Annotated in this window: 36 protein-coding genes; 15 read left to right on the top strand and 21 right to left on the bottom strand. The window is 71.1% G+C overall.

Annotated features, from left to right (window positions below; all coding sequences use genetic code 11):
- Positions 1-18: 18 nt before the first annotated feature.
- Positions 19-966, bottom strand: coding sequence for an ROK family protein (locus FNH08_RS07645; protein ID WP_152770523.1), 948 nt, complete (start codon positions 964-966; stop codon positions 19-21).
- Between the two features lie 184 nt (positions 967-1150).
- Here FNH08_RS07645 and FNH08_RS07640 point away from each other — a divergent pair, with 184 nt between their 5' ends.
- Positions 1151-2230 carry a LacI family DNA-binding transcriptional regulator gene (locus FNH08_RS07640; RefSeq protein WP_152770520.1) on the top strand — a complete coding sequence of 360 codons (1080 nt, stop codon included), beginning with the start codon at positions 1151-1153 and terminating at the stop codon, positions 2228-2230.
- Positions 2231-2237: 7 nt separating this feature from the next.
- Positions 2238-2987 (top strand): hypothetical protein, encoded by a 750-nt coding sequence (locus FNH08_RS07635; RefSeq protein WP_322723956.1) that lies wholly within the window; start codon positions 2238-2240, stop codon positions 2985-2987.
- 37 nt (positions 2988-3024) lie between these two features.
- Here the strand turns inward: FNH08_RS07635 and FNH08_RS07630 are convergent, their stop codons facing one another.
- Positions 3025-4878 carry a serine/threonine-protein kinase gene (locus tag FNH08_RS07630; protein WP_322723955.1) on the bottom strand — a complete coding sequence of 618 codons (1854 nt, stop codon included), beginning with the start codon at positions 4876-4878 and terminating at the stop codon, positions 3025-3027.
- Between the two features lie 96 nt (positions 4879-4974).
- A complete protein-coding gene (locus tag FNH08_RS07625) occupies positions 4975-6282 on the bottom strand; it encodes a DUF6986 family protein (protein WP_152770518.1) in 1308 nt (435 codons plus the stop codon).
- Positions 6283-6473: 191 nt separating this feature from the next.
- Here FNH08_RS07625 and FNH08_RS07620 point away from each other — a divergent pair, with 191 nt between their 5' ends.
- The gene (locus FNH08_RS07620) at positions 6474-7379 is read left to right on the top strand and encodes an endonuclease/exonuclease/phosphatase family protein (RefSeq protein ID WP_322723953.1); all 906 of its coding nucleotides are present in this window, start codon (positions 6474-6476) and stop codon (positions 7377-7379) included.
- Positions 7380-7473: 94 nt separating this feature from the next.
- On the opposite strand, the gene FNH08_RS07615 is transcribed toward FNH08_RS07620, so the two are convergent.
- The 4 genes from FNH08_RS07615 to FNH08_RS07600 form a co-directional block, all read right to left on the bottom strand.
- A complete protein-coding gene (locus tag FNH08_RS07615) occupies positions 7474-8436 on the bottom strand; it encodes an electron transfer flavoprotein subunit alpha/FixB family protein (RefSeq protein ID WP_152770517.1) in 963 nt (320 codons plus the stop codon).
- A gap of 57 nt (positions 8437-8493) precedes the next feature.
- Positions 8494-9279, bottom strand: coding sequence for an electron transfer flavoprotein subunit beta/FixA family protein (locus tag FNH08_RS07610; protein ID WP_322723951.1), 786 nt, complete (start codon positions 9277-9279; stop codon positions 8494-8496).
- A gap of 228 nt (positions 9280-9507) precedes the next feature.
- Positions 9508-10017: a flavin reductase family protein gene (locus FNH08_RS07605; protein WP_152770515.1), complete on the bottom strand. Its 510-nt coding sequence runs from the start codon at positions 10015-10017 to the stop codon at positions 9508-9510.
- Positions 10018-10240: 223 nt separating this feature from the next.
- The gene (locus FNH08_RS07600) at positions 10241-10654 is read right to left on the bottom strand and encodes a thioredoxin family protein (protein ID WP_152770513.1); all 414 of its coding nucleotides are present in this window, start codon (positions 10652-10654) and stop codon (positions 10241-10243) included.
- A 75-nt stretch (positions 10655-10729) separates the two neighbouring features.
- Here FNH08_RS07600 and FNH08_RS07595 point away from each other — a divergent pair, with 75 nt between their 5' ends.
- Positions 10730-11146, top strand: coding sequence for a DUF4395 domain-containing protein (locus FNH08_RS07595; protein ID WP_152770512.1), 417 nt, complete (start codon positions 10730-10732; stop codon positions 11144-11146).
- Positions 11147-11330: 184 nt separating this feature from the next.
- Positions 11331-12059: a lysophospholipid acyltransferase family protein gene (locus tag FNH08_RS07590; protein ID WP_152770510.1), complete on the top strand. Its 729-nt coding sequence runs from the start codon at positions 11331-11333 to the stop codon at positions 12057-12059.
- Positions 12060-12183: 124 nt separating this feature from the next.
- Here the strand turns inward: FNH08_RS07590 and FNH08_RS07585 are convergent, their stop codons facing one another.
- The 5 genes from FNH08_RS07585 to FNH08_RS07565 all read right to left on the bottom strand — a co-directional run bounded on the left by FNH08_RS07585 (position 12184) and on the right by FNH08_RS07565 (position 16848).
- Positions 12184-12882, bottom strand: coding sequence for a B3/B4 domain-containing protein (locus FNH08_RS07585; protein ID WP_152770508.1), 699 nt, complete (start codon positions 12880-12882; stop codon positions 12184-12186).
- 8 nt (positions 12883-12890) lie between these two features.
- Entirely contained in the window at positions 12891-13487 is a 597-nt protein-coding gene (locus tag FNH08_RS07580) for a transglutaminase domain-containing protein (protein WP_152770506.1), read from the bottom strand.
- Between the two features lie 90 nt (positions 13488-13577).
- The gene (locus tag FNH08_RS07575) at positions 13578-14648 is read right to left on the bottom strand and encodes a threonine aldolase family protein (protein ID WP_322723949.1); all 1071 of its coding nucleotides are present in this window, start codon (positions 14646-14648) and stop codon (positions 13578-13580) included.
- Positions 14645-15406 (bottom strand): SDR family NAD(P)-dependent oxidoreductase, encoded by a 762-nt coding sequence (locus FNH08_RS07570; protein ID WP_152770504.1) that lies wholly within the window; start codon positions 15404-15406, stop codon positions 14645-14647. The genes FNH08_RS07575 and FNH08_RS07570 overlap by 4 nt, the downstream gene beginning before the upstream one ends.
- Before the next feature lie 44 nt (positions 15407-15450).
- Positions 15451-16848: a DUF6421 family protein gene (locus tag FNH08_RS07565; protein ID WP_152770503.1), complete on the bottom strand. Its 1398-nt coding sequence runs from the start codon at positions 16846-16848 to the stop codon at positions 15451-15453.
- A 411-nt stretch (positions 16849-17259) separates the two neighbouring features.
- On the opposite strand from FNH08_RS07565, the gene FNH08_RS07560 reads away from it, so the two are divergent.
- Positions 17260-17943 carry a glycerophosphodiester phosphodiesterase gene (locus FNH08_RS07560; RefSeq protein WP_152770501.1) on the top strand — a complete coding sequence of 228 codons (684 nt, stop codon included), beginning with the start codon at positions 17260-17262 and terminating at the stop codon, positions 17941-17943.
- On the opposite strand, the gene FNH08_RS07555 is transcribed toward FNH08_RS07560, so the two are convergent.
- The gene (locus tag FNH08_RS07555; RefSeq protein ID WP_152770500.1) at positions 17933-18511 is read right to left on the bottom strand and encodes a GNAT family N-acetyltransferase; all 579 of its coding nucleotides are present in this window, start codon (positions 18509-18511) and stop codon (positions 17933-17935) included. The genes FNH08_RS07560 and FNH08_RS07555 overlap by 11 nt on opposite strands.
- 78 nt (positions 18512-18589) lie before the next feature.
- On the opposite strand from FNH08_RS07555, the gene FNH08_RS07550 reads away from it, so the two are divergent.
- The gene (locus FNH08_RS07550) at positions 18590-18982 is read left to right on the top strand and encodes a VOC family protein (RefSeq protein WP_152770498.1); all 393 of its coding nucleotides are present in this window, start codon (positions 18590-18592) and stop codon (positions 18980-18982) included.
- Between the two features lie 40 nt (positions 18983-19022).
- Here the strand turns inward: FNH08_RS07550 and FNH08_RS07545 are convergent, their stop codons facing one another.
- Together FNH08_RS07545 and FNH08_RS07540 are read right to left on the bottom strand one after the other, a co-directional pair.
- A complete protein-coding gene (locus FNH08_RS07545; protein WP_152770497.1) occupies positions 19023-19553 on the bottom strand; it encodes a MarR family winged helix-turn-helix transcriptional regulator in 531 nt (176 codons plus the stop codon).
- Positions 19550-21184, bottom strand: a complete 1635-nt coding sequence (locus FNH08_RS07540) for an FUSC family protein (protein WP_152770496.1) — start codon at positions 21182-21184, stop codon at positions 19550-19552. The genes FNH08_RS07545 and FNH08_RS07540 overlap by 4 nt, the downstream gene beginning before the upstream one ends.
- A 177-nt stretch (positions 21185-21361) precedes the next feature.
- Here FNH08_RS07540 and FNH08_RS07535 point away from each other — a divergent pair, with 177 nt between their 5' ends.
- The 4 genes from FNH08_RS07535 (at position 21362) to FNH08_RS07520 (ending at position 24546) form a co-directional block, all read left to right on the top strand.
- Entirely contained in the window at positions 21362-21919 is a 558-nt protein-coding gene (locus FNH08_RS07535) for a DUF5134 domain-containing protein (RefSeq protein WP_322723948.1), read from the top strand.
- Between the two features lie 113 nt (positions 21920-22032).
- On the top strand, positions 22033-22968 hold the full coding sequence (locus FNH08_RS07530; RefSeq protein ID WP_152770495.1) for a M56 family metallopeptidase: 936 nt from the start codon (positions 22033-22035) through the stop codon (positions 22966-22968).
- Between the two features lie 162 nt (positions 22969-23130).
- Complete coding sequence (locus FNH08_RS07525) at positions 23131-23814, top strand: phosphatase PAP2 family protein (protein WP_152770494.1); 684 nt, start codon at positions 23131-23133, stop codon at positions 23812-23814.
- 33 nt (positions 23815-23847) lie between these two features.
- Entirely contained in the window at positions 23848-24546 is a 699-nt protein-coding gene (locus tag FNH08_RS07520; protein ID WP_152770493.1) for an HAD family hydrolase, read from the top strand.
- 362 nt (positions 24547-24908) lie between these two features.
- On the opposite strand, the gene FNH08_RS07510 is transcribed toward FNH08_RS07520, so the two are convergent.
- A complete protein-coding gene (locus tag FNH08_RS07510) occupies positions 24909-26411 on the bottom strand; it encodes an LVIVD repeat-containing protein (protein WP_322723946.1) in 1503 nt (500 codons plus the stop codon).
- A gap of 193 nt (positions 26412-26604) precedes the next feature.
- On the opposite strand from FNH08_RS07510, the gene FNH08_RS07505 reads away from it, so the two are divergent.
- Complete coding sequence (locus FNH08_RS07505; RefSeq protein WP_322723958.1) at positions 26605-27273, top strand: DUF305 domain-containing protein; 669 nt, start codon at positions 26605-26607, stop codon at positions 27271-27273.
- A 37-nt stretch (positions 27274-27310) separates the two neighbouring features.
- On the opposite strand, the gene FNH08_RS07500 is transcribed toward FNH08_RS07505, so the two are convergent.
- Positions 27311-27721, bottom strand: a complete 411-nt coding sequence (locus tag FNH08_RS07500) for a DUF6214 family protein (protein ID WP_322723945.1) — start codon at positions 27719-27721, stop codon at positions 27311-27313.
- Positions 27722-27969: 248 nt separating this feature from the next.
- Here FNH08_RS07500 and FNH08_RS07495 point away from each other — a divergent pair, with 248 nt between their 5' ends.
- Positions 27970-29313, top strand: coding sequence for an FAD-dependent oxidoreductase (locus tag FNH08_RS07495; protein WP_322723944.1), 1344 nt, complete (start codon positions 27970-27972; stop codon positions 29311-29313).
- Between the two features lie 144 nt (positions 29314-29457).
- Positions 29458-30843, top strand: a complete 1386-nt coding sequence (locus FNH08_RS07490; protein ID WP_152770491.1) for a nucleobase:cation symporter-2 family protein — start codon at positions 29458-29460, stop codon at positions 30841-30843.
- A 31-nt stretch (positions 30844-30874) separates the two neighbouring features.
- On the opposite strand, the gene FNH08_RS51660 is transcribed toward FNH08_RS07490, so the two are convergent.
- Together FNH08_RS51660 and FNH08_RS51655 are read right to left on the bottom strand one after the other, a co-directional pair.
- The gene (locus FNH08_RS51660; RefSeq protein ID WP_322723943.1) at positions 30875-32242 is read right to left on the bottom strand and encodes a tryptophanase; all 1368 of its coding nucleotides are present in this window, start codon (positions 32240-32242) and stop codon (positions 30875-30877) included.
- Positions 32243-32261: 19 nt separating this feature from the next.
- The gene (locus FNH08_RS51655) at positions 32262-33473 is read right to left on the bottom strand and encodes a tryptophan dimethylallyltransferase family protein (protein WP_228033962.1); all 1212 of its coding nucleotides are present in this window, start codon (positions 33471-33473) and stop codon (positions 32262-32264) included.
- A gap of 229 nt (positions 33474-33702) precedes the next feature.
- Here FNH08_RS51655 and FNH08_RS07480 point away from each other — a divergent pair, with 229 nt between their 5' ends.
- Positions 33703-36585, top strand: a complete 2883-nt coding sequence (locus FNH08_RS07480) for an nSTAND1 domain-containing NTPase (protein ID WP_194238407.1) — start codon at positions 33703-33705, stop codon at positions 36583-36585.
- Here FNH08_RS07480 and FNH08_RS07475 read toward each other — a convergent pair.
- Both FNH08_RS07475 and FNH08_RS07470 read right to left on the bottom strand, forming a co-directional pair.
- Positions 36562-38967, bottom strand: a complete 2406-nt coding sequence (locus FNH08_RS07475; RefSeq protein ID WP_152770487.1) for a SpoIIE family protein phosphatase — start codon at positions 38965-38967, stop codon at positions 36562-36564. The two genes, FNH08_RS07480 and FNH08_RS07475, sit on opposite strands and share 24 nt — an antisense overlap.
- A gap of 81 nt (positions 38968-39048) precedes the next feature.
- Positions 39049-40371, bottom strand: a complete 1323-nt coding sequence (locus tag FNH08_RS07470; RefSeq protein ID WP_152770525.1) for an SGNH/GDSL hydrolase family protein — start codon at positions 40369-40371, stop codon at positions 39049-39051.
- Between the last annotated feature and the right edge of the window lie 135 nt (positions 40372-40506).

The raw sequence follows: 40506 nt of genomic DNA, 5'->3' as shown, positions 1-40506 counted from the left end.
GATCAAAACACCGCCCCCTCACACCGCCGTAGCACTCCCCCTCCGCGCCAGCACCGCGGCCGCCGCACCGACAAGCCCCGCATCCGTCCCCATCTGCGCCGACGTCACCGTCAACCGCTGAACGAACGACAACGTGGCGTAGTTCTTGAGCGCCGCACGCAACGGAGCCAGGAGGACGTCGCCCGCCTTCCCCACTCCCCCACCGATCACAGCGATGTCGATCTCCACGAGCGTGGCGGTCGCCGCGATCCCCGCCGCCAGCGCCTGGGCGGCCCGCTCGAAGGAGGCCAGGGCCACCGGGTCACCGCCCCGCGCGGCGGCGGCCACCGCGGCGGCCGAGGCATCGCCGTCGGGCCCGGGCCGCCAGCCGTTCTCCAGGGCGCGGCGCGCGATGTTGGGACCGCTCGCGATGCGCTCCACGCAGCCACGCGAACCACACGGGCACAGATCACCGTCGAGGTCCACACTGATATGCCCGATGTGGCCCGCGTTACCGGTGGGCCCGGGGTGCAACTGCCCGTTCAGGACGAGTCCGCCACCGACCCCCGTGGACACGACCATGCACAGCGCGTTGTCGTGGCCGCGGGCAGCACCCTGCCAGTGCTCGGCGGCCGTGATGGCCACGCCGTCGCCGATCAGCTCGACGGGCAGGTCGCCCGTGACCGCGCGGACCCGCTCGACCAACGGGTAGCCACGCCATCCGGGCACGTTCACCGGGCTCACCGTGCCGGCGGAGGCGTCCACAGGGCCGGCGCTGCCGATGCCGAGCGCCTCCACCCCGCTCCACAGTGGGGAGGCGGTCAGCTCACCGAGCACCCCTTCGACGGCCCCCATCACGGTGTCGCCGTCCTTCTGCGCGGGCGTCGCACGCTGGGCGCGCACCAGGATCCGGCCCTGGCCGTCCACCAGCGCTCCGGCGATCTTGGTGCCGCCGATGTCGAGCGCGGCCACGAGGTCGGTGTGCATCAGTGTCAGTTCTCCCGCTGCTGTGTCGTACCCGCCGCACCGGACGTACCAGTGCGGTGGACAGTGTCCCTCGTACGTGACAACGTTGTCCAGGCTCTATGCTCGACGCCACATCCTCATACAACCCCATGGGCTCACAACAACCCCATAGGTTGAATGCACCCCCATGGACCGACGCAGACCCATGGACAACAGGACAGGACACCGCATCGTGCCCGAGACCGCCGCCCGCCGAGGAGACCGCCTCGCCGGAAGCCGCTACGGCAACCGGCCGACCATGAAGGACGTGGCCGCGCGGGCCGGAGTCGGACTGAAGACGGTCTCGCGGGTCGTCAACGGCGAGCCGGGGGTCACCGCGGACACCGAGCGCCGCGTGCAGGAGGCGATCGAGGCGCTGGGCTTCAGGCGCAACGACAGCGCGCGGGTGCTGCGCAAGGGCCGTACCGCCAGCATCGGCCTGGTCCTGGAGGATCTCGCGGACCCCTTCTACGGTCCGCTCAGCCGCGCGGTCGAGGAGGTGGCGCGCGCCCACGGCGCCCTGCTGATCAACGGCTCCAGCGCGGAGGACCCGGACCGCGAGCAGGAGCTGGTGCTCGCGCTGTGCGCCCGCCGCGTGGACGGTCTCGTGGTCATTCCGGCCGGCGACGACCACCGCTATCTGGAGCCCGAACTCAGGGCGGGTGTGGCCACGGTGTTCGTGGACCGTCCGGCGGGGCGGATCGACGCCGACGTGGTGCTGTCGGACAACTTCGGCGGTGCCTGTGATGGTGTCGCCCACCTCATCGCACACGGCCATCGCCGGATCGGTTTCATCGGGGACATGCCCCGCATCCACACCGCCGCCGAGCGGCTGCGCGGCTATCGCACGGCCATGGCGGACGCCGGCATACCGGTGGCGGACTCCTGGACGTCCCTGGGCGTCACGGACCCACTGCGGGTGCGCCGGGCGGCCGAGGAGATGCTGTCCGGCACCGAGCCCGTCACGGCGATCTTCGCCGGCAACAACCGTGTGACGGTCACCGTCGTACGGGTCCTCGCCGCACACTCCCGTCCGGTCGCCCTCGTCGGCTTCGACGACTTCGAGCTGGCCGACCTGCTCCAGCCGGGCGTCACGGTGGTCGCCCAGGACGCCGCCCAGTTGGGCCGCACCGCCGCCGAACGCCTCTTCAGCCAGTTGGACGGCGCCCTCGTCACCCCGGAACGCGTCGAACTGCCGACCCGCCTGATCACCCGCGGCTCGGGCGAGCTGCCCCCGGCGGACTGAGCCGCGCGTGGAGGGACGCACACTGGAGGAGCTCGGTCTGGCCGTGGCTCCGCGCGAGGAACCGCTGAGCTATCCCGGCGCGTGGCCCGAGGAGTCCGGGCTCCTCGTGGGCGACCGGATGTTACCGCTGAACGCGCACGACACGTTCGAGGGCCGCGTCCCGGTGCTCGCGGTCGGCTCGAACGCCTGCCCGGGACAACTCCGCCACAAGATGGCCGAGTTCGGTATCACCACGCCCATCCCCATGGTGAAGGCGCGGGTGACCGGCCTCGATGTCGGGGTGTCGGCGCATGTGAGCCTCATGGGGTACGTGTCGGCGTCGCCGTTCAACGCTCCCGGAACCGTACGGGAGTTGTTCCTGACCTGGCTCGACCCCGAGCAGCTCGCGGTCGTCGACGCGAGCGAGGGGGTCATGTCGCCGACGGGGGCGTACAACCGCGCCTGGCTGCCGTCGTGCGATGTGCGGGTGGAGCCCGAGCTCGACTCCGGACGGCCCCTGGCGGGCGCGTACGTGTACGTCAACCGCCGTGGCGTCCTGCACAACGGGGACCGCGTGCCGCGCAGGCACCGGGACCAGCGTTCCCTGCTCACCGAACTCCTCGTCTCGACACCGCGGTTGAGGGAGCTGTTCGGTGTCACACCGGAGGAGTTCTGTGCCCGCGCCCGCCTCGACCGGCGGCTGTGTGCCCGGGGCACCCGGCTGTTCGCCGAGGAGAAGCTGGCGGTCGCCTCCGGGCTGGAGCGCTATGTGAGGTGAGGTGAGCTGACGCGTTCGGTGTGTGGTGGGGGCGCGGTCAGCAGACCGGGAGGCCCGGCACCGGCTCGTCGTTGGCTCCGCCCTTGATGTAGACGTCGCTGACGAAGACGTTCGTGTTGCCGCTGTCGTCGTCCGTCCTGGCCCACCACACGTTGGTCCATTCGCCGGAGGTCTCGCGGCGGCCCAGGTTCTGCTGGCAGTAGAAGTAGTTGGTGCCCGCGTTGAGGGTGCCCACCTCGGTACCGGAGGCGGTGTACGACGTGGCGGTGCGCCACACCTGGCAGTTGTACTTGCCGCCGCCGATCGCGTCGCACGCGGGAGCGGGGCTCGGCTCCTCCCCGCCGCCGGTCGTCCCGCCCGTGTCACCCGAACCGCCGCCCGTGGTACCGCTGCCGGCGGTCTCGGACACCGTGGCGGACGCTTCGGGCGTGGACTCGGTCCGCCCGCTCGGCTTCGCGTCGGGGGACGGAGATCTCCTGTCGCCCTGCTCGGAGGGCTTGTCCGCGCCCTTGGAGGGTTCTGCGGATCCCCGGCTCGCCTTGTCGGAGGGCGTCGCGCTACCGCTACGGGCCGTCGATGCCCCGGCGTCGCCCTCGGATCCGTCCGAGTTGTCCATAAGAGCCACGGTGACACCCGTCGCGGCGAGCACGACGATGACGGCCACGGCGGCGAGGAGGCCGCGGCCCTTGCGGCGCCCGGGTAGTGGGGTGGTGGGTGTGGAAGCGGCGTCGGCGGTGGCCGCCGACACGGGGTCACCGGGGAGCGCCCCGAACCCTGCGCTCCCCGCGGTGTGCGGTGCCCCGGAGCCGGCGCTCGGCTGCGACGCCCCGGCACCGGCATGGCCGCCCGGCGGTGATGCCTCGGCCCCTGCGTTCCCGCCCGTCGGCCCCGTCCCGGGCCCGGAGTTCTCGCCGGACCGCGGCGGTCCGAAGCCCGGCGGTACCGACGGGACGTTCCGTTCCGTCGCCTCCCGGGAGCTCGGGGCGGGCGCACGCAGTCCCGTCGTCGGGGTGTCCGCGTCGGGCCCCTCGGCCACCGCTTCCAGCAACTCCCGGGCCCGGTCGGCGTCCGGGCGGGCCTCCGGGCGCTTGTCCATGAGCTGCCCGAGTACGGCACCGAGCGGTCCCGCGCGCTGCGGTTCCGGCAGCGGATCGACCACGATGGCGGTCAGCGTCGACCAGGTGGACGTACGGCGGAAGGGAGCCGAGCCCTCGACGGCCGCGTACAGCGTGGCGCCGAGGGCCCAGATGTCGGAGGCGGGGCCGGGGTCGTGGCCCTGGGCCCGCTCTGGTGCCAAGTAGTCGAGCGAGCCGACGAGTTGCCCGCTGCGCGTCAGATGGGTGTTCGCGTCGTCGCCGGGGTCCTCCATGGTCGCGATGCCGAAGTCGGTGAGGACGACCCGGCCCGAGCGGTCCAGCAGGATGTTGCCCGGCTTGACGTCACGGTGCAGTACGCGGGCGCGATGGGCGGCGGCCAGGGCGTCCATCACCTTGGCGCCGATCGAGGCGGCCTCACGCGGGTCGAGCGGGCCGCGCTCGCGCAGGACGTCCTCCAGGGACGGCCCGTCGACCAGCTCCATGACGATCAGCGGGCGGCTGTCGACCTCGGCCACGTCGTGCACGGCGACGACTCCGGCGTGCCGGATGCGCGCCGCCGCCCGCGCCTCGCGCTGCATCCGCAGCCGGAGGGCCTCGAGTTCGGGCCCGGCGGTGTCCGTGAAGGTGCGCAGTTCCTTGACGGCGACCTCGCGGCCCAGTACTTCGTCGACGGCCCGCCAGACGACGCCCATACCGCCGCGGCCCAACCGCTCCACGACCCGGTAGCGTCCGGCGAGGACCCGGCCGGTCCCGTCCGCCTGTCCGCCCGCCTGCCCGTTCTCCCCCGAAGACACCGTTGCCCCGTTCCTGTGTCACGCCAATGAGGTCCGCACAGCCTACGGGGCGACGGTGACCGTACGGGGCCGGAGGGCACCGCTGTGACAGGGCCGCTACGTGCCGGAGATCGTCAGGTCCGCCCGTCGCGGTGTCGCGAAGCCCTCCAGGTCGGCCCGGGTCAGACCGCCGGTCGCCCTGGCCACCTCGTCGAGGTCGAGCGCGCCGCAGTCCAGGCCGCGCAGCAGGTAGCCACTGAGCGCCTTGGCCGTCGCGGGCTCGTCCATCACGTCCCCGCCGGCACGGTTGGCGTACCGGGACAGGCGCGCGGCGGCCTGTTCGAAGCCCTCGCGGTAGAAGGCGAACACGGCCGCGTACCGGGTGGGGATGTGACCGGGGTGCATGTCCCAGCCCTGGTAGTAGGCGCGGGCGAGTGCGCGGCGGGTGAGGCCGTAGTGGAGCCGCCAGGCGGCGTGGACCTTCTCGGTCGGTCCGACGGGCAGCACGTTGGTGGAGCCGTCGGAGACGCGGACTCCGGTGCCCGCCGCCGCGACCTGCATGATCGCCTTGGCGTGGTCGGCGGCCGGGTGGTCGCTGGCCTGGTACGCCGCCGAGACGCCGAGGCAGGCGCTGTAGTCGAAGGTGCCGTAGTGCAGTCCGGTGGCACGGCCCTCGGCGGCCTGGATCATGCGGGCCACCGTCGCGGTGCCGTCGATGGCGAGGATGGACTGGCTGGTCTCGATCTGGATCTCGAAGCCGAGGCGGCCGGGTTGCAGCTCACGCTCCTTCTCGAATGCCTCCAGCAACCGCACCATGGCGGTGACCTGCTCGGCGTACGTCACCTTGGGCAGGGTCAGGACGAGCCCGTCGGGCAGGCCGCCGGCCTCCAGCAGGCCGGTGAGGAAGATGTCGAGGGTGCGGATGCCGCGGTCGCGGACGGGCGCCTCCATGCACTTCATGCGGATGCCCATGTACGGGGCCGCCGTGCCCTTGGCGTACGCCTCCGCGACGATGCGGGCCGCGCGGGCCGCCGTCTCGTCCTCCTCGGTGTCGGGGCGTGCGCCGTAGCCGTCCTCGAAGTCGACGCGCAGGTCCTCGACGGGCTCGTGCTCCAGCTTGGCGCGGACACGGTCGTGGACCGGCTCGGCGAGGTCGTCGCTGAGGCCGAGCGCGGTCGCGAAGGCGGCGGCGTCCGGGGCGTGCTCGTCGAGGGCGGCGAGGGCACGGTCGCCCCACGAGCGAATCGTGTCGGCGGCGAACACGTCCGCGGGGACGTAGACCGTGTGGACGGGCTGACGGGTGCCCGGGTCGCCGGGATAGTGGCGCGCCAGCTCGGCGTCGATCGGGGCGAGAGAGGCGCTGATCTCCTCACTGACGGCACCCGCGAGGCTCGTCGTCACGTGCTCCTGTCGGCCCTGCCCCATCCCAGACCTCCAACTTTCCGTTTTGCGGAATCAGTAATCCGTATGGTGAAGCTATCCGGGCGTCTTCCTGCCGGTCAACACATGGACAGGGCCTCTCTGTGTGGGATCCGCCATGATCACAGCAGTCACACCCTCTTCTTCCGTATTGCAGTACACACCCTTCATCCTGGCTCCCAAGAGGAGGAGAACGCGTGCCGAACGACCTACGGGTGACACGCCGCCAAGGCCTGAGGACCGCGGCGGCCGCCGCCCTCGGCGTGCCGCTGCTGACCACGGCGGGGTCCACTCTGCCCGCCGTGGCCGGCGAGCACGCGGGCGCTCTGAACGTCATGACGTTCAACGTCCGCTTCGCGACCGTCGTCGACGACAGCCCGCGCTGGGCCGTGCGCCGACCGGTCATGCGGGAGTTACTGCGCCGCGAGCGACCGCATGTCATCGGCACCCAGGAAGGGCTCTACCAGCAGCTACGCATGATCGAGAAGGACCTCGGCGCGCACTACGACTGGATCGGCACCGGCCGTGGGGGCGGCAGCAAGGACGAGTTCATGGCCATCTTCTACGACACCCGCAGACTGGAGCCGATCGAGTTCGACCACTTCTGGCTTTCCGACACTCCGTATGTGATCGCCTCCAACACCTGGGGGGCGGACTGGCTGCGCATGGTGACCTGGGTCCGCTTCGCCGATCTCGCCGACGGTGGACGGGAGTTCTACGCGCTCAACACCCATCTGGACAGCGTGAGCCAGTACGCCCGCGAGCGCTCCGCGAAGCTCATCGGCAAGACGATCGCCGGGTTCGACCCCTCGCTGCCGGTCATCGTCACCGGCGACTTCAACGCGGCGGCGCACAAGAACCCGGTGTACGACCTGATGCTGGACGCCGGGCTCGTGGACGCCTGGGACAAGGCGGGCACGCGCAGTGCGGCGTACGGGACGCACCACGGCTACCGGCCGCCGAGACCCGAGGGCAGGCGCATCGACTGGATCCTCACCACGCCCGGGGTGACCACGCACTCGGCGGCGATGAACACGTTCTCCATCGACGGGATGTTCCCGAGTGACCATCTGCCGGTGCAGGCCTCGCTGACCCTGGGCTGAGCGGCGGCCCGGAACGCGCCGAGGCTCCCGTGCCCGTCCGGATGTCCGGACGGGCGCGGGAGCCTCGTACGTCAGAAGGCGCAACCGAAGCCGCTCAGCCCTTGCGGGACTTGACCTCCTCGGTCAGGGCCGGGACGACGTCGAACAGGTCGCCGACGATGCCGTAGTCGACGAGGTCGAAGATCGGGGCCTCGGCGTCCTTGTTGATCGCCACGATCGTCTTCGAGGTCTGCATACCGGCGCGGTGCTGGATGGCGCCGGAGATGCCGGAGGCGATGTACAGCTGCGGGGAGACGCTCTTGCCGGTCTGGCCGACCTGGTTGGAGTGCGGGTACCAGCCGGCGTCCACCGCGGCACGCGAGGCACCGACGGCCGCGCCGAGGGAGTCGGCGAGTGCCTCGATGATCGCGAAGTTCTCCGCGCCGTTGACGCCACGGCCACCGGAGACCACGATCGCGGCCTCGGTCAGCTCCGGACGGCCCGTCGACTCACGGGGGGTGCGGCCGGTGACCTTGGTGCCGGTGGCCTTGTCGGAGAAGGACACGGCCAGCGCCTCGACCGCGCCCGCGGCCGGGGCGGCCTCGACGGCGGCGCTGTTGGGCTTGACCGTGATGACGGGGGTGCCCTTGGCGACACGGGACTTGGTAGTGAACGAGGCGGCGAAGACGGACTGCGTGGCCACCGGGCCCTCCTCGCCGGCCTCCAGGTCCACGGCGTCGGTGATGATGCCGGAGCCGATGCGCAGCGCCAGGCGGGCGGCGATCTCCTTGCCCTCGGCGGAGGAGGGGACCAGGACGGCGGACGGGGAGACGGCCTCGTACGCGGCCTGGAGGGCGTCCACCTTCGGGACGACCAGGTAGTCGGCGTACTCGGCGGCCTCGTGGGTGAGGACCTTGACGGCGCCGTGCTCGGCGAGGGCGGCGGCGGTGTCGGCGGCGCCGCCTCCCAGCGCGACGGCGACCGGCTCGCCGATGCGGCGGGCCAGGGTCAGCAGCTCCAGGGTGGGCTTGCGGACGGCACCGTCCACGTGGTCGACGTAGACGAGGACTTCAGCCATGGGACTTCTTCTCTCCTGCTTGCGAAGTGTGCGGGGCGGTAAGCGACTGCGGTGCCTTTAAATGAACTTCTGGCCCGCGAGGAACTCAGCGAGCTGCTTGCCGCCCTCGCCCTCGTCCTTGACGATCGTGCCGGCGGTGCGCGCCGGGCGCTCGGTCGCCGAGTCGACGACCGTGTAGGCGCCCTCCAGACCGACCTCCTCGGCCTCGATGTCCAGGTCCTCCAGGTCCCAGGACTCCACCGGCTTCTTCTTGGCCGCCATGATGCCCTTGAAGGACGGGTAACGTGCCTCACCCGACTGGTCGGTGACCGAGACGACGGCCGGCAGGGACGCCTCCAGCTGCTCGGACGCGGCGTCGCCGTCACGGCGGCCCTTGACCACGCCGTCCTCGACGGACACCTCGGACAGCAGGGTCACCTGCGGCACGCCCAGACGCTCGGCGACCAGCGCCGGTACGACACCCATGGTGCCGTCGGTGGAGGCCATGCCCGAGATGACCAGGTCGTAGCCGGCCTTCTCGACCGCCTTGGCCAGGACCAGGGAGGTGCCGATGGCGTCGGTGCCGTGCAGGTCGTCGTCCTCGACGTGAATGGCCTTGTCGGCGCCCATGGACAGCGCCTTGCGCAGCGCGTCCTTGGCGTCCTCGGGGCCGATGGTGAGCACGGTGATCTCCGCGTCGTCGGCGTCCTCGGCGATCTGCAGCGCCTGCTCCACCGCGTACTCGTCGAGCTCCGAGAGCAGACCGTCCACGTCGTCACGGTCGACGGTCAGGTCATCGGCGAAGTGCCGGTCGCCAGTGGCGTCGGGCACGTACTTCACAGTGACAACGATCCTCAAGCTCACGCCGGCTCTCCTACTGCATCGTCATTTCTGGGCTGCCTTCCACCAGGCAGCATAGGCGCCTGAAGCGGCCGATCCCGGTCGGGGCGGCCCGCGCTCCGAGCGAAATATTACTCGCCAGTACGCACTCTAGGCTCCCGCAGTAGGTTCCCTCTAAGCAAGCGCTTTGAACTGTGACCTTGACAACGCTGCGTAATCAAGCGGGAATCACCTTGTCGTCCGCGGGAGTCGTCACTCGCGCAGGCCGTTGAAGCGTCCCTGGTGGTACAGCAGCGGACTGCCCGCCCCCGTGGGATCACCGAGGACGACCTCCGCGAGGACGATGCGGTGGTCCGCCGCGGGGACCCGCGCCACCACGCGGCAGACGAGCCAGGCGAGCACATCGTCCAGGACGGGAACTCCCTGGGCTCCCGTACGCCATTTGGTGGGCGCCCCGAAGCGGTCGGCGCCGCTCCGGGCGAAGGTGGCGGCCAGTTCCTGCTGGTGTTCGCCGAGTATGTGCACGCCGACGTGGCCCGCCCGGGAGATCACCGGCCAACTGGAGGCTCCGGTGCTGATGCCGAAGGAGAGCAGCGGGGGCTCGGTGGAGACCGAGGTGAGCGAGGTGGCGGTGAAGCCGACGGGCGTGTCGCCGTCCTGCGCCGTGATCACGGCCACTCCGGCCGCGTGGCGGCGGAAGACGGAGCGGAGGAGGTCGGGAGAGGCGAGCTGAGCGGTGCCGAGGCTGGGGCCGGCGGTCATGGAGTTGTCCTTCTGCAGGAGGTGACGAGCGGTTCCGTGGCTGCTCATCAGCTCGGACAGCGAGCGCTCGCCGTCCGGGCGAGGTCCACATGGACGCGCTCGAAGAGAAGGAGTTCCGGGGGCATACGGTCAGGCTGACGATAGTTGACGCATACAGTCAAGTGCGTCCCGGCATCTGGGAGACGGGTCACCGTTGTGAACCGGTCGAGAGGGCGTCGGCGGATCACACGGCCTCGCCGAGTGCCGCGATCACATCCGCCTTGCGGGGCTGGCCGGTGGCGCGGCGCACGATGCGGCCGTCGGCGTCGAGGACGAGCACGGTGGGGGTCTTGAGGATGTCCAGGCGGCGTACGAGGTCGAGGTGTTGCTCGGCGTCGATCTCCACGTGGGCGACCCCGGGGACCAGCCCGGCGACCTCGGCGAGCACCCGTCGAGTGGCCCGGCAGGGCGCGCAGAAGGCGCTGGAGAACTGGACGAGCGTGGCTCGCTCACCGAGCCCCTCCCCCAACTCCGCCGCACCGAGCCGCTTGTCGCCGTCCCGTACGCGCACCCTGACTCTCCCGCTCCGCCGCCGCTGCAGCACTCCGTAGGCGCTCGCCACCGCGAGCACCACCACGCACACCACCAGTCCGGTCATCGCACCCTTCAGCGTTCACGAGACTGCAAAGATTCCCGGCTCCACTCAGCGTTTCCCCTGCGGAATGCTTGATTCATGGACATTGACGTGAGGGGGCCGCGCTTCGGTGCCGCCCTGACGACCGTGGTGCTGGCAGTCGTGCTGATCACGGGCAGCGCCTGGCTGCTGGCCTGGCAGACCTTCGCGTTCGCGCTGGGCGCGGCCGGCGGGGTGGGGCGGTCGCCGTACGGCTGGCTGTTCCGGAAGGCGGTACGGCCGCGACTCGCCCCGCCCACCGAGTTCGAGGCGCCCGAGCCGCCGCGGTTCGCCCAGGCCGTCGGGTTCGTCTTCGCGGCCGTGGGACTCGTCGGATACACGATCGGCCCCGAGTGGCTGGGGCTCGCGGCGACCGGCGCGGCACTCGCGGCCGCCTTTCTCAACGCCGCGTTCGGGTACTGTCTGGGATGCGAAATGTTCCTGTTCGTCCGGCGAGTGACCGTACGTACGGAGTAATGGCGGGCAGGATTCACGAGTTGTTCGGGCCAGCGACGTGACGAGGATCTCGCCGTTGCCCGGCTCCAGGGCTGGTTCCCCGTGCGTTCTTGGGGCACCATCTGCGAGATGCCGTAAACCTACGGCTGCGTAACTTCCCGCCGGGAGTCCCTTCCCTGGCAGAGAGAAGGGTCCACTCCGTCCTATGGCTGAGCTTGTGTACCGCCCCGTCGTCGGCCTTGCCGTCACCCTGTTCAAGGCTTGGGACCTGAAGATCGACTGCAAGGGCTCGGAGAACATCCCGCGGTCGGGCGGTGCCGTGCTGGTGAGCAATCACATCAGCTACCTGGACTTCATCTTCGACGGCCTCGCCGCCCTGCCGCAGAAGCGTCTGGTGCGCTTCATGGCGAAGGAGTCGGTGTTCCGGCACAAGATCTCCGGTCCGCTCATGCGGAGCATGAAGCACATCCCCGTGGACCGGAACCAGGGCGAGGCGGCGTACGCGCACGCGCTGGACTCCCTGCGGTCCGGTGAGATCGTGGGCATCTTCCCCGAGGCCACGATCTCGCGGTCGTTCACGCTGAAGAGCTTCAAGTCCGGCGCCGCCCGACTGGCCCAGGAGGCGGGCGTCCCGTTGGTGCCGATGGCCCTGTGGGGCACGCAGCGGCTGTGGACCAAGGGCCACCCGCGCAACTTCAAGCGCAGCCACACCCCGATCACGATCCGCGTCGGCGAGGCCATCGAGGCGTCCAAGGACAAGTACGCGGGTGCCCTCACCCGGCAGGTGCGAGAGCGCGTCCAGGAGCTGCTGGAGGCCGCCCAGCGCGCCTACCCCGTACGCCCCAAGGGCCCGGACGACACCTGGTGGATGCCCGCACACCTGGGCGGCACGGCCCCGACGCCGGAAGAGGTCCGCGCGGCGGAGGCCCTCTGAGGGACCTCGCCGTGAAGGCGGCGCGGACGCCCGGCAGGACGAGCCCCGCGCCTGCCGCACGTGACCACTCGCGACCACGGCGGCCGGCGGCTGTGGCCGAGCCCGCGGCGTCGGCCACGGTCACTCACGGCGTTCGCGGCTCGTGCACCGTGATGCGTGCCCCGGGGCTGAACTTCTCCAGCAGTTCGGCGAGTTCCGCGCCGGCGGTCTCGACGTCGGCGACCGGCATCGGCGCCAGGCTCTCCAGCAGGAAGAGTGCCGAGGTGCTGTCCTCGGCCAGCCTCGTACGCGGGCCCTGGCGCCAGTTCCAGCGGCGGCAGGTCACGCCCACCTCGTCGCGCCACACCACCTCTCCGGCGTCGGGGTGTTCGACGACCTCCTCGCCACCGGCGACCGTCACGAAGTCCTCCTGCCCCGTCGCGCGGACGAGGCTCATACCGCCCTGGATGCGGTCGAGGTCCTCCCCGCCGACCGGGATCAGGTGGGCCACACTGATCGCGTTGTAGAGATCGACCAGCAGGTTGATCCGGGGCAGGCCGGCCTCGGACAGTGCCCGCTTGGCCAGCGCCTCGGCCGAGTTGCGGGTGCGCGACGGCTTGGAGCCGAAAGCCGTGTAGGCCTCGCGCCAGGCCGCCATGTGCGGGTCCTCGTGCGGGGCGCGACCGTCCAGACGTACGGCGAGCCGACGGGCGGCGTCGTCGAGGAGCGCCGAACTGTCTTCCGTGGTGGGCCCGTTGACAAGTCCGTGCGCCTCGATGACCACATGCGTGAAGCCGGGCGCGAGGGAGCGCACGTCGTCGGACACGGTCAGCGTGAGAGTCATCGTCTGCCTCACAGTGCGGTGGGGAGCGTCTTCCAGAGGTACGGCCGGTCGGGGGCGGCCTTCAGGGCACTCAGTACGACCGGATGCGGTTCAGCGTACAGCACTGGATAGTCCATCTCATTGGACTGTGGATCGGGTACGAAGGCCAGCCGCTCACCCTCGAGGGAGAACTGCGCGTCCACCCCCTCCTTGTTGCCCCGCGGGTCCTGACGGTGCCAGGCGCCGTTGAACCGCACCGCGACCAGACCGTGCACCACATGGCCGCCGCCGTCGTCGTCATGCACGAGCCTCTGGTAGCAGAACGCGGTCGGGATGTCCTCCGCCCGCAACAGCGCGGCCAGCGCGTGGGCCTTGGCGTAGCAGATCCCCGTGCCCTGCTCCAGGACGTCCGAGGCCCGCCAGGTGACACGAAGGTCCCCCGAGTCCTGCGAGTGGGGAATGACGTCCCGGACGAACTCGAAGGCGGACCGCGCATAGCCATACGAGTCCTCCACCCCGAGAGCGAGCCGCGCGGCCGCGTCACGCACGAGGGGGTGATGGTGGTCGACGACCTCGTCGACGGCCAGATAGGCGGACAGGTCAAGGGTTTCCTGGATCAGCTGCATGCAGGCAGAGCATAGGAAAACGATCACCCGAGAGTCAATGACTTTTCGAGTGACCGCATACCTATGCAGCGATCTAAGTGCAGCGGCGACCTATCGCGCCATCTCCTCCTTGAGCGCCGCCACGAACCCGTCCACGTCCTCCTCGGTCGTGTCGAACGCGCACATCCAGCGGACGTCGCCGGCTGCCTCGTCCCAGAAGTAGAAGCGATAGCGCTTCTGCAGCCGCTCGCTCACGTCGTGCGGCAGACGCGCGAAGACCGCGTTGGCCTGCACGGGGTGGAGGATCTCCACGCCGTGGACCGCGCGCACCCCCTCGACGAGCCGCTGGGCCATCTCGTTGGCGTGCCGGGCGTTGCGCAGCCACAGGTCCCTGGCGAGCAGGGCCTCCAACTGCGCCGAGACGAAGCGCATCTTGGAGGCGAGCTGCATGGACAGCTTGCGCAGGTGCTTCATGTGGCTGACCGCGTCCTGGTTGATGACGACTACCGCCTCACCGAACATCGCGCCGTTCTTCGTCCCGCCCAGGGAGAGGATGTCGACCCCGACCGCGTTGGTGAACGTGCGCATGGGGACGTTCAGGGAAGCCGCCGCGTTGGCCAGCCGGGAGCCGTCCACGTGCACCTTCATGCCGTGTGCGTGGGCGTGCTCGCAGATCGCGCGGATCTCGTCGGGCGTGTAGACCGTGCCGAGTTCGGTGTTCTGGGCGATCGAGACGACCTGCGGCATCGCACGGTGCTCGTCCTCCCAGCCGTACGCCTGCCGGTCGATCAGCTCGGGCGTGAGCTTGCCGTCGGGTGTCGGGACGGTGAGCAGCTTCAGCCCGCCGACACGCTCGGGCGCCCCGCACTCGTCGACGTTGATGTGGGCGCTCTCCGCGCAGATCACCGCGCCCCACCGGTCGGTGACGGCCTGGAGCGCGATGACGTTGGCGCCCGTGCCGTTGAAGACCGGGAACGCCTCGGCGCTCGCACCGAAGTGGCTGCGGATCACCTGCTGGAGGTTCTCCGTGTAGGCGTCCTCGCCGTAGGCGACCTGGTGGCCGCCGTTGGCCAGGGCCAGAGCGGCGAGCACCTCGGGGTGGGCCCCCGCGTAGTTGTCGCTGGCGAAGCCGCGGATCTCCGGGTCGTGGTGGCGACGGGCGTCGGTCTTCGGAGGGTTCACGGCTTCTCGGTCAGCCACAGACGGTTTCCGTTCAGTTCGGCGGCGGGCTTCTCCCAGACGCCGACGATGGACTCGGCGAGGTCCTTGACATCGGTGAAGCCCGCGAACTTCGCGTTGGGACGCTCGGCGCGCATCGCGTCGTGCACCAACGCCTTCACGACCAGGATGGCAGCCGCGGAGGTCGCCCCCTCGGCCCCCTCGGCCTTCCCGGCCTTGCGGAAGTAGTCGGCCAGCGCCAGCGTCCACGCCTCCGCCGCGGCCTTGGCGGCGGAATAGGCGGCGTTGCCCGCGGTCGGCTTGCTCGCGCCCGCCGCGCTGATCAGGACGTACCGGCCGCGGTCGCTGTTCTGCAGCGCCTCGTGGAAGGCGAGGGAGGTGTGCTGCACGGTACGGACGAGGAGCAGCTCCAGCAGGTCCCAGTCGTCGAGGCTCGTCCTGGTGAAGGTCTCGCTGCCGCGCCAGCCGCCGACGAGGTGGACGAGGCCGTCGACACGCCCGAAGTCCTTCTCGATGTGGGTGGCCCAGTCCTGCGTGGACTGGCGGTCGAGCAGGTCGACCGTGTCGCCGATGACGGTGGCGCCGCCGTACGCGTAACGCGCCGCGTCCACGGCCTCCGCCAGCCGCTCCGGGTCGTTGTCGGAGCCGACGACGACCGCTCCCGCGTCGGCGAGTCGCATCAGGGTGGCCCGGCCTGCGGGTCCGCCCGCCCCGGCCACCGCGATCACCGCACCGCTCAGTGCCCCGTTCCTGTTGGTCATCGTCGCCTCCTGAGCCGGCTGGGCGTTGTCGGTACGGGTGGCGCTCACGCGGCGACCCGCTGGGCGCTCTCCGCAGTGATACCCCGGGTCGAGGCGATCACAGCTTTCAGCTTCTTGGAAAGCGCCTCATAGAACATGCTCAGCGGAAACTCGTCCGGAAGCACGTCGTCGACGAGTTTCCGCGGGGGCTGCGCGAGGTCCAGGGCCTCAGGGCCCTTGGCCCAGCGGGAGCCCGGGTGCGGGGCGAGGTAGGTGGCGACCAGCTCGTACCCGGCGAACCAGTGCACGAGCTTGGGGCGGTCGATGCCGTCGCGGTACAGCTGCTCGATCTCGGCGCACAGCTGGTTGGTGACCTGGGAGGCGCGCTGCCAGTCGATGAAGAGCTTGTTGTCGGTCCAGCGGACGACATCGTGTTTGTGCAGGTAGGCGAAGAGGAGCTGACCGCCGAGACCGTCGTAGTTGCGGACGCGCTCGCCGGTGACGGGGAAGCGGAACATCCGGTCGAACAGCACCGCGTACTGCACGTCACGGCCCTGCGGGAAGCCGTCGGCCTCCAGCTTCACGGCCTCCCTGAAGGCGGTGAGGTCGCAGCGCAGCTCCTCCAGGCCGTACATCCAGAACGGCTGCCGCTGCTTGATCATGAACGGGTCGAAGGGCAGGTCGCCGTGGCTGTGGGTGCGGTCGTGGACCATGTCCCACAGGACGAACGCCTGCTGGCAGCGGTCCTGGTCGGAGACCATCTCGCGAATGTCGTCCGGCAGTTCGAGCCCGAGGATGTCGACGGCGGCCTCGGTGACACGGCGGAAGCGGGCGGCCTCGCGGTCGCAGAAGATACCGCCCCAGGAGAAGCGCTCCGGTGCCTGGCGCACGGCGATGGTCTCCGGGAAGAGGACGGCCGAGTTGGTGTCGTAGCCGGCGGTGAAGTCCTCGAAGGTGATGCCGCAGAACAGCGGGTTGTCGTAGCGGGTGCGCTCCAGCTCGGCCAGCCAGTCCGGCCACACCATGCGCAGGACGACCGCCTCCAGATTGCGGTCCGGGTTGCCGTTCTGCGTGTACATCGGGAAGACGACCAGGTGCTGCAGGCCGTCCTCGCGGTGGGCCGCGGGCTGGAAGGCGAGCAGCGAGTCGAGGAAGTCCGGCACCTCGAAGCCCTCGTCGACCCAGCGGCGCAGGTCCTTCACGAGCGCCTGGTGGTAGGCGGCGTCGTGCGGCAGCAGCGGCGAGAGCTCCTCGACGGCGTGGACGACCCGGCGCACGGCCAGCTCGGCGTCCGACGGGTCGGGGGCGCCCTCGGCGTCGAAGTCGATGGAGCCGTCCTTGGCCTGCCATGGCCGGATCTGCTCCACGGCACCCTTGAGCACGGGCCAGGCCGGGTGATCCACCACCTTGACCACAGGAGGAACCCGCTCCTCCGAACCCACCTGCACAAGAATTTCCGTCATGACCCATCCTCCACGGGAGAACCTCGCGTAAGGACACCGTATGTAGAGGTGGATCGTTCTCGCAAGACCAGCCATCAGGAAGTTGTCCTGTGGAATCTCACATTCACCGGCAATTTTCCTGCACGAAGCAGATTCGACAACGACTTCAGCTTCGTTCGACCCATCGGTCGATCCCATTGAGTGCACCGGTGTGACGGGAGTCAAACGTCCGCCGGACTCGCCCACTCAGGAGTGACCGAATCCTTGCGGTCGGTGACGGAACCTTCCTGCTCTTTGGCGGCGCACGCCTTCACGACCCCGTGCACGACCGGATGCATCACGCGCCCGGACGACTACGCTGCGGCCTTGCCGCGTGGAGCGCTCCCTTCCGGCCACGCGGCCCGAGCCGCCGTCGACGGAAGCGAGTCAACCTTGAACTTCCTCACCATCGGTCATCGCGGGATCATGGGCGTCGAGCCCGAGAACACCCTCCGTTCCTTCGTCGCCGCGCAGCAGGCCGGCCTCGACCTCATCGAACTCGACCTCCACCTGAGCAAGGACGGCGCCCTCGTCGTCATGCACGACGCCGACGTGGACCGTACGACGGACGGCGCCGGGGCCATCGCCGACAAGACCCTCGCCGAGCTGCGCGCCCTGGACGCCGGCCGTGGTGAGCGCGTCCCGACGTTCGAGGAGGTCCTGGACGCGGTGAAGGCCCCGCTCCAGGCCGAGATCAAGGACGTGGCGGCGGCGCGGGCGCTCGCGGAGGTGATGCACCGCCGTGACCTGGTCTCGCGCGTGGAGGTGCTGTCCTTCCACGACGAGGCGCTCGCCGAGATCGCCCGGCTCGTCCCGGGCGTGCGCACCGCGCTGGTGGCCAGCCGCTACGGCACGGACGTCGTGGAGCGCGCCACCGCGGTCGGTGCGACCACGCTCGTCCTGAACATCCGGCGGATCACACTGGAGATCGTCGAGCACGCCCGCAAGGCGGACCTGAAGATCATCGGCTGGGTGGTGAACACTCAGGACCACCTGCGGCTGGTGCGCGCGCTGCAGCTGGACGGCGCGACGACCGACTACCCGGAGATCAAACGCACGGGCCGCTTCACGGCGTGACGGACTTGGGAGCGGTTTCGGCCCCCGGCTGCACCAGCTTCTTGACCAGCAGCTCGAACTGCAGGTCGTCGCGCTGGGGGATGCCGAACCGCTCGTCGCCGTACGGGAAGGGGGTCATCCGTCCCGTACGGCGGTAGCCGCGCCGCTCGTACCAGGCGATGAGGTCGTTCCGCACGGAGATCACGGTCATGTGCATCTCGTCGGCGCCCCAGGTCTCGCGCGCGGTCCGCTCGGCCTCCGCGATGATGACCTTGCCGAGCCCGGTGCCCTGGAGCTTCGGGCTGACCGCGAACATCCCGAAGTAGGCGTGGTCGCCGCGGTGTTCGAGGTGGCAGCAGGCGACGACGGTGCCGTTGCGCACGACGGTGAGCAGACGGCTGTCGGGCGCCTTGATGACCGCGAGGACGCCCTCGGGATCGGTGCGCTGCCCCCGAAGGAGGTCCGCCTCGGTGGTCCATCCGGTCCGGCTGGAGTCGCCGCGGTAGGCCGACTCGACCAGCGCGACGAGGGCGTCCACATCGGAGTCGGTGGCATCGCGGAACGTCAGGTCGGAGGCGGCGGTGTCCATGGGGTGGCTCCTGGATCGGGCGGTGGCACGGCGCGGGCACCGATGAGCGTAATCCTTCGCCCACTACGCTCCCCATGTATGGTCCACGTACTGAGCAGCCGAATCCTCCTGCGCCCCACCGACCCCGACCGCTCCCGCGCCTTCTACGGCGAGCAGTTGGGCCTTCCCGTCTACCGCGAGTTCGGCACGGGCCCCGAGCGCGGCACCGTGTACTTCCTCGGCGGCGGCTTCCTGGAGGTCGCCGGCCGCTCCCAGACCCCGCCGTCGCCCGCGCTGAAGCTGTGGCTCCAGGTCGCGGACGTGACGGCGGCGCACGAGGAGCTCACGAAGGCCGGAGTTGAGGTGCGCCGGCCTCCGGTGAAGGAGCCGTGGGGGCTGGTCGAGATGTGGATCGCGGATCCGGACGGCACCGAGATCGTGCTCGTCGAGGTACCCGCGGACCATCCGCTGCGGCACCGGCCGGGGATCTGAGAACCGGCCTCACCGGCCGGGGCCGTCCTGTGAGGGCGCGTCAGACGCGCGGGGCGCCGAGCCTGCCCTCCAACTGGATCAGCAACTCGCCCAGCAGCGCCGCCAGGTCGTGCTGCCGGTCGGCGTCGACCCCGGACAGTACGGCCCTCTCGTAGGCGAGTTGCTCCGGGAGGATCGCGTCGACGAGGTCGCGTCCCGCGTCGGTCAGGCGTACGTGGGCCACTCGGCGGTCACGGGCGTCTCCGCGCCGTTCGACCAGGCCGCGCTCCGTCAGCAGCTTGAGGCGTTTGGTGACGGCGGCGCCCGAGGAGAAGGTCTCGCGGGCGATCTCGCTGGGAGTCAGTTCGTGGCCGGTGCGGCGCAGGGTGCCGAGGACGTCGAACTCGGGGCGGGCCAGCCCTGCGCGGCGCAGCGGTGCGTCCTCGGCCTGCTGGAGGAGCGCGGCACAGCGGTTCACCCGGCCGATGATCTCCATGGGACCGGTGTCCAGGTCGGGGTGGACCGTCTGCCACTGGCGCACCACCTTGGCCACTGTGTCCCCGGTGGCCGTCCGCCCGTTGCCTGCCGTCATGCCGGTGTGCCCTCCGAAGCGTGCCGTCGTACCGTCGCCGCGAGCGTACGGTGTCCGGCTCGCTCGGCGCGCACGACCCGCTCCTCGGGCAGGGCACGTTGCCGCCACTCCCCGGCCGCGGCGTCGGCGGCGGCACGCAGGTCGGCGAGTGCGGCGGCGAGGCCACGGCGGGCGGTTTCCAGGGCGCCGGGGGTGGCGGATGCGTCGGCGACGGTCCGGGCGGCGTGTTCGCGGGCTCGTTCCGCGGCGGCGAGGGCGCTCTCGACGCGGTCGCCCGCACGCCGGTTGGTGACGGCGACCGCCGCCACGAAGCCCACGAGGGCGCCGACGAGGGTGTCCAGGATCCGGTCGGTGATCAGCTCGCCGGGCCGCTCGAACCGTACGAACTCGGTGACGAGCAGCGCCATCGGGGTCACGCACACGCTGCCGAGCCAGTAGTTGCGGCTGATCAGCGCCTCGGTGCCGAAGGTGAGGGCGAGGCAGCACAGCACGAGGGCGAGCCGGCCGAGGTGGGCGAGCGGGGCGACGGCCGCGAAAGCCAGCACACCGACGAGGTTGCCGACGACGCGCTGCACGGCCCGGTTCCAGGTGAGGGTGAGGTTGGCCTGGTACAGCGAGGCGGCGGTCACCAGGGCCCAGTAGGGGCGGCCGACGCCGATCGCGAGGGAGACGTACCCGGCGAGGGCGCACCCGAGCGCCGTGCGCGCGGCCAGGGGCGTGAGCGGACCGAGGTGGCGCCACAACGATCGTGGGGGCGTCGCCCGTTCCGCCTCCACGCCGAGGAGTTCGTCGACCGCGTCCCCCTGGGCGCGTACCCGCGGCACTGGCCCGGCGCCCCGCAGTGCGCGGGCCCAGGCACGCAGCCGCGCGGGCTCGGCGTCGGCGGGTGCGGCGAGCGCGACCTCGGCGCGCACCAGGAGCCGTTCCAGGGCGAGCCGGGGTGCCGAGCGGTCGCCGGTGGAGAACAGCGTGTGCCAGGCGGCCTGGACAGCGGCGGCGGCACGGGCCCTCGCCTCCCCCTCGGCCGTTTCGGAGTTCACATCGGCGTGGACGGCGGCCGCGTCGAGCGCCTGTGCGACGGCCCGGCGCTCCGGCCCGTGCGGCCGTACGAGACCGGGGACCATGCACACGATCCAGGCCCAGGCACCCGCCGCGGCGGCCAACGCGAGATGGCCCGGGACCTGGTCGAGGCTCTGCGGCACGAAGAGGGCCGCGGAGCTGACGAAGGTGAAGATGATGTTGGCGGGCGGCCCGATGCGGGTCGCGTCGCACAGCGCCTTCTGCACGGCGGCCAGCAGGGAGCCCACCGTGACCAGGACGACGGCGTCCGTCGTCAGCGAGGCCGTGACGAGCGCGACGCCGAGACCGCCGAGCATGCCCAGGACGACACCGGCGAGAACGCGGGCGCGAGCGGCGTACGGGCGGTGGTGCGCGTAGAGCGCGCAGAGCGATCCGGCCATCGCGTACAGGGCGAGGTCGAGACGGCCGAGCGCCACCAGCGTCAGATTCGGCGGGGCGACCGCGGCGACCGCGCTCAAGGCGGGCTTGAACCAGATGTCGGAGGGCCGCCCGACGCGCAGCGCGCCGGAGAGCGGGAGCCGGCGGGCACGTGATGGTCTGATGCTGCTCATGCAAGAACCTTAGCAGGTAATTTACTCGTGAAAGATCTCGGCATATCCGCGGCCTATCCGATGCCCCTCCCGCACGCCCCCCGTACACCCTTGCGCTCGCGTGCACACCGCGTGCTCCGGGCATGCCCTGACTGTCTGTCCGTCCTCCAGCCAAGCCGTCGAGCGCGGAGGTGCACGGTGCACGGACCGGTTTCGCCCGGTTGGCTGCTGGTCGCGCTGTGCGTGGCGACCGGGGTCCACTGCCTGCTGCGGACCCGCAGCTCCGTCGAGGAGCAGCGCCGCTCCGCGGGCGGTGAGGCGCTCATGGGCTTCGGCATGGCCGCGATGGCGGTGCCAGCCACCGCCCTGACCCCGCCGCGCTGGGCCTGGCCGGCCTACGCGGTCCTGTTCGGCGCGGCCGCGCTGCGTGCCCTGTGGGCGGCCCGGACGAACCGGCGCCACCTGCACCACTCGGTGGGCGCGCTGGCGATGACCTACATGGCGGCGGTGATGGCCGCCGCCCCCGGTGGTCATGGCGCGCACGGCGTCTCCGGGGTGCCCCTGCTGACAGGTGCGCTCCTGCTGTACTTCACCGCGTACGTCCTGTGGACCGGCGCCCGGCTGGTCCCCGTGGCGGCCCTCGCGAGCGGCCCACGCTCCACCGGCACTGTGGGCTGGGGCGACCGGCCCGAGGTGGCGCGGGCGAGCCGGCTGTCGATGGGGATGGCGATGGTCGCCATGCTGCTGGCGCTGTGACCGGGCCCCTCGGAACGAGCCCTCGCCCTCGGGGCTCGACGAAACCGTGGTCTGCGTCACTTTGCCGTCCGTGACCATGTCCCCGTGGGCCGCGTCACTCATAGGCTTCGCCCATGATGGTCCCCGCAGCGCTGATGCTGCTCGGCGCTCTGACCGCCGTCGTCGCCCCGCGGCTGCTCGCCCGGGCCGACTGGCCGGACCGTGAACCGGTGGTCGCCCTGTGGATGTGGCAGTGCGTGGTCGTCGCCGTGCTGCTGTGCTGCGCGCTGTCGATGACGCTGAGCGCGGCCGCCGCCTGGGTGGCCGTGCGGGGCCATGTGTTCGCGCCGGCGCCGCACGAGGTCGTGGAGGCGTACGCGCTGAGCACGGGTCACCCGTGGGCCGCGACAACCGCCGTGGCGCTCGCGTGCGGTGGCCTGTGGACGGCCGCGATGCTGGTCCGCGAGATCGCGCGGGCGCGCCGGCGCCGTCGGCAGCGGCGGACCGAACTCCTGGTGCGCGCCCCTCTGTTGCCGGGCGAGGAGCCCGGCACCGACCGTCTCGTGGTCCTGGAGGGCGAGCGCGCCGACGCCTGGTGGCTGCCGGGGACGGCGCCCCAACTGGTCATCACCACGGCCGCGTTGCGGCGCCTGAAGGGACGTCAGCTGGACGCAGTCCTCGCGCACGAGCAGGGGCACGCGCGGGCGCGGCACGACTGGCTGCTGCACTGCTCGGGCGCGCTCGCGAACGGGTTTCCGCAGGTGCCCGTGTTCGCCGCGTTCCGTGACGAGATGCACCGGCTGGTCGAGCTCGCCGCCGACGACATGGCCTCACGCCGCTTCGGCCGCCTCACGATCGCCCTGGCGCTCGTGGGGCTCAACGAGGACCGGGGAGTTTTCGGCCCGTGTCCGACGCCGGAGGCCCATGTCCCGCAGCGCGTGAACCGGCTCCTCACTCCCCCGGACCGCCTCACCGCCGCACGACGGCTACGTCTGACGGCAGCCGCGGCGCTGGTGCCCGTGATCCCCCTGCTGGTGGCGTTCGTACCGGGGCTGCGGGCACTCGGCTGACCGATCGGGAACCCTCGCGCGCACCGCGGCAGGGGTTCACGGGATCTCTTCGGACAGAGATCAACGAGTCAACCGGACGACATGGTTCCCATCGCGCCACGTGATGGGAACCTCACGCTCCGGCGTTGGCCTCCGACCCCACTGGTCGGCGAGGATCGCCTTATGCACCCCGTGTCCGTCGACTCACCGCCCCGCCCGCCCGGCACCCGGACCGTCGTACGCACCGCCGGCGCCCTCGCCCTGCCCTTCGTACTGCTCCTGCTGCTGGTGGCCGTCTCCTGGCAGCCGCTGATGTCGCTCGACGGCGACATCGCGCGCACCACGCACGGCTGGGCGGTCGACGAGCGAGGCGTCACCCAGCTGTTCCGCGTCCTGACGGACTGGGTGTGGGACCCGGTCACCATGCGCGTCATCGCCGCGGCCGCCATCGTGTGGCTGGTGTGGAGACACGCGGCCCGGATGCTCGCCGTGTGGGTGGCCGCGACCTGCGCCCTGGGCACCCTGGTCCAGCAGGGCCTGAAGGCCGCGATCGGCCGGGAGCGGCCCGTGTGGCCCGACCCCGTGGACTCCGCCCACTACGCGGCGTTCCCGTCGGGCCACGCCATGACGGCCACGGTGGTGTGCGGCCTGGTGCTGTGGCTGATGCACCGGTACGGCGCCGGACGCGTCCTGTGGCGTACGGCGGTCACCGTGTCCGCGGTCTCCGTCGTGGGCGTCGGCCTGACCCGCGTCTGGCTGGGCGTGCACTGGGTGTCGGACGTGCTGGGCGGCTGGCTCCTGGGGGCGCTGACGGTGGCGCTGGCGGTGTGGTCGTACGAGAAGTGGCTTGGCGCGAGGCGTTCTTGACCTGGTCGGGGCCCGGCACGAAGGATCCTGGCCATGACGATCAAAGCCGTGCTCTTCGACTTCTCCGGCACCCTCTTCCGTATCGAGTCCACCGAGTCCTGGCTGCGCGCGGTGCTGGCGGAGGCCGAGCTCGACCTGCCGGAGCCCGACGTGGTGCGGGCCGCCGAGGCCCTGGAGCAGGCGGGTGCGCTGGCGGGCGGGGCGTACCCGCAGGAGCCGCCGACAGGTGAGCTGGGCGATCTGTGGGCGGTCCGTGACCAGAGCGCCGAGCACCACCGGGCCGCGTACACCGGCCTCTCCCGCCGGGTGCCCCTGCCGGATCCGGCACTGCACGACGCCCTGTACGACCGCCACATGGCGCCGGTCGCCTGGAGTCCGTACCCGGACGCGGCCGAGGTCCTGGCCGCGCTGCGCGAGCGCGGGCCGGCCGTCGGTGTGGTCAGCAACATCGGCTGGGACCTGCGGCCGGTGTTCCGGCACCACGGTCTCGACCCGCACGTCGGCGCGTACGTGCTGTCGTACGAACACGGCGTCCAGAAGCCCGATCCGCGGCTGTTCGCCATCGCGTGCGAGGCGTTGGGGGTGGCGCCGGAGGACACGCTGATGGTCGGTGATCACCCGGCCGCCGACGGCGGCGCGGCGGCGCTGGGCTGCGCGGTGCACTTCGTGGACCATCTGCCGACGGCACAACGGCCGGACGGACTGCGGCCGGTGCTGGACCTGGTCGGCTGAGAGTGGCGTCGAAGACCGCAGAGGCAACCACCGCTAGCGGGCGGCTTCCCCACCCGTCCCGGACCATCCCCCGCGTGGCCCGGGACGGGCAGCTCAGGGCGCACCCCACACAGGGTGGTCACCCGGAGGCGCTGAGTATAGTTGGCCGACGGCCAGTCAACGCAGGAGTTACAGGATGTCCCCGCGCAACGCCTCGGTCAACGAAGAATCGCGGCGACGTTCCCGGGATCGGCTTCCGCGGGCGGCAGTTGAGCGCGTCGCTGGAGCAGGCCCTGAAGCCCGACGGACGTCCGCCCCGTGAAGGGGACGGACGTCCGGTGTTCCGATCGAACCAGCCGGGCTGACCAGTCGTATCAGGCAGATCAGTCGAAGTAGTCCGGCTGCGTCTGCACGTTGAGCTCGCCGAGCCGGACCCACCTGGCCGGGTCGGTGCGCCGGTCGCTGATCTTCAGGACGTCGAAGCCCTTGGCGATGTCGTTCGAGTAGATGTAGCCGTTGTAGTAGTACGCCGACCAGGAGCCGGCGGTCGTGACCCGGTCGGTGGTCAGCGGGCCGCGCTCGAAGTAGGCGATCTCCTTGGGCTTCGAGGAGTTGGTGAAGTCCCAGACGGAGATGCCGCCCTGGTACCAGGCCTGGACCATGATGTCCCTGCCCTTGACCGGGATCAGCGAGCCGTTGTGGGCCACGCAGACCTCGGTGTCGGCCTGGTGGCGGTCGATCTTGAAGTAGCTCCGGAACACGAGCTTGCGGTGGTCGCCCTTGCCGACGATGTCGTAGATGCCGTCCGCGCCGCGGTTCGGTCCGATCTCCGCGTTGCAGGTGGCCGCTCCGCCGCCGCCCAGCTCGTCGGTGAACACGACCTTGTTCGCCCTCTGGTTGAAGGTCGCCGAGTGCCAGAACGCGAAGTTCACGTTGTCCTGGACGCGGTCGATGACCTTCGGGCGCTCCGGGTCCTTGATGGAGAACAGGATGCCGTCACCCATGCACGCGCCCGCCGCGAGGTCCTTCGAGGGCAGCACGGTGATGTCGTGGCAGCCGCTGGTCTTGGTCACACCCGGGTTGGTGGGTCCGCCCGGGTTGCCGCCGCCGTCCGGTCCCTCACCGGGGAAGAGCACGGGAAAGTTGACGACGGCCGCCTTCTCGGGTGCCTTGCGCGGCACCTTGATGATGGAGATGCCGTCGTGCGGCGGCCGGCAGTCGGGGAACGAGGCATCCGGCGCGTACGAGGAGACGTACACGTAGATGTTCTTGCGCTCGGGCACCAGGGTGTGGGTGTGCGAGCCGCACGCGGTCTCGACGGCGGCGACGTACTTCGGGTTCGTCTTGTCGCTGATGTCGAAGACCTTCATGCCCTCCCACGAGGACTTCTCGGTCGCGGGCTGCGTGGTGCTGTTGCAGGAGTTGTCGCTGCGCGAGGAGTCGGTGGACAGGAACAGCAGGTCGCCGGAGACGGAGATGTCGTTCTGCCCGCCCGGGCAGAGGACCTGGGACACGGTCTTCGGCGCCTTCGGGTTGCTGATGTCGAAGACGCGGAAGCCGTCGTTGTTGCCGGCGAAGGCGTACTTGCCCTGGAAGGCCAGGTCCGTGTTGGTGGCGGGCAGCAGGTCCTTGGGGATGTTGGTGAGGTGCTCGATGTTGTCGGAGTGGACGATCTCGTCGACTCCGGGTATCTCGCCGCTCTTGATCGCCGCCCGCGCCTCGGCGGCCTCGCTCTTCGAGACCTTCTCCGACGCGGCGGGGCCGTCCCCGGGGTCGGGGGTCGCGGCAGCCGGTCCGGCCGTGAGCAGCGCCGCCAGGAGTCCCACCGCGGTCGCGGCAACTCCGAGGCGTCTACGGCGCGTTCGCAGGTCGTCTAACAGGGTCACTGTGTCCTCCCTCGTAGCCGTTCACACAGGAACGGTTGCGGACCACCGAAGTATCGTCTGCATCATGCACAGATCAATAGACGGCAACGCACTCGTAATGAATCTTTTTTGATCACTCACGCGTCGAACCGTGCTAGACCGGTCATCAACACTCACGAGGTGTACGTCAGTTCGTGTGTCCCAGGAGGTCACTGTGCTCGTCCGCCGTACGTCCCGCACGTCACTGATCGCGGCGTTACTGGTGGCCGCCACGCTCACGCTGGCGGGCTGCGACTCCGGTTCCGACTCCGGCGGGGACGCCGGCTCGGCCAAGGCGACCGACCCGAAGGTGATCGCTCCCGGCAAGCCGGGCGAGGCGGCGGAGACCCTCTCCGCGAAGGACGCCGAGGAACACCGCGCCGAGGACGACTCTCCGAACTCGGCGGACGTCGCGTACGCGCGGATGATGATCAAACACCACACCCAGGCCCTGGAGATGACCGGACTCGCACCGAAACGTGCCGAGTCGACCAAGGTCAGGCGCCTCGCCGAACGGATCTCGGCCGCGCAGGAGCCGGAGATCTCCAGCATGGAGAGTTGGCTCGAATCCAACGGCAGGGACAAGGACGGCACTTCGGACGAGCACGCGCACGGGGCGATGCCCGGGATGGCGACCGAGGCGCAGCTGAAGAAGCTGCGCGCGGCGAAGGGGAAGGCGTTCGACCAACTCTTCCTGACCCTGATGATCACCCATCACGAGGGGGCGATCACGATGGCCACGGAGGTGAAGGCACAGGGCAACAACATCCTGGTCGAGGAGATGGCCGACGACGTGATCGCGCAGCAGGCGGCGGAGATGAGCCGGATGCGCGCGATGCTGTGACGGCCGTCCGGCGCGCTGACCCGCCCCGTAAGGGCGCTCAGCGCCGCTGGTGACGGGGCGTGAGGAAGCCCTCGTCCCGTGCTCCGGCGATCAGCTTGAGCGACCTGCGGCGGTTGTGGCCGGTCGCGCGCATCACCGCGAGGACCGGATCGACCCCCTGCTCCTGGGCGGCGCGGTACTCCTCGGCGACGCGCCGCGACCCCTCGACACCGTGCGGCCAGGCGGACCGGGCGCCGCACGCCTCGAAGAGCGGACCCTCGACCCAGTCGGCGAGCACGGTCAGGTCGTCCAGGGACAGAGGCGGCTGGGCCCGTACCTCTTCGAGGAGGACGTGCCCGCCGGTCACCACGGCGAGCAGGTCGACACGGGCGCCGTCGGGGAAGGCCAGCCGGGCGTTGTACCAGGCCGTGGCTCCGTCGCGCTCCTGCACTTCCCACGCGGGCCACACGGAGACGACCCCGTCCGGACGGCTCCGACCAGAAAGGTGGACAAACGATGCTTCCAGCACATACGCAACGTAAGCGAATGATCACATTCCCTGCGCACCACCACGCGCGCCGGGACACGTACGGCACCCCGTCAGCGCAGCGGAGAACCACCCCGTCGGGTGGTGTCGCGTCGGCTGCCCTCCCCCTGGCGGGCGCCGCGGTGCGATGCTGAAGGCATCAGCGATCTCCTCGCGTAAGGAGTTCCGCCGTGCTGCGTGTCGCCGTCGTCGGCTCGGGACCGAGCGGGGTCTACTCCGCGCAGACCCTGGTGCAGCAGGATCCCGCGGTGCACGTCGACGTCCTGGACCGGCTGCCGTGCCCGTACGGCCTGGTGCGGTACGGGGTCGCGCCCGACCACGAGAAGATCAAGTCGCTGCAGAACAACCTGCGGACCGTGCTGGAGCACGAGCGGGTGCGCTTCCTGGGCGGAGTCGAGGTCGGCCCGGCCGGGCTGCCCGTCGAGCGCCTGCGGGAGCTGTACCACGCGGTGGTGTACTGCGTGGGCGCCGCCACGGACCGGCATCTCGGCATTCCGGGCGAGGAGCTGCGGGGCAGCTGGTCGGCGACCGAGTTCGTGTCCTGGTACAGCGCGCACCCGGACTCCCTCGCGGACGGGTTCGTTCTCGGTGCCCGGGCGGCCGTGGTGATCGGCGTGGGGAACGTCGCGGTGGACGTGACCCGGATGCTGGCCCGCGGCGCGTCGGAGCTGAGCCCCACCGACATGCCGCAGGCGGCCCTGTCCGCGCTCGCCGCCAGCAAGGTCTCGCAGGTCCACATGGTGGGGCGGCGCGGCCCGTCGCAGGCGCGCTTCACCACCAAGGAGCTGCGCGAGCTGGGCACCCTGCCGGGCACCCGGGTGAGCGTGAATCCGGCGGAGCTGGAGCTCGACCCGGCCTACGGCGATCCGTCCGGGCTGCCCGCGCCCCAGCGGCGCAACGTGGAGGTGCTGCGGGGCTGGGCCTCCACGCCCTCCGGGGACGACCGGCACAGCGTCCGGCTGCGCTTCTTCCTCCGGCCGGTCGAGTTCCTCGCCGACGGCGACCGGGTGTGCGGGGTGCGCTTCGAGCGGACGGAGCCGGACGGGCGGGGCGGGGTGACGGGCACCGGGCGGTACGAGGAGATCGAGGCCCAGTTGGTGCTGCGTTCCGTGGGTTATCGAGGGGTGCCGCTCGACGGCCTGCCCTTCGACGCGGAGCACGGCACGGTGCCGCATCTGGCCGGGCGGGTACTGCGCGACGGCGTGGTGGCTCCGGGCGAGTACGTGGCCGGGTGGATCAAGCGGGGCCCGACCGGCGTGATCGGAACCAACCGGCCGTGCGCCAAGGAGACGGCGACCTCGCTGCTGGAGGACGCCCCCGTCCTCGTACGCCGGGAGGTTCCCGAGGATCCACTCGCCGCGCTGCGGGCGGCCGGGATCGCCCCCGTGGAGTGGACGGGATGGGAGGCGATCGAGCGGGCCGAGGCGGAGCTCGGGGCCTCGCTCGGGCGGGGTGTCGTGAAGCTGCCGGACTGGGAGTCACTGCTGGCCGCGGCGCGGAGGTGCGCCCCGTAGGGGGCGCGGGGAACTGCGCGACCAGCTGCCCACGACCCGCGGGGACGACACACAGCGGCAACGCCTCCGCAATCAACACATTGTTCAAGTCGCTTACGGTCTCGAATTGCCCTTCCCCCCGTCCCGGCTCGCTCTGGAGTGCCCATGGCCAAAACTGCCCCCGTGCATCCCGTCGACGAGGTACCCCCGGTACGCCAACTCGCCGCCTTCGGCCTGCAACACGTCCTCGCGATGTACGCGGGCGCCGTGGCCGTACCGCTGATCGTGGGCGGCGCGATGAAGCTGTCGCCCGCCGACATGGCGTACCTGATCACCGCGGACCTGCTGGTGTGCGGGATCGCGACGCTCCTCCAGTGCGTGGGCGTGTGGCGGTTCGGGGTGCGGCTGCCGATCATGCAGGGCTGTACGTTCGCGGCCGTGTCGCCGATGGTGCTCATCGGCACGGAGGGCGGCGGTCTGCCCGCGATCTACGGGTCGGTGATCGTGGCCGGGCTCGCGATCATGCTGCTCGCGCCGGTCTTCGGCCGGCTCCTGCGCTTCTTCCCGCCGCTCGTCACGGGCACCGTCATCCTCGTCATCGGCGTCTCCCTGCTGCCCGTCGCGGGCAACTGGGCCGCCGGCGGGGTGGGCGCGGAGGACTTCGGGGAGCCGAGGAACCTGGCGCTCGCCGCCTTCGTCCTCCTCGTGGTGCTGGGCGTGCAGCGGTTCGCGCCCGTGCTCCTGAGCCGGATCGCGGTGCTGGTCGGCATCGGTGCGGGGCTCGCGGTCGCGGTGCCGTTCGGGTTCACGGACTTCAGCGGGGTCGGCGACGCCGACTGGCTGGGCATCAGCACGCCGTTCCACTTCGGCGCGCCCACGTTCCACGTCTCGGCGATCGTGTCGATGCTGGTGGTGGCGCTGGTGACGATGACGGAGACCACGGGTGACCTCATCGCGGTCGGCGAGATGACCGACCGGAAGGTCGAGCCGCGCTCGCTCGCCGACGGTCTGCGGGCCGACGGCTTCTCCACCGTCCTCGGCGGGGTGTTCAACACGTTCCCGTACACGGCGTACGCCCAGAACGTCGGCCTCGTCGGCATGACCCGCGTCCGCAGCCGCTGGGTCGTCGCCACCGCCGGAGGCATCCTCGTGCTGCTCGGCCTGCTGCCCAAGCTGGGCGCCGTGGTGGCCGCGATACCCGCGCCGGTGCTCGGCGGCGCGGGCCTGGTGATGTTCGGTACGGTCGCCGCGAGCGGCCTGCGCACGCTGACCCGGGTCGACTTCCGGGGCAACAACAACCTGACGGTCGTGGCGGTGTCGGTGGCGGTCGGGATGCTGCCGGTCGGGGTGCCGACGGTCTACGACAAGTTCCCGGAGTGGTTCCAGACGGTGATGGACAGCGGGATCAGCGCGGGCTGTGTCACGGCGATCGTGCTGAACCTGCTCTTCAACCACCTTCCCGCGAAGGCCGGTTCGGACGCCGAGGCGGACGGCCTGGCCGGCGGCGGCGGTGAGGAGGGCGTCGAGAAGGCCCGGGAAGAGGCCGTCTAGCTGCTGCATGGCCGACGCCCTCTTGCCGGGCCTACGGAGCCACCGGGGCGAGTTTGGCCCGGAACTGCCGCAGGAAGGTGGGCTGTTCGGTGATGCGCAGGCCGGGAATCCGGTGGGCGTCACGGACGGTGCGGACGAGGGTCTGTCCGACGTGGTCCCAGTGGCCACGGGTGTACGTCCGGCGCGGCACCGCCAGCCGCAGCAGTTCGTAGGGCGCGCTGGTGAGTGGGGCGCCGTGTTCGTCCTCCGTCCCCAGGTAGAGGGAGCCGAGCTCCACGCTGCGGATACCGCCCTCCAGATACAACTGGCAGGCCAGCGCCTGGCCGGGGAACCGGTGCGGCGGGATGTGCGGCAGCAGGCGGCCGGCGTTGAGGTAGAGCGCGTGCAGACCGGGCGGCTCGACGATGTCGACGCCCGCCGACCGCACCAGGTCCGCCAGGTACGCGGTGTCCTCGGCCCGGGCGCGCAGATACCCCGGATCGGTGACCTCGGTCAGACCCTGGGCGACCATGTCCAGGTCGCGCCCGGCCAGTCCGCCGTACGTGGGGAAGCCTTCGGTGGCGATGAGCAGCAGTTCGCAGCGCCGGGCGAGGTCGGTGTCGTGCAGGCCCAGGAAGCCGCCGATGTGGGCGATGCCGTCCTTCTTCGCGCTCATCGCGCAGCCGTCGGCGAGCCGGAACGCTTCCTCGGCGACCTGCCGCGGGCTGCGGTCGCGGTACGCGGCCTCCCGCTGGGTGACCAGCCAGGCGTTCTCCGCGAACCGTGCCGCGTCCAGGATCAGCGGCACCCCGTGCTCCCGGCAGAGGGACGAGGTCAGCGTCAGGTTGGCCATGGACACCGGCTGTCCCCCGCCGCCGTTGTTGGTGAGTGTCATGATCACAGCGGCGACTCGGGAGCCGTCCGGTCCGTCCAGGACGGCCTTCAGACGGGCGGTGTCGATGTTCCCCTTGAACGGCTCCGTACTGTCCAGGTCCCGGGCCTCGGGGCACGGCAGGTCCCATGCCTCGCCCCCGGCCAGCGCGACGTTGGCCCGCAGGGTGTCGAAGTGCGTGTTGCTCAGGAAGACCTTGCCGGGGCTGAGGAGGGTCGAGACCAGGAGCCGCTCGGCCGCCCGCCCCTGGTGCACCGGAAGGATGTACGGAAAGCCGGTCAGCTCCCGGACGGTGTGGTGGAAGCGGTGGAAGGAGCGCGACCCGGCGTACGACTCGTCACCCTCCATCCCGGCGGCCAACTGGGCGGCGGAGAGGGCGCCGGTCCCCGAGTCGGTGAGCAGGTCGACGGTGACCTCGTCGGCCCGCAGGTCGAAGAGGTTGTAGTGGACGCGGGCGAGGGCGGCCTGCCGTTGCTCGCGGGTGGTGACGGGGATCGGCTCGACAACCTTGATCCGGTACGGTTCCACGGTCGATGGTCCTTTCGGGCTACTTGTCGGCCGACGCGTCGGCCGAGGTGGTGGGGTCCATGGCGGAGCGGCCGTCGGCCGGGACCACGAGTGCGGTGCTCTCCCGTGGCGGGAAGACGCGGTACGCCTCGGAGGAGAAGTAGGCCGTGATCCGCGGTGCCTGTCGGCCGGCCTGGACGAGACTCAGGTACGGGATGAGACCCACCCCGTCGCTCAGGTGCCGAGCGGTGAGCGCGGCGAGGGCGCGGTCGAGCGGAGCGCTGGGCACGCCGTACTCCCCCAGGAGCCGGACGGCGTGGTCGCGCGCCACCTGGTCGTCGCGGACGTATGCGCGGACGGGGACGTAGATGCTGTGGCCGGTGGGACGGCCGGTGTCAGCGCCCGTGAACGAGTAGCAGGAGATGAGGGGGAGCCGACCGAAGGGCTCGTCCCCGCCGATCCGGCGGCACAGATCCGCCACACGGTCCGGACACGCCCCGGGCACGAGACGGGCCGCGTCCCCCGCTTCGGTGGCCGTGGCGTGGTGGTGGGCGACGTAGACCTTCACCCGCGGCTCGGCCCACGAGCCCACGTCCAGGGCGAAGAACATGATGGTGGCCCGTTCGGGAAAGCGGGACTTCAGGTAGCACCTCACCGGCTCGAAAGCCCGAGCGTGGCCGACCCTCGCCATGGCGTCGCCGACGGTCTCCAGGCTCCGCCCCGCGCCCCGCGCGCCGGGGTTCAGATACAGCTTGAGCCCCGGTGGGCCGCCCGGCCGTAGTTCGAGGGCGCACCACAAGGTCAGCGGCCCGTGCGGCACCGGCGGGAGGAAGAGGTCGCTCACACCCGTCAACTCATCGAGGCAGAACCCCCATTGCGCCGCCAGCCGTCCCACGGCCGCCCATGCCGTCCGGGCGTTGTCCGGCAGTGTCCTGGCGGCGCACCCCGGGTCGACCAGCACCCGCAGCACGGGAGCGGCGCCGGCGGGGAAGGTCAGCGAGAACTCCACCGGCGTGTGATCGTCGGAGACGAACGACGGTGAAGGCGGCGGACTGGCCAAGGGCCGTGCGGCGGCAGGACCCAACAGGTCGCAGAGCACCTGCTGGTGGGCGGTCCGCCCCGGCGCGTCGATCCCGACCACGTCGCACAGCCGTCCCAACTGCCCGGCGGCGAATCCGCCCAACTGCTCCCAATCGGAACGCCCCGCGGCCTCGCCCGGCCGTCCGGCCCACTCTCGTGTGTACGCGTTCATACGTCCTCCCAGAAAGGTCTGTTCGCGGCTCAGGTGGGAAGTCGGTCGCCTTCGGCTGTCACCGATCTGCGGCCGGGTGCGGCGCCGGCCGGCCTCCGATGGTTTTCCGGCCATCGGTGCGGGACCTGATGCACCGTTTGTAGCCGCTGCCCGTTGTTCACGATCGACGGACTGGAACTGAACAAACGCATGCTGAACAATCCGAATGACCCCAGAAAGGTGCGTACAGGTGCCACGTGGAGAGCGCCCGCTGGACGCGCGGGGCGGCCCGCTGCTGGATTTCGCCGCGAGATTGCGGAAGTTGCGGGAGGAGGCCGGCAGTCCCACTTACCGGGAGCTCGCACGACGGGCGCACTATTCGATCGCGACGCTTTCCGGAGCCGCGGCGGGACGTCAACTGCCCACGCTGGCCGTCACCCTCGCCTACGTTCGTGCCTGCGGCGGGGACGAGCGGGAATGGGAGCTGAACTGGCGCAGGACGGCGGCCGAATGCGCCGCCGGGACCATGGGCGCGGTCCCGGACCGGGACGGGGAGACGCCCTCTCCGCCCTATGTCGGGCTGGCCCCTTTCCAGCAGTCCGACGCCGACACGTTTTTCGGCCGTGAGAATCTCACCGACAAACTGGTCGAACACCTGAAGGAGAAGAGATTCCTTGTTCTGTTCGGGGCATCGGGATCCGGAAAGTCCTCGGTGCTGCGCGCCGGAGTACTCCCCGCGTTTCCCGGGAAACCCGCTCTGGTACTCACTCCGGGCCCGCATCCCTTGGAGGAATGCGCGATCCAGCTGGCGGCCCGCGCCCACATCACTCCGGGGTCCCTGCGCGCCGAACTCGCCTCGGAGCCGCGCACTCTCCACCGCGTGGTGCGGCAGATCCTGGCCCGCTCGCCGAATCCGCCGGACGAACTCATCGTCATCGTGGACCAGTTCGAGGAAGTGTTCACTCTCTGCCGCAGCGCCCGGGAACGCGACGCCTTCGTGGCCTCGCTCCTGCACGCCGCACAGACCTCCGACAGCCGCTGCCGCGTCGCCCTCGCCGTACGGTCCGACTTCTACACGCACTGCACCCGGCTCCCCGATCTGGTCGACGCCCTGGCCGACGCCCACGTCCCCGTCGGCCCGATGACCACCGACGAACTCCGAGCGGCGATCGTCCAGCCCGCCACCCGCGCCGGACTGACCGTCGAAGGCGCCCTTCTCGCGGCCCTCACGGCCGACGCCCACGGCCGGCCCGGGGCGCTGCCCCTGCTCTCGCACGCACTCCTGGAGACCTGGCACCGTCGGCGGGGCAACGCCCTCACCCTCGCCGCGTTCCAGGCAGCAGGCGGTTTCGAGGGCGCCCTCGCCCAGACCGCCGAAGCCTTCCACTCCGGCCTGAGCGACACCCAGCAGCACATCACCCGACTGCTCTTCCTACGGCTCATCGCCCTGGGCGAGGGCACCGAGGACACCAAGCGCCGCGTACCGCGCCACGAACTCGACGACACACCGGACACCACGCTGGTCGTCGACCAGGCCACCCGAGCACGCCTGCTGACCGTCGACCGGGACCATGTCGAGCTCACCCACGAGGCACTGATCCGCTGCTGGCCCCGCCTCGGCCGCTGGCTGGGCGAGAACCGGGAGCAACTGCGCCTGCACCGCGGACTCACCGAGGCCACCGCTGTCTGGGAGTCCTTGGACCGCGACCCCGACACCCTCTACCGCGGGGTACGCCTCGCCGCCGTGAAAGACGTCCCCAAGGAAGCACTCAGCGCCCGGGAACGCGCCTTCCTCGACGCGAGCGAGAACGCGGGACGCCGCAGGGTCCGCCGTCTGCGCGCCCTGGTCATCCTGGTGCTCTGCACCGTAGCCGCCGTCGGCTTCGCCGTGCATGCCCAGAGCACCGTCACGGAGCAGCGCCACCGGGCCCTCGCCCTCCAGGCCGCCGACGCCTCGCTGAAGCTGCGCCCGCACGATCAGTCACTGGCCGTTCAGGTCGCTCTGGCCGCGTACCGTCTGGCACCGGGCACAGCCACCCGGGACAGTCTGCTCAGCACGCTGTCGATCACGTCGGCCGGTCGCTCTCCGGTCGGGTACGCGCTGGCTGTCAGCCCGGACGGCCGCACCGTCGCCGCGGCCGGCAACAACCGGCGGATCGAGCTGTGGGACATGGCGGTTCCCCGGCGTCCCCGTCGGCTGAGCGTGGTCGACTGGCCCGACGACAGCACCCACGCGCTGGCCTTCGGACCGCGCGGGGACACGCTGATGGCTCTCGGCCTCCAGCGGATGTTCCGGCTGTGGGACGTGTCCGACCCGCGGCGTCCCGCGCTCCTGTCGCAGACGCCGACAGGCCACGACGAGCTCGTCTACGACATGGCCGTGAGCCAGGACGGCCACCTGGCCGCCACCAGCAGCTACGACGACACCGTCCGCTTGTGGAACGTGACCGATCCGGCCCGCCCCCGCCTGCTGTCCGAGTTGGCCGGTCACTCCCTCAACGTCAAACCGGTCGCCTTCAGCCCTGACGGCAGGACACTCGCCTCGGGCTCCGACGACCGCACCGTCCGCCTCTGGGACGTGACCGACCCACGTCACCCGTCCACCATCGGTGTCCTCAGAGGCCACGAGAACTTCGTCGACGTCCTTGCCTACAGCAATGACGGTCGCACCCTGGTGTCCGCGAGCGACGACCGCACGGCTCGCCTGTGGGACGTGACCGACCCTCGCCGCCACCGCCCGCTGAGCCTGCTCCGCGGCCACACCGACGTGGTCACCGGCGCCGCGTTCGCTCCTGGTGACAACGCCGTGGTCACCACCGGCGAGGACGGCCGGGTGCACGAATGGGATGTGGCGGACCGCTCGCGTCCCACCGAACGAGCCTTCCTCACCAATCCCGCGGGATCGGTCAAGGGCGTGCGGTACCTCTCGGCGAACGGCATGATCATCACCGCGAGCGGCGACCAGACCGTCCACCTGTGGACCACCGGCCTGGACTCCGCTCTCTCCCGCGCCTGCGGGTACGTCCGGGTCACCATCAGTCGCGCCGAGTGGGCCGACCATTTCCCCGGCGTGGACTACCGTCCGCCCTGCGCGGGGCGTAAGTCGGTGTCAGAGACCGAAGGCAGCCAGTGACGGCTCCCCGAGGGGCAGCGACTGCTCCGCCCAGATCGTCTTGCCCGTGCCGCTCGGGCGGGTGCCCCAGCGGTCGGTGAGCTGGGCGACGAGGAGGAGGCCACGGCCACCCTCGTCGTAGGTACGGGCGCGGCGCAGGTGGGGCGAGGTGCTGCTGGCGTCGGAGACCTCGCAGATGAGGGAGCGGTCGCGGATGAGGCGCAGCTGGATGGGCGAGCCGCCGTAGCGGATGGCGTTGGTGACCAGTTCACTCACCACGAGTTCGGTGACGAAGGCGGCCTCGTCGAGACCCCAGAGCGTCAGCTGCTCGGAGGCGTGCTGGCGGGCCGTCGCCACCATCGCCGGATCGGAGGGCAGGTCCCACACGGCCACCTGTTCGGCGTCCAGGGCGCGGGTGCGGGCGATCAGGAGGGCCACGTCGTCGGCGGGGTTGTCGGGCAGGAGGGACTTCAGAACGGTGTCGCACATGGCTTCGAGGCTCTCGGCCGGGACCGCCAGGGCGGAGCACAGGGCGGCGGTGCCCGCGTCCACGTCGACGGTACGGGCCTCGACGAGACCGTCCGTGTAGAGGGCGAGGACCGAGCCTTCCGGCAGCTCCAGCTCGGTGGCCTCGAACGGCAGCCCGCCCACACCTAGCAGCGGGCCTGCGGCCACCTCGACGACCTTCACCGTTCCGTCGGGGAGGACCACGGCCGGTGGCGGATGGCCGGCGGAGGCGATCGTGCAGTTCCGGGACACCGGGTCGTAGACGGCGTACAGACAGGTCGCACCGATCTCCCCGCCGGTCCCGCTCTCGGCGGTGGCGAGGTGTCCGACCAGGTCGTCGAGGTGGGTGAGCAGTTCGTCGGGCGGGAGGTCGACATCGGCCAGCGTCCACACGGCCGTACGGAGCCGGCCCATGGTCACGGAGGCGTGGATGCCGTGGCCGACGACGTCACCGACGACCAGCGCCACCCGGGTGCCCGACAGCGGGATCACGTCGAACCAGTCGCCGCCCACGCCCGCCTGTGACAGCGCCGGCAGATAGCGGGAGGCGAACTCGACGGCGGCCTCTCCCCCGACGGCCTGCGGCAGCAGGCTGCGCTGCAGGGCGAGCGCCGTGGTCCGCTCCTTCGTGTAGCGGCGGGCGTTGTCCACGCACACGGCCGCCCGGCTGGCCAGCTCCTGCGCCAGGGACACGTCGTCCTGGTCGAAGGGGTCGGGAGCCTCCGGGGTCAGCAGCCGTACGAAGACCGCCACACCCAGCGTCGTGCCGCGCGCCACCAGGGGCACCGCCATCAGCGAGATCTCGTGGCCCTCCGCCTCCCGCATCTTGTCGGACCGGGCGTCGTGCCGAGCGAACCACGCGTCGAGGTCCGGCGAGCCGGTCCGGGTGAGCACCACCTCTCCGCTCGCCAGTGCGCGTGCGGGCGGTGACGAGGGCGGGTAGACGTCCGCCGCACCCAGGTCGATCGCGGCCTCCGGCACCCCCGGGTTGAGGGAGTGGTGCGCCACCCGGCGCAACTCCACGACGGCGTCCACGGCACCCACGGCCGGCTCCTCGCCCTCCAGGACCGAGTCCAGCAGGTCCACGCTGGCGAAGTCCGAGAGCCGGGGCACGACCAGCTCGGCCAGTTGCTGGGCGGTGTGCACGACGTCCAGCTTGGCCCCGATGGCGCCGGCGGCCTCGTTCAGCAGGGCCAGGCGCTGCCGCGCCCAGTGCTGCTCGCTGCTGTCGAACCCGGCGAGCGCGGTGCCGAGCAGTTCCCCGGAGTGGCCCCGCACCGGCCACATCTCGAAGTGCCAGGCATGCATGCGCCGGCCGGAGGGCGCGCGGGTCCAGCTCTCGTACTGGACCGGCTGCCCGGTCTCCACCACGATCTCCAGATGGCGCCTGAAGCCCCGGCTGTGCTCGGCGTCCTCGACGGTGTCCGGGAAGTACCGGTGCCGGAACACCTCCCAGGGCTGCCCCATGATCCGGCACGCCCAGTCGTTCATCCGCAGGTAGTGCTGCCCGGTGTCGAAGACGGACATCGACATGGACGCCTGCTGGAACGCCAGGTCGCCCAGGTTCCGCTCCCACGCGTCCGACGGCGAGGCGGTGATCACGTACTCCGCCCGCGCCCCGTGGAGTGCGCAGGCGCGCAGCGTCAGCTCGACGGTCCCTCCGTCGCGGTGGCGTACGGGTACGGCCACCGCGTCCTGGCGCAGCCTGCGCCAGGTTTCCGCCGCGTCCGCCTCCAGCAGCTCCGCCGCCGGCCGGCCGGTGACCTCGTCGGCCGGGTACCCGGTCAGCAGACGGGCCCCCTCGCTCCAGCCCGTGACGATGCCGTGCACGTCGACCACAGCCATGGCGTCACCGGCCGGGGCCGTCCGCTCGTCGTCGCGCGGAGGCGTCACCATATGCCCAAGAATGGTCCCGCCAAGGACCCACATCAAGTTGAATCCGGCACCGGGAGTAGGGCCCGGACTCAGTCGGCGGACTCAGTCGGCGGTGAGACCGGAAGGCCGGGGCGGAGTGCGGAAGAGCCGGGTGGGTACGGCGGCGGCCAGGGTCCGGTAGCCCTCGGGGTTGAGGTGCAGCCAGTCCCCGTCGTGGAGTTCGGCGCGCAGGCGGCGCGGGTCACTCGGGTCGCGTACCGCGCGGTCGAGGTCGACGACCGCGTCGAAGGTGCCGCTGGTGCGGATCCAGTCGTTGACGGCCTGCCGTGAGGTCTCGCGGAGCCCGGCGGGGTCGTCGTACGGGGTGTTGCCGCCGAACGGCAGGAGCGTCGCGCCGTACACGCGGATGCCCTGCGCGTGCGCGCGGACGACGATCTGCTCGTAGGCGGCGATGAGGTCGGCGGTGACGGCGCGCTGGGCGCCCTCGGTGGCCGCGGCGGTGCCGAGGTCGTTGATCCCCTCGAAGACGATCAGCCAGGCGACACCGCTGCGGGCGAGGATGTCGCGGTCGAGGCGGGCCAGGACGTTGGGGCCGAGGCCGTCGTTGAGGATGCGGTTGCCACCCGCGGCCTGGTTCAGGACGGCGACGTCGGTGGTGGCGGGGTACGCCTGGAGCCGGTCGAAGAACTGGTCGGGCCAGCGGTTGTTGCCGTTGGTCGTGGAACCGCGGCCGTCGGTCAGCGAGTCGCCCAGGACGGCGACGGCGGCCGTGGTGGCGCGGGAGACGACCTCGACGTCGCTCAGGAGGTACCAGTGGTTGGTGGCGGTCGCCCCGGGCAGGTCGGCGGCCGTCGTGTGGTCGCCGTGCTGGAGGTACGACGTGGTGCGGGAGCCGGGGTGGGAGGTGAGGGCGAGGGACTTCTGGCCCTCGGCGAGATAGGCCGTCACGGCCAGGTTCGTGCCCGGCCGGAGGTCGAAGTCCAGGGGGTCGGAGACCAGTTGGGCGCCGACGGGCACGGTGGCGGACTCGCGTCCGTTGAACGTCACGCGCTGAAGGCTCCGGGGCTCGATCGCGCTGACACCGGCCTGCCCGTCCCGGGGCAGGGCCACGGTCACGGCGGTGAGGGGCAGGGCGGTGGTGCCGAAGGCGTTCGAGAAACGCAGCCGGATGCGCTCCCCACCGGTGGAGACGCGCAGGGTCTGCCGCAGGGTGGTGTCGACCAGGACGGCGTCGCTCCCGGTGAACGGTGGGGGCGGCATGTTGCCGGGCTCGGTGAGTTGGGGCATGGCGGTCCAGGTGTTCACCCAGTGCCGCTGGGCCGTACGGGACTGCTGGGCGGCCGCCGGTTCACCGCTGTGGCCGATGGCGCCCACCGCGGACGAGGTGGCGACGAGGGCCAGTGCCAGGACGCACACGGCGATCAGGTGGGCGAGCGGTGCGCTGCTCCACGGCTTCGACGGCGGCGACGGTGGTGGCACTTCGGTGGGCGGCTTCACGGGCAACGTGCCTTCCTGTGCGCGGGGGTGGCATCGACGGGCGCGCGCCGGTGGGTTCCGGCG

It is taken from the genome of Streptomyces spongiae (genome assembly GCF_009377185.1).
In the GTDB taxonomy this organism is placed as follows: Bacteria; Actinomycetota; Actinomycetes; order Streptomycetales; family Streptomycetaceae; genus Streptomyces; species Streptomyces spongiae.
The sequence above is the reverse complement of the archived record's forward strand: the minus strand, read 5'-3'. Positions and strand labels throughout refer to the sequence as shown.

Excerpts from the sequence above, each read along its gene's own strand:
- FNH08_RS07645 (WP_152770523.1), bottom strand. The coding sequence starts at position 966 with ATGCACACCGACCTCGTGGCCGCGCTCGACATCGGCGGCACCAAGATC.
- FNH08_RS07640 (WP_152770520.1), top strand. The coding sequence starts at position 1,151 with ATGGACAACAGGACAGGACACCGCATCGTGCCCGAGACCGCCGCCCGC.
- FNH08_RS07625 (WP_152770518.1), bottom strand. The coding sequence starts at position 6,282 with ATGGGGCAGGGCCGACAGGAGCACGTGACGACGAGCCTCGCGGGTGCC.
- FNH08_RS07615 (WP_152770517.1), bottom strand. The coding sequence starts at position 8,436 with ATGGCTGAAGTCCTCGTCTACGTCGACCACGTGGACGGTGCCGTCCGC.
- FNH08_RS07605 (WP_152770515.1), bottom strand. The coding sequence starts at position 10,017 with ATGACCGCCGGCCCCAGCCTCGGCACCGCTCAGCTCGCCTCTCCCGAC.
- FNH08_RS07600 (WP_152770513.1), bottom strand. The coding sequence starts at position 10,654 with ATGACCGGACTGGTGGTGTGCGTGGTGGTGCTCGCGGTGGCGAGCGCC.
- FNH08_RS07595 (WP_152770512.1), top strand. The coding sequence starts at position 10,730 with ATGGACATTGACGTGAGGGGGCCGCGCTTCGGTGCCGCCCTGACGACC.
- FNH08_RS07590 (WP_152770510.1), top strand. The coding sequence starts at position 11,331 with ATGGCTGAGCTTGTGTACCGCCCCGTCGTCGGCCTTGCCGTCACCCTG.
- FNH08_RS07585 (WP_152770508.1), bottom strand. The coding sequence starts at position 12,882 with ATGACTCTCACGCTGACCGTGTCCGACGACGTGCGCTCCCTCGCGCCC.
- FNH08_RS07580 (WP_152770506.1), bottom strand. The coding sequence starts at position 13,487 with ATGCAGCTGATCCAGGAAACCCTTGACCTGTCCGCCTATCTGGCCGTC.
- FNH08_RS07570 (WP_152770504.1), bottom strand. The coding sequence starts at position 15,406 with ATGACCAACAGGAACGGGGCACTGAGCGGTGCGGTGATCGCGGTGGCC.
- FNH08_RS07565 (WP_152770503.1), bottom strand. The coding sequence starts at position 16,848 with ATGACGGAAATTCTTGTGCAGGTGGGTTCGGAGGAGCGGGTTCCTCCT.
- FNH08_RS07555 (WP_152770500.1), bottom strand. The coding sequence starts at position 18,511 with ATGGACACCGCCGCCTCCGACCTGACGTTCCGCGATGCCACCGACTCC.
- FNH08_RS07550 (WP_152770498.1), top strand. The coding sequence starts at position 18,590 with ATGGTCCACGTACTGAGCAGCCGAATCCTCCTGCGCCCCACCGACCCC.
- FNH08_RS07545 (WP_152770497.1), bottom strand. The coding sequence starts at position 19,553 with ATGACGGCAGGCAACGGGCGGACGGCCACCGGGGACACAGTGGCCAAG.
- FNH08_RS07540 (WP_152770496.1), bottom strand. The coding sequence starts at position 21,184 with ATGAGCAGCATCAGACCATCACGTGCCCGCCGGCTCCCGCTCTCCGGC.
- FNH08_RS07530 (WP_152770495.1), top strand. The coding sequence starts at position 22,033 with ATGATGGTCCCCGCAGCGCTGATGCTGCTCGGCGCTCTGACCGCCGTC.
- FNH08_RS07525 (WP_152770494.1), top strand. The coding sequence starts at position 23,131 with ATGCACCCCGTGTCCGTCGACTCACCGCCCCGCCCGCCCGGCACCCGG.
- FNH08_RS07520 (WP_152770493.1), top strand. The coding sequence starts at position 23,848 with ATGACGATCAAAGCCGTGCTCTTCGACTTCTCCGGCACCCTCTTCCGT.
- FNH08_RS07490 (WP_152770491.1), top strand. The coding sequence starts at position 29,458 with ATGGCCAAAACTGCCCCCGTGCATCCCGTCGACGAGGTACCCCCGGTA.
- FNH08_RS51655 (WP_228033962.1), bottom strand. The coding sequence starts at position 33,473 with ATGAACGCGTACACACGAGAGTGGGCCGGACGGCCGGGCGAGGCCGCG.
- FNH08_RS07475 (WP_152770487.1), bottom strand. The coding sequence starts at position 38,967 with ATGGTGACGCCTCCGCGCGACGACGAGCGGACGGCCCCGGCCGGTGAC.